This is a genomic window from Alteromonas abrolhosensis (genome assembly GCF_001953635.1).
Taxonomy (GTDB): Bacteria; Pseudomonadota; Gammaproteobacteria; order Enterobacterales; family Alteromonadaceae; genus Alteromonas; species Alteromonas abrolhosensis.
The window spans coordinates 461,372-502,500 of record NZ_MEJH01000002.1; the positions used below are offsets into that span (position 1 = coordinate 461,372).

The 41,129-nt window shown below is 44.3% G+C and carries 40 protein-coding genes and 1 rRNA gene (2 of these 41 running past the window's edge); 18 read left to right on the forward strand and 23 right to left on the reverse strand.

Features of this window, described 5'->3' with window-relative positions; all coding sequences use genetic code 11:
• From BGK61_RS01920 to rpmH, 9 genes are all read right to left on the reverse strand, one after another.
• Nucleotides 1-147, reverse strand: the beginning of a protein-coding gene (locus BGK61_RS01920) for an ATP-binding protein (RefSeq protein WP_014951458.1). Its footprint begins 681 nt before the window's first position; 147 of the gene's 828 nt are visible here — the first part of the coding sequence; the start codon lies at nucleotides 145-147; its stop codon lies off the left edge, out of view.
• A gap of 6 nt (nucleotides 148-153) precedes the next feature.
• Nucleotides 154-822, reverse strand: a complete 669-nt coding sequence (locus BGK61_RS01925; RefSeq protein ID WP_076011393.1) for a DnaT-like ssDNA-binding domain-containing protein — start codon at nucleotides 820-822, stop codon at nucleotides 154-156.
• A 27-nt stretch (nucleotides 823-849) separates the two neighbouring features.
• Complete coding sequence (gene mioC / locus BGK61_RS01930; protein WP_014977843.1) at nucleotides 850-1,287, reverse strand: FMN-binding protein MioC; 438 nt, start codon at nucleotides 1,285-1,287, stop codon at nucleotides 850-852.
• A 97-nt stretch (nucleotides 1,288-1,384) separates the two neighbouring features.
• On the reverse strand, nucleotides 1,385-2,773 hold the full coding sequence (mnmE, locus tag BGK61_RS01935; protein ID WP_076011392.1) for a tRNA uridine-5-carboxymethylaminomethyl(34) synthesis GTPase MnmE: 1,389 nt from the start codon (nucleotides 2,771-2,773) through the stop codon (nucleotides 1,385-1,387).
• Nucleotides 2,774-2,775: 2 nt separating this feature from the next.
• On the reverse strand, nucleotides 2,776-3,258 hold the full coding sequence (locus BGK61_RS01940; protein ID WP_014977844.1) for a YajQ family cyclic di-GMP-binding protein: 483 nt from the start codon (nucleotides 3,256-3,258) through the stop codon (nucleotides 2,776-2,778).
• Between the two features lie 64 nt (nucleotides 3,259-3,322).
• Nucleotides 3,323-4,981, reverse strand: a complete 1,659-nt coding sequence (gene yidC, locus BGK61_RS01945) for a membrane protein insertase YidC (RefSeq protein ID WP_015000153.1) — start codon at nucleotides 4,979-4,981, stop codon at nucleotides 3,323-3,325.
• A gap of 10 nt (nucleotides 4,982-4,991) precedes the next feature.
• Entirely contained in the window at nucleotides 4,992-5,240 is a 249-nt protein-coding gene (gene yidD / locus BGK61_RS01950) for a membrane protein insertion efficiency factor YidD (RefSeq protein ID WP_014951464.1), read from the reverse strand.
• Nucleotides 5,225-5,584 (reverse strand): ribonuclease P protein component, encoded by a 360-nt coding sequence (rnpA, locus tag BGK61_RS01955; protein WP_015000154.1) that lies wholly within the window; start codon nucleotides 5,582-5,584, stop codon nucleotides 5,225-5,227. The genes yidD and rnpA overlap by 16 nt, the downstream gene beginning before the upstream one ends.
• A gap of 16 nt (nucleotides 5,585-5,600) precedes the next feature.
• Nucleotides 5,601-5,735, reverse strand: a complete 135-nt coding sequence (gene rpmH / locus BGK61_RS01960; protein ID WP_014290886.1) for a 50S ribosomal protein L34 — start codon at nucleotides 5,733-5,735, stop codon at nucleotides 5,601-5,603.
• Between the two features lie 625 nt (nucleotides 5,736-6,360).
• On the opposite strand from rpmH, the gene dnaA reads away from it, so the two are divergent.
• From dnaA to gyrB, 4 genes are all read left to right on the forward strand, one after another.
• Entirely contained in the window at nucleotides 6,361-8,019 is a 1,659-nt protein-coding gene (gene dnaA, locus BGK61_RS01965) for a chromosomal replication initiator protein DnaA (protein WP_014996758.1), read from the forward strand.
• 32 nt (nucleotides 8,020-8,051) lie between these two features.
• On the forward strand, nucleotides 8,052-9,152 hold the full coding sequence (gene dnaN, locus BGK61_RS01970) for a DNA polymerase III subunit beta (RefSeq protein ID WP_012516526.1): 1,101 nt from the start codon (nucleotides 8,052-8,054) through the stop codon (nucleotides 9,150-9,152).
• A gap of 125 nt (nucleotides 9,153-9,277) precedes the next feature.
• A complete protein-coding gene (gene recF / locus BGK61_RS01975; RefSeq protein WP_076011391.1) occupies nucleotides 9,278-10,366 on the forward strand; it encodes a DNA replication/repair protein RecF in 1,089 nt (362 codons plus the stop codon).
• An 8-nt stretch (nucleotides 10,367-10,374) separates the two neighbouring features.
• Nucleotides 10,375-12,795 (forward strand): DNA topoisomerase (ATP-hydrolyzing) subunit B, encoded by a 2,421-nt coding sequence (gene gyrB, locus BGK61_RS01980; protein WP_014996760.1) that lies wholly within the window; start codon nucleotides 10,375-10,377, stop codon nucleotides 12,793-12,795.
• A gap of 165 nt (nucleotides 12,796-12,960) precedes the next feature.
• On the opposite strand, the gene BGK61_RS01985 is transcribed toward gyrB, so the two are convergent.
• From BGK61_RS01985 to glyQ, 3 genes are all read right to left on the reverse strand, one after another.
• On the reverse strand, nucleotides 12,961-13,404 hold the full coding sequence (locus BGK61_RS01985; RefSeq protein ID WP_048832179.1) for a hypothetical protein: 444 nt from the start codon (nucleotides 13,402-13,404) through the stop codon (nucleotides 12,961-12,963).
• A gap of 83 nt (nucleotides 13,405-13,487) precedes the next feature.
• Entirely contained in the window at nucleotides 13,488-15,566 is a 2,079-nt protein-coding gene (gene glyS, locus BGK61_RS01990; protein ID WP_076025996.1) for a glycine--tRNA ligase subunit beta, read from the reverse strand.
• 2 nt (nucleotides 15,567-15,568) lie between these two features.
• Nucleotides 15,569-16,474, reverse strand: coding sequence for a glycine--tRNA ligase subunit alpha (glyQ, locus tag BGK61_RS01995; RefSeq protein ID WP_014996763.1), 906 nt, complete (start codon nucleotides 16,472-16,474; stop codon nucleotides 15,569-15,571).
• 146 nt (nucleotides 16,475-16,620) lie between these two features.
• On the opposite strand from glyQ, the gene BGK61_RS02000 reads away from it, so the two are divergent.
• Nucleotides 16,621-17,229 carry a DNA-3-methyladenine glycosylase I gene (locus BGK61_RS02000; protein WP_076012220.1) on the forward strand — a complete coding sequence of 203 codons (609 nt, stop codon included), beginning with the start codon at nucleotides 16,621-16,623 and terminating at the stop codon, nucleotides 17,227-17,229.
• A gap of 114 nt (nucleotides 17,230-17,343) precedes the next feature.
• On the opposite strand, the gene BGK61_RS02005 is transcribed toward BGK61_RS02000, so the two are convergent.
• The 4 genes from BGK61_RS02005 to BGK61_RS02020 all read right to left on the reverse strand — a co-directional run bounded on the left by BGK61_RS02005 (nucleotide 17,344) and on the right by BGK61_RS02020 (nucleotide 20,081).
• Complete coding sequence (locus tag BGK61_RS02005) at nucleotides 17,344-17,805, reverse strand: DUF2489 domain-containing protein (protein ID WP_014996765.1); 462 nt, start codon at nucleotides 17,803-17,805, stop codon at nucleotides 17,344-17,346.
• Nucleotides 17,806-17,823: 18 nt separating this feature from the next.
• Nucleotides 17,824-18,327 (reverse strand): Der GTPase-activating protein YihI, encoded by a 504-nt coding sequence (gene yihI, locus BGK61_RS02010; protein WP_076012221.1) that lies wholly within the window; start codon nucleotides 18,325-18,327, stop codon nucleotides 17,824-17,826.
• Nucleotides 18,328-18,455: 128 nt separating this feature from the next.
• Complete coding sequence (locus BGK61_RS02015) at nucleotides 18,456-19,157, reverse strand: class I SAM-dependent methyltransferase (RefSeq protein ID WP_083648704.1); 702 nt, start codon at nucleotides 19,155-19,157, stop codon at nucleotides 18,456-18,458.
• A 300-nt stretch (nucleotides 19,158-19,457) separates the two neighbouring features.
• The gene (locus BGK61_RS02020; RefSeq protein ID WP_014996768.1) at nucleotides 19,458-20,081 is read right to left on the reverse strand and encodes a c-type cytochrome; all 624 of its coding nucleotides are present in this window, start codon (nucleotides 20,079-20,081) and stop codon (nucleotides 19,458-19,460) included.
• A 174-nt stretch (nucleotides 20,082-20,255) separates the two neighbouring features.
• Between BGK61_RS02020 and yihA the strand changes: the two genes are divergently transcribed.
• The gene (gene yihA, locus BGK61_RS02025; protein ID WP_076012222.1) at nucleotides 20,256-20,891 is read left to right on the forward strand and encodes a ribosome biogenesis GTP-binding protein YihA/YsxC; all 636 of its coding nucleotides are present in this window, start codon (nucleotides 20,256-20,258) and stop codon (nucleotides 20,889-20,891) included.
• A 414-nt stretch (nucleotides 20,892-21,305) separates the two neighbouring features.
• On the opposite strand, the gene polA is transcribed toward yihA, so the two are convergent.
• Nucleotides 21,306-24,095: a DNA polymerase I gene (polA, locus tag BGK61_RS02030; protein ID WP_076012223.1), complete on the reverse strand. Its 2,790-nt coding sequence runs from the start codon at nucleotides 24,093-24,095 to the stop codon at nucleotides 21,306-21,308.
• Nucleotides 24,096-24,516: 421 nt separating this feature from the next.
• Between polA and elbB the strand changes: the two genes are divergently transcribed.
• Both elbB and BGK61_RS02040 read left to right on the forward strand, forming a co-directional pair.
• Nucleotides 24,517-25,170, forward strand: a complete 654-nt coding sequence (gene elbB, locus BGK61_RS02035) for an isoprenoid biosynthesis glyoxalase ElbB (RefSeq protein WP_076012224.1) — start codon at nucleotides 24,517-24,519, stop codon at nucleotides 25,168-25,170.
• Between the two features lie 245 nt (nucleotides 25,171-25,415).
• Nucleotides 25,416-26,867 carry a TrkH family potassium uptake protein gene (locus tag BGK61_RS02040; RefSeq protein WP_076012225.1) on the forward strand — a complete coding sequence of 484 codons (1,452 nt, stop codon included), beginning with the start codon at nucleotides 25,416-25,418 and terminating at the stop codon, nucleotides 26,865-26,867.
• Nucleotides 26,868-26,997: 130 nt separating this feature from the next.
• On the opposite strand, the gene trkA is transcribed toward BGK61_RS02040, so the two are convergent.
• The 4 genes from trkA to def all read right to left on the reverse strand — a co-directional run bounded on the left by trkA (nucleotide 26,998) and on the right by def (nucleotide 31,232).
• The gene (trkA, locus tag BGK61_RS02045; RefSeq protein ID WP_076012226.1) at nucleotides 26,998-28,377 is read right to left on the reverse strand and encodes a Trk system potassium transporter TrkA; all 1,380 of its coding nucleotides are present in this window, start codon (nucleotides 28,375-28,377) and stop codon (nucleotides 26,998-27,000) included.
• A gap of 64 nt (nucleotides 28,378-28,441) precedes the next feature.
• Nucleotides 28,442-29,761, reverse strand: coding sequence for a 16S rRNA (cytosine(967)-C(5))-methyltransferase RsmB (gene rsmB / locus BGK61_RS02050; protein ID WP_076012227.1), 1,320 nt, complete (start codon nucleotides 29,759-29,761; stop codon nucleotides 28,442-28,444).
• A 2-nt stretch (nucleotides 29,762-29,763) separates the two neighbouring features.
• On the reverse strand, nucleotides 29,764-30,714 hold the full coding sequence (gene fmt, locus BGK61_RS02055; protein ID WP_076012228.1) for a methionyl-tRNA formyltransferase: 951 nt from the start codon (nucleotides 30,712-30,714) through the stop codon (nucleotides 29,764-29,766).
• Between the two features lie 8 nt (nucleotides 30,715-30,722).
• A complete protein-coding gene (gene def / locus BGK61_RS02060; RefSeq protein ID WP_014977863.1) occupies nucleotides 30,723-31,232 on the reverse strand; it encodes a peptide deformylase in 510 nt (169 codons plus the stop codon).
• A gap of 216 nt (nucleotides 31,233-31,448) precedes the next feature.
• Between def and BGK61_RS02065 the strand changes: the two genes are divergently transcribed.
• The 7 genes from BGK61_RS02065 to BGK61_RS02095 all read left to right on the forward strand — a co-directional run bounded on the left by BGK61_RS02065 (nucleotide 31,449) and on the right by BGK61_RS02095 (nucleotide 37,272).
• Nucleotides 31,449-32,522, forward strand: a complete 1,074-nt coding sequence (locus BGK61_RS02065) for a LysM peptidoglycan-binding domain-containing protein (protein ID WP_083648705.1) — start codon at nucleotides 31,449-31,451, stop codon at nucleotides 32,520-32,522.
• A 39-nt stretch (nucleotides 32,523-32,561) separates the two neighbouring features.
• Complete coding sequence (gene dprA, locus BGK61_RS02070; RefSeq protein WP_076012230.1) at nucleotides 32,562-33,671, forward strand: DNA-processing protein DprA; 1,110 nt, start codon at nucleotides 32,562-32,564, stop codon at nucleotides 33,669-33,671.
• Nucleotide 33,672: 1 nt separating this feature from the next.
• Nucleotides 33,673-34,149 carry a DUF494 family protein gene (locus BGK61_RS02075; protein WP_014947732.1) on the forward strand — a complete coding sequence of 159 codons (477 nt, stop codon included), beginning with the start codon at nucleotides 33,673-33,675 and terminating at the stop codon, nucleotides 34,147-34,149.
• A gap of 85 nt (nucleotides 34,150-34,234) precedes the next feature.
• Complete coding sequence (locus tag BGK61_RS02080) at nucleotides 34,235-34,777, forward strand: DNA topoisomerase family protein (protein ID WP_014975256.1); 543 nt, start codon at nucleotides 34,235-34,237, stop codon at nucleotides 34,775-34,777.
• A gap of 45 nt (nucleotides 34,778-34,822) precedes the next feature.
• Nucleotides 34,823-35,428: an L-threonylcarbamoyladenylate synthase type 1 TsaC gene (gene tsaC, locus BGK61_RS02085; RefSeq protein ID WP_076012231.1), complete on the forward strand. Its 606-nt coding sequence runs from the start codon at nucleotides 34,823-34,825 to the stop codon at nucleotides 35,426-35,428.
• A complete protein-coding gene (hemF, locus tag BGK61_RS02090; RefSeq protein WP_075177132.1) occupies nucleotides 35,425-36,357 on the forward strand; it encodes an oxygen-dependent coproporphyrinogen oxidase in 933 nt (310 codons plus the stop codon). The genes tsaC and hemF overlap by 4 nt, the downstream gene beginning before the upstream one ends.
• Before the next feature lie 234 nt (nucleotides 36,358-36,591).
• On the forward strand, nucleotides 36,592-37,272 hold the full coding sequence (locus BGK61_RS02095; protein WP_076012232.1) for an OmpW family outer membrane protein: 681 nt from the start codon (nucleotides 36,592-36,594) through the stop codon (nucleotides 37,270-37,272).
• A gap of 124 nt (nucleotides 37,273-37,396) precedes the next feature.
• Here BGK61_RS02095 and BGK61_RS02100 read toward each other — a convergent pair whose 3' ends face one another.
• Nucleotides 37,397-37,828, reverse strand: coding sequence for a group II truncated hemoglobin (locus BGK61_RS02100; protein WP_014947737.1), 432 nt, complete (start codon nucleotides 37,826-37,828; stop codon nucleotides 37,397-37,399).
• On the opposite strand from BGK61_RS02100, the gene aroE reads away from it, so the two are divergent.
• A complete protein-coding gene (gene aroE / locus BGK61_RS02105) occupies nucleotides 37,827-38,666 on the forward strand; it encodes a shikimate dehydrogenase (protein ID WP_076012233.1) in 840 nt (279 codons plus the stop codon). The genes BGK61_RS02100 and aroE overlap by 2 nt on opposite strands.
• Here the strand turns inward: aroE and BGK61_RS02110 are convergent.
• Complete coding sequence (locus tag BGK61_RS02110) at nucleotides 38,663-39,205, reverse strand: gamma carbonic anhydrase family protein (RefSeq protein WP_076012234.1); 543 nt, start codon at nucleotides 39,203-39,205, stop codon at nucleotides 38,663-38,665. The genes aroE and BGK61_RS02110 overlap by 4 nt on opposite strands.
• A 343-nt stretch (nucleotides 39,206-39,548) precedes the next feature.
• On the opposite strand from BGK61_RS02110, the gene BGK61_RS02115 reads away from it, so the two are divergent.
• Nucleotides 39,549-40,460: a UDP-N-acetylglucosamine 2-epimerase gene (locus BGK61_RS02115; protein WP_083648706.1), complete on the forward strand. Its 912-nt coding sequence runs from the start codon at nucleotides 39,549-39,551 to the stop codon at nucleotides 40,458-40,460.
• Between the two features lie 535 nt (nucleotides 40,461-40,995).
• Nucleotides 40,996-41,129 (forward strand): 16S ribosomal RNA (locus BGK61_RS02120); it runs 1,399 nt beyond the window's last position.

Here is a 41,129-nt window from a genome sequence, read left to right on the forward strand (position 1 = left end):
ACGCTGCTGTAGTTGTGATACTTCTTCGTTCGCTTTCGCCTCGTACTGCTTACGCAGCGTTTTATAGTCGATGTATTCACGATTGGGATCGACGTCTTTGTTGAGCGCTCTCGCTAAATTAGCAATTTTGTCGGTTATACGATCCATAACGAATTAACTCTTCTTAGTTGCGGCATACTTTTCCACCAGCTTTCTAGCATTATCATCTGCTTCTATGCCGGCTGCAACTTTCACTTGTTGCGTTCCCACCACTTTTGTTGGGGCGTAGCCTGAAGCGAGACGCTTGCGCTTGATATTGTTGGCAAACTTTTGTGTCCATTGAAATTCGCTAAACACTGAACTTGGTCTTCCCAACCAATAGGCAATGAATTCACCCACCTCGTTGTCATCAAATGTTTTATCGATAATACCAAGTAGCGAGGCCATTTCTTCAAACAACGCTTTATTGGGCGTCCAATTAGCGGTCATGGCGCTATGACGGGCATGTAGTTGGTCGAAGTCCGATTGTGGCTCGCTTAGAAGCGGAAGAAGTAGGGTTTTCCCGTTGATTGTATGCTCAAGATCAAGTTCAAGGGGCAGGGCAACCAAACCCACTTGTTCAAGCTGCTTCACCAAGCTATTGATTTGACGACCGCGTTGGTAAGGCTCGTCTTTGCTGTCGCCGTTTAGCAAATTCAATAATTGCTTATAATCAATAGGTGCTGACGATGTCGTTGCCGAATTTGCACCTGTTCGAAGCCCAAGTAAATACAGTACCCGGCAATCGTTAGAAAGGGGAGATTGCAACGCCGCTAGTTCAGCTTGGGTAAGGTTGCTGTTCATCGCATTGGTTCCACGTAAAAACGCTTGTTAAGCATTGGCCAGCTTTTCGTCAAACCATTCTACGGCGGCATCTTCAGGGATAGGGTGTTCTAGTACATCAATGTATAGCGCGTCGGTAATTAACGTGCCACCTGCATTTTTAATGTGTTTTTCCATTTCTTTTGCGCCGAAACAAAAGGTGTCGTAACTGGTGTCACCTAGCCCAATAACGTAGGCGTTTACTGCGCTTAAATCCGCGCCCTCTAACTGCTTTGCGAACGGCTGGATGTTGTCAGGTAATTCGCCAGCACCGTGTGTTGATGTACACACGATCCATGTTGATTCTGTTTTAATCTCATCTAAATTTGGTTCAGCGTGAATAGTGTGGGTGTGCCCGCTCGCATCAAGTTTTTCCGCAATGGCATCAGCCACATATTCTGCGGCACCTAACATGGTGCCGACGATGATTTCAAAATGCTTGCTCATTACTGGGTCGCTTCTCTATTTACAATTGTCGTCTTAACGTAAGTACGGCTTATCCGTTACGTTATTCACCATCTTACTTATAACTTTATTGGTTGCGCTACTTACCAATACAGAACGATGAAAAAATTTTACCAAGTAGGTCGTCTGACGTGAATTCACCGGTTATCTCACATAGTGCCTGGTGAGCCAAGCGCAATTCTTCAGCAAGCAACTCACCCGCCATAGCGTCATGCAGTTGTTGTTCGCCTGTGCTTACATAACTGTAGGCTTGGTCGAGTGCGTCTATGTGTCGTCTGCGCGCGATAAATTGACCTTCAGTTGTAGTATCGAAGCCCATGGTTTTTGCCAGATGTGCTTTTAGCGTGTCGACGCCGCTACCTTCTTTGGCTGATAGATTAATGACTGAGATTTCACCTTGCTCGGTGGCAACTGTGCTTTGTCCAATATCTAAGGTACTAAGGTCGGCCTTGTTACGAACTACGGTAACGGGGATACCTTGTGGCAATCGGGCCATAAATTCTGGCCATATTTCATAAGGGTCGATCACTGCGGTTGCGGTAGAGTCCACAACAAATAACACATGATCAGCTTCATTAATGGCTTGCCACGCGCGCTCAATACCAATTTGTTCCACTTTATCTGGGCTTTCTCGAAGTCCAGCAGTGTCGATAATGTGCACCGGCATACCATCAATGTGTATATGCTCTTTAAGCACGTCTCGCGTGGTACCAGCGATATCAGTAACAATGGCGCTATCTCGTCCTGCCAGGGCGTTTAATAAGCTCGATTTACCGGCGTTAGGTCTCCCCGCAATCACCACCTGCATACCTTCGCGCAACAAGGTACCTTGTTTAGCCTGTTCGCGTACTTTGGTTAAGCTTTGCATGATTGCGCTTAAGTCACCTGATACTTTCCCATCAGATAAGAAATCAATTTCTTCTTCAGGAAAATCGATGGCCGCTTCTACGTACATACGAAGGTGCACGATTTGGTCAGATAGCGTTTGAATTTGTGTAGAAAACTCACCCTGTAGCGAGCGCAGCGCACTTTTGGCTGCCTGTTTAGAGCTTGCATCAATCAAGTCGGCAATCGCCTCTGCTTGCGCAAGGTCTAACTTATCATTTAAAAAGGCCTGTTCACTGAATTCACCTGGATTGGCAAGCCGGGCATGGCCTGTTGCAAGCACGGCATCAATCAGCATGTCCATGACAACTTGACCGCCGTGGCCCTGCAGTTCAAGTACATCTTCACCGGTAAATGAGTTAGGCCCTTTAAAAAACAGTGCTATGCCCTGGTCTATTACGCTGTTGTTGGCATCAACAAACGGCGTATAGGTCGCAAGACGTGGTGTTAGTGCGCTTGGTACTAACGCCTCTGCGATAGCTTTGGCCTTAGGACCTGAAACACGCACAATACCTACGCCGCCACGACCGGGCGCTGTCGCTTGTGCGGTAATAGTGTCGGTAGAAAGGGTGAGTGATTCCATAATTAGTCGCGGAAGTTCTTAAATTGGAAAGGTTGGCCTAAGTTCGACTCTTTAACCAGCGAAATCACTTGCTGCAAATCATCACGCTTTTTACCTGTTACGCGAAGTTCTTCGCCTTGAATTGCCGTTTGCACTTTGATTTTGGCGTCTTTCACCAGCTTCACAATCTTCTTCGCCATCGGCTGTTCAATACCTTCTTTAAAGGTAATGGTCTGACGGTAAGTTCTACCGTGTGCATCGTAGGGTTTAACATCCATAGATGAGGTGTCTACGTTACGTTTAGACATCGCCGTTCTAAACATGCTTTCCATTTGCTGAAGTTGGAATTCAGCTTCGGCCTTCATGACCACGGTTTTATCTTTGTACTCAAAGCTCGCGTCAATCCCGCGAAAGTCGAAACGCGTTGATAGCTCACGGCTTGCGTTTTCAGTGGCGTTACGTACTTCTTCCATGTTGATTTCAGAAACAATATCAAATGATGGCACAGGTTATTCCTCTTAAGACAAAACAGCCCGCATAGGCGGGCTGTATAATTCATTGATCAGCGTGTTATTTACTGCTGATGCCCCGCTTCTCCATTGAAGCATAAATCATTTTGGCTTGAACCAAGGTAATCACGTTACTGACTAGCCAGTATAGTACCAGACCTGCAGGGAACCACAGGAAGAATACACTCATTGCTACCGGCATCCATTGCATGATTTTCTGCTGCATTGGATCAGTAATGGTGGTTGGCTGAAGTTTTTGCAATAGGTACATACTCGCGCCAGTTAGAATTGGCAGCACAAAGTATGGGTCTTTTGTAGAAAGGTCAGTGATCCAAAGCACAAAGTCTGCATGGCGTAGTTCAACACTTTCCATCAGTACCCAGTAAAGCGCAAGGAAGATAGGCATTTGCAGAAGAAGAGGTAAGCAACCGCCCATTGGGTTTACTTTCTCTTTGCGGTAAAGCTCCATCATAGCTTGAGACATTTTTTGTCTGTCGTCGCCAAAACGGTCTTTTAGCTGCTGCATCTTAGGTGCTAAGTTGCGCATACGTGCCATTGACTCGTATTGCTTCTTAGTTAGCCAGTACATGGCACCTTTTACTACAATAGTGATAAGGATAATTGCCACACCCCAGTTATTAACTAGGCTATGAAGGAATGTAAGAAGGGCGAACAGCGGCTGTGAAATCCAGAAAAGAATACCGTAATCAACGGTTAGGTCTAATCCGCGCGCAATCTTCGCTAGGCTTTCTTGGTCCTTAGGGCCCATATAAAGGGTAGACGCAAGAGTTTTGGTTTCACCAGGCGCTACGCTTTCAGACGGAGACAATACACCAATTACCGCATACTGATTTTTCAGGTTGCGAGAATAAAGCGTGTTCGTTTGCTCTTGTGAAGGCACCCATGCTGACACAAAGTAATGTTCAAGCATGCCAACCCAACCCGCTTTCGTGGTTTCGCGAAGCGCTTCATCTTCAATCTCGTCAAACGAGTACTTCTGGTAGCGGTCATCTTCTGTTGAATATGCAGCACCACGGTACGTTGGCATAAACATGTTGCTGTCGTCTTCAAACTCCATCACTTGTTTAAGCTGTGCATACGGCTGAACCGTTGCTGCACTACCGGTACCATTTTCAACGCTATAGCTTACGTTTACGTCGTACTGGCCTTTAGTAAAAGTGAAGGTTTTGGTAACTGACAAACCTTGGTTGTTTTTCCATGTAAGAGGAATAACAAGGGTGTCGCCAGTCATTTCATAATAGTCACTTTGTGCATTGTACACAGGGCGGCCACTGCTGCTTGCATCAGGCCCTTGAGCACCGATTAGGCCACTTTGCGCTACATAAAGACCGTTGCCAGAGCGGAGTAGGCTGTAAGGAATATCCGAACCTTGCTCTACTGGAAACTTAAGTAAGTCTGCTGATACTACATCACCGCCTAGCAAATCGATGCGTAAATCTAGCGTATCGGTTTTAACTTCTACAATGCGGTTTGAGCTTTGCGCCGCTGCGATAGGCTGTGCAGCCGGAACGCTATCACTACTAGGTACATCTTCGCTGCCATTTTCATTAAATGACGGTACGCCTTGTGATGTCTCTTGCGTTTGTTGTTGCTCAACAGGCACAACTGGCTGTGGCCCATAATCTTTTTGCCATGATTGCCAAAGCAAAAAGCTAACTAGCGCAAGGCCAATTATCAGAAAACTACGTTGCGATTCCATAGAGGTCTCTTTATTTTGAGTGTTTATCTTGTTGTTTTTCCGGCACTGGATCATATCCGCCGGCATGCAAAGGGTGGCATTTTAATATGCGTTTAATAGATAACCAACCGCCTTTTACTAATCCGTGCGTTTTTAATGCATCTATAGCATACCAAGAACAAGAAGGATGGAAACGACATCGTTGCCCTAACATAGGGGAAATGAACCATTGATAAAATTTTATCAAGGCCAAAGGCACTGCAATTAAGAGTTGCCGCAACGCTTGTTTAATTTTTTCCATAGCTTGTCCAATGTAGCGAAAACTTCTTGGTTGCTAAGGTTGTCAGCGCCAGACTTGCCAATAACGATAATATCGACATTGGGTAAGTTGTGCTGTTTATGCCTAAAACTTTCTCTGACTAATCGTTTCAAACGATTTCTATCGTGAGCTTTACGAATACGTTTTTTCGCAAGCGTAATGCCTAAACGAGGAGTTGAAAGTGTATTTTTTCTGGCTAGAACAGTAAAAGAGGGAGATACAGCTGGGGTTGCGTTATCAAACACATAGGTAAAGTGGGTGGGAGTTAACAGACGTAACTCCCTAGAAAAATTATTCTCGCCCACTTTGGCGTCTTTCTAATTAAGCTGAAAGACGTGCGCGGCCTTTTGCACGGCGAGCTGCTAGTACTTTACGACCATTTTTAGTCGCCATACGAGCACGAAAACCGTGAGAACGCTTGCGCTTTAGATTGCTCGGTTGAAATGTTCTTTTCATGACCAAAGTCTCACTTATATTTAGTTAAACATAGGCGTTTTTGGTAACACATTATGCTGTTGCCAGAACAATGTGGTGTTTTCACCAGAAAAGCCCATCGAAAAAGGACGCTGAATTCTAGAGATCTCGGGGCGTGCTGTCAATGCATATTCTCGCTTTTCGGACGAATAAGTGAACAATTTTTGCTTTTCCTAATCGATAGCTTAATCGATAACGCAGTTTCCGTACAAATCGTCTGTGAATAACGCATAAAATCTAGTTAGGTTATCCACAATGGATTGTGAAAAACCTAGGCGGAGTTATAAATTGCAAGATGATCTAACGGTTTTCTAGTACAAATTTAGAATGAATCTTTCTCGTTATAGTTTGTTTTGATCTAAAAGATAAGTTCTTTAAAATCAATTATATAAATGTTTGATCGAAAAGATCGATCCGGATCGCCATTTACATTGTGTTGATAACGTAAGATAATCCACAGCGATTAAAACGATAACTTAATTTCTCGCTGCTACCCAACACTTCCAACGCTATTTTCTTCTAATGGCGCTTTTTAGTGCCTGCTTTTCTATGCTTGGCTTTTCAGGAGTTGGTTTTTCTAGCGAGTTACGGGAGCTACTTACGTACCATGTCCTTGTGGAACCAATGCCTTGAAAGATTGCGTCAAGAATTACCGACGCAGCAATTTAGTATGTGGATACGACCGCTTGTTTGTGAAGAACAAGAAGGTGTGGTAGCGCTCTATGCTCCTAATCGTTTTGTACTTGATTGGGTGAGAGATAAGTACCTAAATAACATTACTGCGCTACTTAAAGAGTTCGCTGGGAATGATGCACCACAATTGCGTTTAGAAGTGATGAATCGTCACAGCGTAAGTCGTAGCCAAACTCCTATGGGTACTAGTGGTTCAGCGGCTGCTTCAAGTGCGCCGAATAATCAATTAAGTAAGCCAATTACGCCTTCAGGCGGTCAAGGGTATCAGGGCTATAATACCGGCAATCAGTCTGCTCAAAGTGGTAGCAACGGTCAGCATCCATCCTCTTATTCACCAATGCCGAATAATGGTATGCCTTCAACGGCCGGTAATACTGGTGGTCAGGGGCAAAACAATCAATTTTCACAATCGTCGTCTTACTCACAGAATACGGATCAAAATGATCGTGCTACGCAACATCCTGATCGCAATGGATATAATGCTTATGCAGATCAAGCGCCAAGGTCTTCCACTCCGCCTAAAGTGATCCCGATCCCTGAAGCGATGAAGCATAAAAGTAATATCAATCCAACTTACCAGTTCGATAACTTCGTTGAAGGTAAATCTAACCAGCTTGCACGTGCGGCTGCGACTCAAGTTGCAAATAACCCAGGCGGTTCTTACAACCCATTATTTATTTATGGCGGAACGGGCTTAGGTAAAACTCACTTATTACATGCTGTGGGTAATGGCATCGTAGCAAATAATGGCGACGCTAAAATTGTATACATGCATTCTGAGCGCTTTGTACAGGATATGGTTAAGGCGCTACAAAATAACGCTATAGAGGACTTTAAGCGCTTCTATCGCAGTGTTGATGCGTTACTTATCGATGATATTCAATTCTTTGCTAATAAAGAGCGGTCACAAGAAGAGTTTTTCCATACGTTCAATGCGCTCCTTGAAGGTAACCAACAAATCATCCTTACTTCTGATAGATATCCTAAAGAGATTGATGGGGTAGAGGACCGATTAAAATCGCGCTTTGGATGGGGTTTAACTATCGCTATCGAGCCGCCTGAACTTGAAACCCGAGTGGCTATTTTGATGCGTAAAGCGGCAGAAAACCGGATTCACTTACCCAATGAAGTAGCGTTCTTTATTGCCAAGCGCTTACGTTCAAACGTACGTGAGCTCGAGGGTGCACTTAACCGTGTTATTGCTAACGCAAACTTTACCGGTCGCCCTATCACTATTGATTTCGTTCGCGAAGCGCTGCGAGATCTTCTTGCGCTTCAAGAAAAATTAGTAACCGTTGATAATATTCAGAAAACCGTCGCAGATTATTATAAGATAAAAGTAGCTGATATTTTGTCTAAACGACGTAGTCGTAGTGTGGCGCGCCCTCGCCAGGTAGCAATGGCGCTGGCCAAAGAACTTACCAACCACAGTTTACCTGAGTTAGGAAACGCATTTGGTGGACGAGACCATACTACCGTTTTACACGCATGTAGAAAAATAGAGCAGCTAAGAGAAGAAAGTCATGATATAAAAGAGGACTATAAGAACCTCATTAGGACTTTATCTTCCTAACACCACGACCTTAGAGGCGAGATAGCACTGCGATGAAATTTACTATAAGCCGCGAACAATTTTTACAACCCCTACAGTTGGTATCTGGTGCTGTAGAGCGTAGACACACATTGCCAATTCTTTCTAATGTTCTCATTAAAGTAAGTGAGGACGCACTTTGGCTTACTGGTACAGATTTAGAGGTAGAACTAATTTCTAGCGTGAAATTAGAAGGTGAATTCACCGAAGGTGAGATTACCGTTCCTGCTAAAAAACTCTTTGATATTATTCGCGGTATTTCTGAAGGAACAGATATTCATTTCTCTTTAGACGGCAGTAAAGCACTTATTCGGGCCGGTCGAGGTCGTTATACCCTTTCTACTTTATCTGCCAACGACTACCCCAATCTAGAAGACTGGGAAGGCGAAGTTGAATTTGAACTATCGTGCAGTGATCTAAAGCGTCTTATCGATGCAACGAGCTTCTCAATGGCTCAACAAGACGTACGTTATTACTTAAATGGTATGTCCCTTGAAACGGAAGAGAATATCATTCGTACCGTTGCAACAGACGGCCACCGCCTAGCACTTTGTCGCTTAAACTACGAAACAGCATTACCGTCTCGACAGGTAATTATTCCCCGCAAAGGTGTTTTAGAAATTTCTCGTCTTATTAGCGAAGACGACAAGTCTCTCAAGGTGCAAATTGGTGCTAACCACCTTCGTATATTTTCAAATGATTTTATTTTCACCTCGAAGCTAGTTGATGGTAGGTTTCCTGATTATCGCCGTGTGTTACCTCAAAATGGTGACAAGGAAATAATTGCGAGTAAGGCTGTACTCAAAGAAGCATTTTCACGTGCGGCCATTCTATCTAACGAAAAGTTTAGAGGCGTACGATTAAACCTGTCTTCCGGCGAGCTTAAAATAACGGCTAACAACCCAGAGCAAGAAGAAGCAGAAGAAATCGTTGATGTTCAATATCAAGGTGACGATTTAGAAATAGGCTTTAACGTTGCCTATCTGATTGACGTATTAAATGCGTTAGGGTCTGACGGTGTTAAAGTGAGCCTGTCAGATTCAAACGCAAGTGCGCTTATCGAAGATGATGCCGATGACGCCGCGTTATACGTTATTATGCCGATGCGACTGTAGTCACTACTACATTAAGTGTTTGCAGCGTTTCGCATAATTCACGTTATTTTGTTATTTAAATTATCAATTCAAGAAGCGATGAGTACTGATACTCCTCGCTTCTTTTCTTTCATCAGTGTGACCTCATGAAACTGGACCGCGTCCAGATTACACAGTTTCGTAATCTTACTTCCGTATCACTCTCTCCTTCACCAGCTTTAACCATCATTAAAGGGGTAAATGGGAGTGGGAAATCCTCGTTAATCGAAGCACTTTACTACCTTGGTTTTGGGCGTTCTTTTAGAACAAATAAACACAGCTCGGTTATTCAAAATGAGAAAGACAGCTTCAGTGTTTTTGCGTCATGCAAAACTGAAGAAGGGGATAAATTAAAGCTAGGCTTTCAACGAAGTCGAAACGAGACATTCACCTGTAGTATTAACGGTGAGCATTCAAATAAGTTATCAGATTTAGTCAGCCTGGTACCGCTTCAACTTTTTACTCCGCAGAGTACTGACCTTATTATTGGTTCGCCATCCGAGCGCCGCCGGTTTTGTGATTGGGGATTGTTTCACGTGGAACATCAGTTTCAATCGCTTGCAAATCAGTACGGTAAATTCCTAAAGCATAGAAATGCGTTGCTGAAACAGCAGGCAAATTTAAGCGCACCACAAAATCAATATTGGGAGTCTCAGTTCTCAGAACTAGGTGAGTCTTTATCGGCTACGCGTCAGGGATATGTGGATACCCTGACGCCTATTTTTAAGCGGTACTCGCAAGAATTTCTTCCGAACTTCGATGTGGAATTGAGTTACTATAAAGGGTGGGAAAAAGATGTCGGTTTATCAGAAAGCCTAGTTAAAAAACGTGAGTATGATGGTAAAATAGGGCACACCTCTTCTGGGCCCCATAAAGCCGATTTAAGGCTTAAAGTGAATGGTGTTAATGCTCAGGAGCTTTTATCGAGAGGGCAGCTTAGAATGGCTGTGGCAGCGCTTCAAATGTCACAGACTAAGCTATTTAACACGGCAACGCAGCGTAAAAGTATCTTTTTACTTGATGACGTTGGTGCCGAACTAGATGCCGATAAAAGAGAACAATTTATTGATGGGTTGCTCAAAATGGATACGCAGGTTTTCGTTACTGCAATAGAATCCACGCAACTCGCTTTTATACAAAAATACAACGAAAAGAAAATGTTTCACGTGGAACATGGAAGCGTGAAAGAGGAGTAAAAGCTAGTATGTCAGCAGAGAACAACTACGACTCGTCCAGTATTAAAGTACTTAAAGGATTAGATGCCGTAAGAAAGCGTCCTGGTATGTATATCGGTGATACTGATGATGGTACCGGATTACACCATATGGTTTTCGAGGTGGTCGATAACTCTATCGATGAAGCACTTGCTGGACATTGTTCTGAGATTACTGTGCTCATTCACAGCGATGGCTCAGTATCTGTGTCTGACGATGGGCGTGGTATACCAACTGAATTGCACCCAGAAGAGGGTGTATCTGCAGCTGAAGTTATCATGACAGTTCTTCACGCCGGCGGTAAGTTTGACGATAACTCATATAAAGTATCGGGCGGTCTGCACGGTGTAGGTGTATCAGTAGTAAACGCACTTTCAAGCCGACTTAAGCTTCGTATACGTCGCGGTGGTAAAGCGCACGAACAAGAATATCATCATGGTGTTCCACAAGCGCCACTAGCGGTAACAGGCGATACAGACAAAACGGGAACTATGATTCGTTTCTGGCCAAGTTCAGACACATTCACAGATACGCTTTACCACTATGATATCCTTGCTAAACGTCTTCGTGAACTATCATTTTTGAACTCTGGTGTGTCGATTCGCTTGAAAGACGAACGCGATGGAAAAGAAGACCACTTCATGTACGAAGGTGGTATTAAAGCGTTCGTTGAGTACCTAAATGAAAAGAAAACACCTGTTCACCAGAAAGTGTTTCATTTCTGCAGTGAACAAGAAGACGGTATTGCAGTAGAAGTTGCGATGCAATGGAACGATAGCTTCCAAGAGAACGTGTTCTGTTTCACCAACAACATTCCTCAGCGCGATGGTGGTACTCACTTGGCGGGCTTCCGTGGAGCGTTGACACGTACATTGAATAACTACATGGAAAAGGAAGGCCTGAACAAAAAGGCTAAAACGAATGCCAGTGGTGACGACGCGCGTGAAGGTCTAACCGCGGTTATTTCCGTTAAAGTACCAGATCCAAAATTCAGCTCACAGACTAAAGATAAGCTTGTATCTTCTGAAGTTCGTCCAGCTGTTGAATCGGCAATGAATGAAAAGCTAGCAGAGTTCTTATTAGAAAACCCTGCAGAAAGTAAAATCATTGCGGGTAAGATTATTGATGCTGCTCGTGCTCGTGAAGCTGCACGAAAGGCCCGTGAAATGACACGCCGTAAAGGTGCGCTCGACTTGGCTGGTCTGCCGGGTAAGCTAGCTGACTGTCAGGAAAAAGATCCTGCACTTAGTGAACTGTACATAGTGGAGGGTGACTCTGCGGGCGGTTCAGCTAAGCAGGGTCGTAACCGTAAGAACCAAGCTATTCTGCCGCTTAAAGGTAAAATTCTAAACGTTGAGAAAGCGCGTTTCGATAAGATGCTTTCTTCGCAAGAAGTTGCGACACTTATCACGGCACTAGGTTGTGGTATTGGTCGTGACGAGTATGACCCTGAAAAACTACGCTATCACAGCATCATCATCATGACCGATGCTGACGTAGATGGTTCTCACATTCGTACGCTTCTACTAACATTTTTCTATCGTCAAATGCCTGAAATCATTGAGCGTGGATATGTATATATTGCACAGCCTCCGCTTTACAAAGTGAAGAAGGGTAAACAAGAGCAGTATCTTAAAGATGACGATGCGTTAACTAACTACCTAACATCAATCGCAATTGACGGTGCGTCCTTGCACACCAGCGATGAAGACCCAGGTATTAGTGGTGTAGGCCTTGAAAACCTTGTTAAGCAGTACCAATCGGTAGAGAAGATGATTGCACGTATGAAACGTCTTATGCCTGCATCTATCCTTTACAGAATGCTTTACACGCCTACGCTAAACCTTGAAGACCTTAAAGATGAATCTGCACTAGAGCATGTGGCGAAACACTTCGTAGAGCAGCTTACAGAGCGCGAAAACGACGGAGCTACATACCGTTATGAAATTCGCACTGATGCTGAACTTAGCGAGTACTACATCACAATCATTATGCGTATGCACGGTATCGATTACGAGTACATTATCGATCACGAGTTCATCGAGTCGTCTGAATACCAGCGTCTTAAAGAGCTTAACCTTGCCATTAACGACATGATGGGCAAAGACGCTTACATTCAGCGTGGCGAGCGTAGACAGCAAGTTGAGTCTTTCAAAGAAGCACTAGAGTGGCTAATGAACGAAGCGAAACGTGGCCAATACATTCAGCGCTATAAAGGGCTAGGTGAGATGAACCCAGAGCAATTATGGGAAACTACCATGGACCCAGAAAGCCGCCGTATGCTTCAAGTTACCATTGAAGATGCTATTGGCTGTGATCAGCTGTTCACCACACTGATGGGTGATCAAGTTGAGCCTCGTCGAGAGTTTATCGAAGCTAATGCACTTAAAGTGGAAAACTTAGACGTGTAGCGTTTTTAGCTATTTGAAAAAAGCGACCAATGGGTCGCTTTTTTTTTGCTAACGCTAAGGCGAATTTTTCGTATAGACAGGGAGGGTATTACTGAGAATAAACGTGGTTGAAGAGTTTATTAAACGATAAAAGCTAAGTGATGCCGTAAAGATACGGCATCAGATTTAAACTTTTGAAACAACTAGGGCGACTTCCCCCGCACTTGCTGATGTTGCTGTAAAGCGATAGGTGCCTGTTGAGGAGGGGGTGAATTGCAAGTTCTCTGATCCCTGCTCACAGACTAAATAAACAGTTGAGCCTAACATTACAGGCTGACCCTTATATTTACCGCCACAGCTCTGTGAGGGCGTCCATTTTGCGTCAGATAACCTAAAGTCATAGGGTTGTCCGTCGGCAATGAGTTCAACATCAACTGTCCAGCCTGAATTTGAACGTTTGAACTTGTAACTAGGGTCAGCTTCCCACCAGTTAAATACGCCTCTAAGGAACATGTTTTCGAATTGAATGCGAGGCACGTCCGGTGCTATTTCTGGAATTTTAAAGCTTCCACTGCTAGAGCATGCTGAAAGTGCCATGCATATAGAAGCAATAGTTAAAAACTTTTTCACAGCGTCTCCATTTATAAAAAAGCCCAACATTGAGGCTGGGCTTTTTGTTTTTGCGGCCTAAAACCGCATTAACTTTAACTAGCCTACGACTTCGCGAGAATTGAAATATCCGCGGTAGTAAGGAAAAGTTGCCTTAAAAGCGACAGCAAAGCAAGTCGGTTATTCTTAACCGCTTCGTCATCAGCCATAACCATTACGTTATCGAAGAAGTTATCGATTACATTACGTAAGGTTGCAAGCGCGGTTAAAATGCGTGTGTAGTCTTGTGAAGGTAGTGCGATATCCACTTCCTTTTGCGCGACCTTTAGTTCAGCATACAGCGCCTTTTCAGCATCTTCAGCTAATAGTGACTCATTAATATTAACGGTGTCTGTCACTTCTACGTTTTGCTTAGCAAGGATGTTCGCTACACGCTTGTTAGCGGCAGCCAACGCCTCGGCTTCTTCCAGTGCTCTAAACTTATCTACCGCATGAACACGGGCTAAGTAGTCAGCTGGTTTAGTAGGGCGACGAGCAGCAACGGCCTGAATAACATCAATGGCGATAGCTTGATCTTGTAAAAGCGCAGTAAATCGACCTAATACAAAATCAACCACCTGAGATTGGGTTTCAGCATTCGTTAACTTATCGCCATATACATTGATAGCTTTGCTCACTAACGTTTCAAGATCTAGTGGCAGTGACAGCTCAGTAACTATACGTAAAACGCCTATAGCTGCACGACGAAGTGCAAACGGGTCTTTATCACCCTTAGGTAACTGGCCAATACCAAAAATACCCACTAGGGTATCTAGTTTGTCAGCAAGCGCGACCGATGCGCTAACGCCTGAACTAGGAAGTGCGTCACCAGCAAAACGCGGCATATACTGTTCATAAAGCGCTTCAGCAACAGGCGCATCTTCACCGTCGTTTAGTGCATAGTATTTACCCATAACACCTTGAACGTCTGGGAACTCCATAACCATGTTCGACATTAAATCGGTTTTAGCTAGAAGACCTGCTCGTGCAGCTTGTGATTCATTCGCATCTATTTGCGAAGCGATAAACGCCGATAGGGCAGATATACGCTCAGACTTTTCTTTTAGCGTACCAAGCTGTTTTTGAAACAACACGGTTTCTAAGCTTTCAAGGCGGCTTTCTAATGTTGTCTTTTTATCGCTGTTAAAGAAAAACTCGGCGTCTGCCAGACGAGGGCGGATAACCTTTTCGTTACCAGAAATTACTTGAGACGCATCGCGACTTTCGATGTTCGTTACGAACAAGAAAGTGTTTGAAAGAGCACCGTTGCTATCTAGTAGTGGCACATATTTCTGGTCGTCTTTCATGGTATAAATAAGGGCTTCTTTCGGTACCGCTAAGAAAGCCTTATCAAAACCAGCTTGAAGCACAACAGGCCACTCTACAAGTGACGCAATCTCTTCAAGTAAGTCTTCATTATAGTCTGGCTTAAGCGACAAGCTTTGCGCTGCGTCTTCAAGCTGCTGACGCACTTTATCTTTACGTGCTTCGAAATCTGCCAGCACATATTGTTGCTCTAGGGCAGAGGCGTAATTATCAGCATGGTCAAGTTCAAAACGACCTTCACCGTGAAAACGGTGACCTTGAATAACACGGCCACTGGTTAAGCCCAATACTGAAACGTTAACCACTTCGCTACCGTAAAGTACGCATAGGGTATGAACAGGGCGTATAAACTGAGTATTGTAATTACCCCAACGCATTGGCTTTGGAATAGGTAATTTACTTACTGCTTGGTTAATCAGCCCTTCTAATAGCTCTGCAACAGACTGACCAGGCACGTGGGCGTTGTGAAGTAACCATTCACCTTTGTCTGTTACAAGGCGCTCTGCGTCAGCAACGTCAATGCCGTTACCGCGAGCCCAACCTTGCGCTGCTTTGGTAGGGTTACCGTCGGCGTCAAATGCAGCGGATACTGCTGGGCCGCGCTTCTCTACCACTTTGTCAGCCTGGCCTTCAGCTAGGCCTGAAACATAAACGGCTAGACGACGAGGGGCTGCAAACCAGCTAACTGAGTCAAAGCTTAAGTCAGCTTGCGTTAGCGCTGCTTCAAACTGTGTGGCGAAGGCTTCACCCAAAGACTTAAGCGCTTTTGGTGGTAACTCTTCAGTACCTAATTCAACTAGACAATTTTCTGTACGCACGCTTATGCCTCCTTGTTACATAGCGGGAAGCCTAGTGCTTCACGTGCTTGGTAATAGCTCTCTGCACATGCTTTGGCAAGCGTTCGAACGCGAAGAATATAGCGCTGGCGTTCTGTCACTGAAATCGCGTGACGTGCATCAAGTAAGTTAAAAGCGTGAGACGCCTTCATCACCTGCTCGTAGGCAGGAAGTGGAAGGTTGTTTTCGATAAGCTTTTGGCTTTCTGCTTCACATTCGTCAAAGGTTCTAAACAAGGCTTCAACGTTGGCGTGTTCGAAGTTATACGTCGACTGTTCCACTTCGTTTTGATGGAACACATCGCCATAGGTGACCTTACCCATAGGGCCGTCCGTCCAAACCAAATCGTAGATACTATCTACACCTTGAACGTACATGGCTAGTCGCTCTAAGCCGTAGGTAATTTCGCCGGTAACAGGCTTACACTCTAGACCGCCTACCTGCTGGAAGTACGTAAACTGTGTTACTTCCATACCGTTTAGCCACACTTCCCAACCTAGACCCCACGCTCCAAGCGTTGGTGATTCCCAGTTGTCTTCTACGAAGCGAATGTCGTGAACTAGCGGATCGAAACCTAACTCTTTCAAAGAGCCCAAATACAACTCCTGAATATTATCAGGTGAAGGCTTAAGCATTACTTGGAACTGATAGTAATGTTGTAAGCGGTTTGGGTTCTCACCGTAACGACCATCAGTTGGTCTACGGCACGGTTGAACATAGGCGCTACTCATTGGCTCTGGACCTAAAGAACGTAGGAACGTCATAGGGTGAAAAGTACCTGCACCCACTTCCATATCCAGAGGCTGAATAATAACGCAGCCCTGACGCGCCCAATAATCTTGAAGCGCAAGGATCAACCCTTGAAAGGTCTTAATATCGTATTTCTGCATACATCCGCTGCTTATTAGTTATCTGACTTAAAATAAAGGTGGGATAGTATACAATTTGTGAGGCATAGTATGTAGGTGTAAAGGGTGAAAAAACGTCACGAATAAAGCCAATATGCCACTTCACAACAAGGATTTAATCTTAAGCCATGCCCAATCAAACAAAAATAGAGAAAAATGCGCCTTTACATAGATGTGGTTGGGTGAGCAGCGACCCTATTTATTTAGCGTATCATGATAACGAATGGGGTGTACCCGAGTTAGATAGTCGCGCGCTATTTGCGAAATTATGCTTAGATGGACAACAAGCCGGTTTATCTTGGCTGACGATTTTAAAAAAACAGCAGAATTTTGAACAAGCATTCTACCAGTTCGACCCTGAAAAAATTGCGACGATGGGTCCCGCGGATGTCGACAGGCTGATGCAGAACAGCGGCATAATCAGAAACAAACTCAAAATAGAGTCGGTTATCAAAAATGCCAAGGGCTTTTTATCTATCGAAGCGTCGCAGCCATTCAGTGAGTTCATTTGGCAATTTACAGATGGACGTACGGTTATTAATGCGTGGGATGACTTCAGGCAAGCACCCACATCAACCGATGCCTCAAAAGCGATGTCAAAAGCCTTAAAAAAGCGCGGATTTAATTTTGTTGGTGAAACGATTTGTTATGCTTTTATGCAAGCGGTGGGAATGGTTAACGATCACGAAGTAGGGTGTCATTGTTACCAGCGTACCTGTGAACTCGCTATAAAATGACCATAAAGAACTAGCTTTAACCCCTCAAAAAAATGGCCGATTACACATTGTAATCGGCCATTTTTTTATTTTGATAGCACTATTTTATGCTTTCCTAAATCCCATGCTCACCAATTATTTAGTGGCTAAGAGGGTTTCGCAATATATTTTCAGCGGCGGCAACTCATCCAAGACCTTAGACTCGTATTCGGATTCAATTTGCTCGCGAGCTATGTCTTGCTTTCTTCGCTCACTCTTTGGTAGCTGTTGCCTTGCTTCTAAAATAGCGAAACCACTTACCTCGGTAAAAAGCGCATGAACGTGGGGGTACTGTGCTTTAAAATCAGGAGGCGTGTTCAGCGGAAGCGCATTCAACAAGTTGACGATGCGAATAACACCTTCTGACAAATCACACTGCTGCTGCTCCATAGCTTTTGCTATCACTATAATACTGTCGGTAATAGTCGCAATGCGTGATTGCCTCGCTGCTTCTTGTCGTTCCTTTTGCTGCTTTAACATAAACAGCAGTTTGCCTGCGTAAAAACCAAGACCAACAATGATGAGTAGCGCTATGCCTGAAAGTACTGCCCAAAGCATGACTCTTTCCCGTTTTTATTAATGCTTAAAGTCGTCGATATTGATAGCGTCTAAATCATTAAACGGATCCATATCGTCGTCTTCATCATCTTCTTCTACTATTCCCAGCAGGTCACAAAGAATGCGATGTCGAGCCATCTTTTCATCTACATAAGCTTGTTGCTCACGGGTAAGCGGCTTGTCATCGTCAAGCTTATCGAGCAAATCAGATAAGCGTTGGTCTGCCTCGAGTGCAGCTAATTCTTGCGCTGGTGTCGCGTACTTCTTCTTTTGAGCTGGTGTAGGCGTGACCGCTTTCACAAGCTGAATAGGCTTTTTACTGCCGTGGCGCGGATCTTTATTTTCAGCACTCTTTTTGCTCGTCACTTTTTTCTGTTCAACATTGTGGCGACTACCGGCGGGCTTACCTTTATGCTTTTTAGGGCGAGGTGAGTCTGATTTACGGTTTTCGCTAGGTTTAAAGTCAGGATCTTTACGAACGCCGATTAGGCCGACTTTACGTGATTTCTTTGAACGTGCCATAATTTCCAAATAAACAAAGAGAGTGAAAAAACAACGCTATTATAGCGCGAATTAGCGTGTACGTATTGATCTTTGGGTGTGCTGTGTAAAATCAATACGGCACACTTAAAGTATCACGCAAATTTACTTCAGCGCTTTCTCATCAAAACAACGTCATTAGCGGGGAAAGTGACATCATAGCCGTCCCTTTGTGCTAGAAAATGAAAGGTTGCTTCGCTGAAAAAACTCACGTGGGTGATATCATTTTTGTAGTGCCAATTAACAAACCTGGCCTTATCGAGTACGCGCTTTGTCATGATGGCTAGCACACCACCAGAAGCCACGAGTTTATTGAATAATGCCCACTCGACGTGAGGGGAGTGAAAATGTTCAATAGCCTCAGTACACGTCACAATGTCGTAGCTTTGCACTAGCACCTGTAAATCATTTGCATAGAAGGGGTCGTAGGTTTTCATCTTGACTCCTTCTTCTTCCAGCATACTGGCTAAAACTGGCGCGGGACCACAACCAAAATCCAATCCTACAAGCTCACCGTCTTTTGCACTTTCTATAAAAGGTGTAAGTGGTGTTAAAACCTTTCTTAAAAACTTTCGATAACCTTCGTCTTCGAAACTATTTTCATGAAGATCATATTCCTGCTTTTCTATTTGTTTTGAAGGCAGAAATTCAGGAGATACGTACACAAGTTCACACTGACTACACTGCAGGTAGTCGCGTCTATTATCAGTGTGGTAGTGAGATGACGTGTTAGCGCTTTTGCATAAAGGACAGTACATAGGAAAGTAAACAATAATAAGGGGCTTAAAAAAGAAAAAGGTGATGGTTTGCACCATCACCTTACATTGTATGAGTGTCAGATGACACCTCTCCCGTTATACACCTCTATGTGTATTTTGCTTCCCTAGCTTTGCTCCCCTTATTTTTATTGTTAGCAGAGCTGTATTGTTGTTTTTGGCCCTCGTGGCTCTTTATCCCGTCTTCCATGCTGCATTTTTATTATTATTCTTGTTATTTAGCTTGTAGCTTTTCAAAGGCACCTACAAACTACGCCGTTAGATTACACGAATAATTTCAAAATACAACTTTTTCGGTAACAAATTTTTAACAACAATGTGCAAAAACGGTAATGTTTAGTGTAAGCCCGCGATATAGTTAGATAAAATCTCAATATCTTCGTCAGTTAATTTCATCGCAATATCACGCATCATGCCATTCATGTCATTGTGACGCTGGCCTGAACGGAATGCTTTCAATTGAGCTGCAGTGTAAGTTGCATGTTGACCACTGATGTCAGGGAAACCTGCTAAGCCCATGCCGTTACCTTTAGGACCGTGACATGCGATACATGCAGTTACGCCACGAGACTCGTCGCCACCTTGGTAAAGTGCACGCCCAGCTTCAACATACTGCTCAGGTGTTTCGCCTGCTTTTGGCTCTTGGCTTGAGAAATAAGCCGCTAAGTCTTTCATGTCTTGCTCTGAAAGTGGGGCAGCCATGCCGTTCATCACAGCATTGTTACGACCTTCCTCGCCACCTGTTTGAGAGGCAAGTTTAAATTCGGTTAATTGCTTAACAATGTACTTCTCATGCTGGCCAGCAAGTTTTGGGTTCATGTCAATCATGCTGTTGCCATCAGGGCCATGACAGGCTGCACATACTGCAGATTTCGCTTTACCTGCCTCGGCGTCGCCTTCTGCCATAGCAGTTGCGCTTAAACCTAAAGACATACATACCAACAAACACAGTTTTTTCATAATAAATCTCTTAAATGGATCCAACGGCTCGCGTGATATACGTGATATCATGCGTATTTTACACATTTAACGCGTCAGAAAAACCTATTCCATGATAAAACTATGGTTTTTAGTTGGTTTATTCATTAAAAAACTGTAAACCGAAGGTTGTGACGCATGTGGAGGTAAGTCTAGATGTCGTATTACACCAAAGCAAAATTCTTTACGAGTGCACCAGACATTCGTCATTTAAAAAATGATACCGGAATTGAAGTTGCCTTTGCTGGTCGCTCAAATGCAGGTAAATCGAGTGCACTTAACACGTTAACTCGCCAGAAAAACTTGGCTAGAACAAGTAAAACGCCGGGGCGCACCCAGTTGATCAACGTCTTTGAATTAGAAGAAGACTTACGTTTGGTTGATTTGCCAGGATACGGCTTCGCAAAAGTGCCGGTAGCCATGAAAAAGAAGTGGCAGGCGTCACTCGGTGAATATCTTCAAAAGCGCAAGTCCCTTAAAGGATTAGTCGTTTTAATGGATATTCGTCATCCATTTAAAGATTTAGACCAAGATCTTATTCATTGGGCTGTAGCGTCAAATATTCCTGTACTTGCATTACTTACTAAGGCCGACAAATTGAAAAGCGGTAAGCGCAAAGCACAATTGCTGATGGCGCGTGAAGCTGCTATGGCCTTTATGGGCGATGTAACGGTACAAACCTTTTCGTCACTAAATAAGCATGGTTTGCCTGAGTTAGAGCGTATCTTGGATACGTGGTTCGGCTTAGGTAAACAGGATGAAGCTGAAGAACCAGATAGCGAAGCTCAATAATCTAAATAGTGAGTCTCACTTACACTGACTTGGTGTACTTGATAAGACGATGTGGGGTGCTAGAAAAAAGAACGCCCCGCATAGTGCGAGGCGTAAACTGAGAGAAAACACATAAAAACCGAAGATATAGAGTAGCTATAAATAAAGAAGTTCAGAAAAATTTAGCGGAAAGCCGTTTTTTATTTTTAACTATTTGATATTTATAGATTAATTATTTTATACGGGCATAAAAAAACCCCGACAAAACTGTCGGGGTCAAAGCAAAGGTTTGAAAACAGCTTTCTCACCTCTGTACCCTACATGCGTAATATTACAACAAAGCACAGAAAAGGCAAGGGTGTTATGTAATTAAATTACCAAATTTAACGAAGATAACACGCCATTTCATGTAAAAACTGTAATCTAATTACCAAACTAGTGCGCTTCATCCCAGTTATCGCCCACACCAGCCTCGACGACTAACGGAACGTTAAGGGTGGCTGCGCTTTCCATAAGAGCAGTAATAGTAGAGACATAGGTTTCAACCTTGTCTTCTTTTATCTCAAAAACCAATTCATCGTGTACTTGCATCATCATGGTCACGTCATCAGATGCATTTTTCCTGATCCAGTCATCAACTTTGATCATTGCCATCTTAATGATGTCTGCAGCCGTGCCTTGCATAGGCGCATTAATCGCCGCGCGTTCTGCACCTTTTCGACGTGCTCCATTACTAGCTTTAATGTCTGGCAAATAAAGTCTGCGCCCGAATACAGTCTCTACATACCCTTTGTCCTTGGCGCTCTCACGTGTAGAGTCCATATATTCAAGCACGCCAGGGTAGCGTTCAAAGTAAAGATCCATGTACTTTTGTGCTTCGTTGCGCGGAATATTAAGTTGCTTTGACAATCCAAATGCACTCATACCGTAGATAAGACCAAAGTTAATCGCTTTTGCACTGCGACGCTGTTCAGTGGTTACTTCATCTAATGGAACACCAAATACTTCAGAGGCTGTAGCTTTATGAATATCTTTGCCATGTGCAAAGGCGTCTAATAGACCCTTATCACCCGAAAGGTGAGCCATTATTCGCAATTCAATTTGCGAGTAGTCGGCAGCAACGAATTTATTCCCTTCTCTTGGTATAAATGCCTGACGCACACGACGTCCTTCTTCGTTTCGAATAGGGATGTTCTGTAAATTAGGATCCGTTGAAGATAGGCGTCCAGTTGCTGTTACCGCTTGGTGATAGGACGTGTGTACCCGGCCCGTGCGATGATTGATCATCTTAGGAAGTTTATCCGTGTAGGTATTCTTAAGCTTGGTTAAGCCTCGGTATTCCATGATCTTCTTCGGTAACGGATACTCAAGCGCAAGTTCTTGCAGTACGTCCTCAGAAGTAGATGGCGCACCTTTAGGCGTCTTCTTTATGATTGGCAGCGACATCTTTTCAAACAAAATTTGCTGAAGTTGCTTGGTTGAGCCAAGGTTAAAGGGTTCGCCGGCTTCTTCGTGAACTTCTTTCTCAAGTTCCGCAATACGCGTAGCAAGGTCCTGACTTTGTTGACGTAGCTTTTGACTGTCAATCAACACCCCCTCTTGCTCCATACGGGAAAGAACACAAGCAAGGGGTACTTCAACATCTATCAGCAAGTTTTTAAGCTCAGGGATATCTTTTAACTTAGTCCAAATTGCATTGTGTAAGCGTAGCGTGATATCAGCATCTTCCGCAGCGTACGGACCAGCTTCTTCAAGACTAATTTGATTAAACGTAAGCTGTTTAGCGCCTTTGCCTGCTATCTCTTCAAAGTGAATCGTCTTATGACCTAAATAGGCTAGGGCAAGTGAGTCCATATCGTGGCGCTGTGCAGTACTGTTTAGCACATAGCTTTCAAGCATGGTGTCAAAGCCAATACCGTTTAAGGTGATATCGTAGTTAGCTAGTACATTCTTGTCGTACTTAATATGCTGGCCTACTTTGATCACTTTGTCTGATTCCAAAATAGGTTTTAACGCGTCTAATACAAACTCTCGCGATAGCTGGGCGGGGGCATCTGGGTAATCGTGAGCAACAGGCACGTAAGCGGCTTCACCTTCTTCTATACAAAATGAAACGCCAACTAATTCTGCATCCATGTAATTAAGGCTAGTAGTCTCGGTATCAAATGCGAATAACTCTGCGTTTACTAGCTTCTCGACCCAAGCGTTAAATCGTTCCTCGTCAAGTACGGTTTCGTATTTCGATTTATCAATATCTACGGATGAACCTGATGAGCTATCTTGCTCGCTATCATCAGCGTCTTCGCTTGCGGCGACGGCAGTTGTTGTATCACCGCCAGCTAAAAGGGCACTTACTTCTGCGTGCCAACGTTTAAACTCGAACTCGGCAAACAGATCTCGCAGCTGCTCATTGTCGGCCTGACATGGCATTAATTCTTCAACATCATAGTCCAGATCGAGATCTATACTGATGGTAGCAAGTGTATGAGAAAGACGAGCTTGCTCTTCATACTCTTGCATTTTAGCTGCCATCGATTTACTGCCCCTAAACGACAACTCAGCAATTTTATCTAGATTTTTATAAATGTCGTCAATGCCGCCAATACCATTTAACAAGGCTTGGGCACTCTTATCACCCACACCTGGCACGCCCGGGATGTTGTCTACTTTATCGCCCTTAAGCGCAAGAAAATCGATCACAAGCTCTGGTGGAATACCAAACTTAGTATTTACACCCTCAACGTCCATCAATTGATTCGTCATGGTGTTGATCAAGGTGACATGTTCATTTACCAGCTGCGCCATGTCCTTATCGCCGGTGCTGATAAGGGTATCAATACCTTTCTCTGTGGCGTGCTTGGCCAACGTACCAATTACGTCATCCGCCTCTACTCCTGGCTCAACAATAACGGGTAAACCCATCGCTTTGATGATGGCATGTAAAGGTTCGATCTGGCTTCTTAGCTCATCTGGCATTGGCGGACGGTTCGCTTTGTACTCTTTATAGATGTCGTCGCGAAAGGTCTTGCCCTTGGCATCAAAAATCACCGCCATGTGCGTAGGGTTGTATTGCTTAATCAAGCTTTTAAGCATGTTTACAACACCATAGATAGCACCGGTGTCTTGGCCTTTTGAATTGGTCAGCGGCGGCAACCCGTGAAAGGCACGAAAAAGATACGACGATCCATCGACAAGAATAAATGGAGGCTTTTTAGAATCAGGCATAGATGGCGATTTTCCAATATACAATATGAGCGCAAGGATGCCACAGGCTAGGGCAGATCGCCATATCATGAAGGAACATTAAGGTCGATAGTAGATCGCACTTCGCCTGTGGATAACTTTGTGATCTAAAAATTTGGACGCAGTGATCTGGGCGATCTTTGTCAAGTTAAAGATCACCTTTCAAATCAAGAAAAATAAGGGAATGAGACTAAGGTGTGAAAACAGCATACCTGCTACTTACCATTCCATTTTATGTGGATAACTTGGTGTACGTTTATTTTTGGTTTAACCAAGTCGGTCAAGTAATGTAGCATAACCATTAACATTGTATACACGTATTATTAAGAACTTTTTTTGTACAGTTGTGTGTTTAATAGCCAAATTTTGAATAAGTAGATGGCATACCGTCTAGGAGGACAATATGAAACAAGTAGCCGTTATTTTAAGTGGTAGTGGTGTGTTCGACGGGGCAGAGTTACACGAAGCAGTATTAACGCTTTTAGCTATTGAGCAAGAAGGGGCGTCCTATCAATGTTTTGCTCCAGATGTAAACCAGCTGCATGTGGTGAATCACTTAACGGGTGAAGTGTCAGAAGGCGAAACCCGTAACGTGTTAGTAGAGTCGGCCCGCATAGCGCGCGGTGACATAAAGCCGGTGACCGAGTGCGATGTTGATACCTTCGAGACCCTTATTTTGCCCGGTGGTTTTGGCGCTGCAAAGAACCTGTGCACGTTTGCTGTAGAAGGAGAAAATTGCTCATTCAATGAAGATGTTCTTGCTGTTTGCAAGGCTTTTGCACAAGCTAAAAAGCCGGCTGCGTATGCGTGTATCGCGCCTGCACTAGCAGCAAAGGTATATGGCAATAAAACTAAACTGACCATTGGTAATGACGAAGCGACTGCTAGCGGCTTAAATGCCTTAGGAGCAACTCACGTTAATTGCGCTGTAGACGAGGTGGTAGTTGATAATGATGCTAAGTTGGTTACTACTCCTGCGTACATGCTGGCGCAAAATATCAGTGAGGCTAACGCGAGTATCACTAAAATGGTCAAGACTGTGCTCGCCATGAAGTAATTACGCCAACATAACTAGGCGTTGTCGATTTGTTCCGTATAGCAAACATTACTGCGCCCTAATGTCTAATTAGACGTAACATTGTGGGGAGACAAAGGTTTCCCCTTGTTCATTATAGTCCTATAATCAAAACCCTATACGTAATGTAGAGCGTTTTAATTTTTGAATTTAATTCAAAAAAAGCACATTTTAACTAGGGCTTATCTGTCCTTATGCGCACTATAAAAATAAAGGCATAAAAAACAATGCACTACCGTGCCATCATACGAATACTTGGGTTATTAATCGCGCTTTTTAGCGTCACAATGATCCCGCCAGCTATCGTGTCGTTGATTTATCAAGATGGCAGCGGCCTACCTTTTACCCTTGCCTTTATATTATGCGTTATTGGCGGTATGGCGCTGTGGTATCCCAATCGTCAGCAGAAAAATGACTTAAGAGCACGAGAAGGCTTTCTGATTGTTGCGCTGTTTTGGTCGGTGCTGGCAAGCGTGGGGGCAATCCCGCTTATCTTGCTAGAGCAACCGAGCATGACGGTGACCGACGCTTTTTTTGAGTCATTTTCTGGTTTGACTACAACGGGGGCCACGGTTATTGAGGGAATAGACTTTCTTCCTCATTCTGTGCAGTTTTACCGTCAGCAGCTTCAGTGGTTAGGTGGTATGGGTATCATCGTACTTGCCGTTGCCATACTGCCTATTCTTGGCGTTGGAGGCATGCAGCTGTATCGAGCAGAGACACCAGGCCCCGTCAAAGATAACAAGATGACGCCGCGTATTGCCGATACGGCAAAGCATTTGTGGTACATCTACCTGTCGATAACGATTGCATGTGCCGGCGCGTACTGGCTTGCAGGAATGAGTGTTTTTGACGCTATTTGCCACTCTTTTTCTACCGTAGCTATTGGTGGCTTTTCAAATCACGACGCAAGCTTAGGCTACTTTAATAGCCCCATGGTCAACGTGGTATGTACTGTTTTCCTGCTCATTGCTGCATTGAACTTCTCATTACACTATGCGGCGGTGAGCTCTCGTTCGGTCAAAGGCTATTTTAAAGACCCAGAGTTCAAGGCCTTCTTTATTATTCAAGCGTCACTAATTGGAATTTGCTTCTTAGTGCTGACCCTTTCAGGTTATTACAGCTCCGCAGAGCAGGCCTTAGATCAAGCTATGATTCAAGCTGTATCAATCAGCACGACTGCCGGTTTTGCTACTACAGACTTTTCGGTCTGGCCTACATTTCTGCCCATTATGCTTATCTTCTCAAGCTTTATTGGTGGGTGTGCAAGTTCTACAGGTGGCGGCTTAAAAGTGGTACGGGTGTGCTTGCTGTTCTTACAAGGTAAGCGAGAAGTTGATAGGCTTATTCATCCTAAGGCGGTATACAGCGTAAAGTTTGGCGACCGCGCCATGCCTGATAGAGTCGTAGAGGCTGTATGGGGGTTCTTTTCGGCCTATGCAGTAGTCTTCGTGATCATTATGATAGGGCTTATTGCTACAGGGCTAGATAACCTTAGTGCCTTTACCGCTACTGCAGCTATGCTGAATAATTTGGGCCCAGGCTTGGGAAGCGTAGCGGCTAACTATGCTGATGTTACAGATGCAGGTAAGTGGATACTGGTGATAGCCATGGTGTTTGGTCGACTAGAAGTCTTCTCTTTACTGGTGTTATTTTCTCCCACATTCTGGCGAAGCTAATTTAAGTAGGAACCCATTTGCTAAGCCAACAGGTTTGAATTGCGAATACAAAAAAACAAAGGGCGAAGATAATCGCCCTTTACCTTTCATAACTGCATTGTTTATCAATGTTTGCGCTAAACCGTAAAAGCTAGCCGAAGAAAAACGCGCTAGGCTGAAACAGCTTTTCAACGTCGTTAATATACTTTTTATCAACCAAGAACAAAATAACGTGATCGTCAGCTTCAATCTTGGTATCGCTGTGGGCAATAATCACCTGATCGTCGCGAACAATAGCACCAATTGTGGTGCCTGGAGGAAGTTTAATATCACCTATCTGTTTGCCAACTACTTTTGATGTAGTTTCATCGCCATGAGCAATCGCTTCGATAGCTTCTGCAGCACCTCGGCGTAAGGAATACACGTTTACAATGTCACCGCGACGTACGTGAGTCAGTAGCGCCGAGATAGTGGCTTGTTGAGGTGAAAACGCGATGTCTATCTCACCGCCTTGCACCAAGTCCACATAAGCACTGCGCTGGATAAGCACCATGGCTTTTTGTGCACCCATACGCTTGGCCAGCATGGCTGACATGATATTCGCTTCATCGTCGTTGGTAACAGCAATAAAGGCGTCGACTTGCTCGATATTTTCTTCGCTAAGTAACTCAGGATCAGATGCGTCACCGCTGAAAACAATGGTTTTATCTAAGTTGGCAGAAAGATACTTTGCTCGTTCTGGGCTGTATTCAATAAGCTTAACATTGTGATTGTGCTCCAGCTGTTTAGCTAAACCTGCGCCAATCAAACCACCACCGGCTATCATTATTCGCTTGTAACTGGATTCGAGCTTTTGAAGCTCACTCATTACTGCACGGATGTGCTTAGTAGCGGCAATAAAGAACACTTCATCATCGGCCTCAATAACCGTTGTACCTAACGGTCGAATAGGGCGGCCGCGTCGGTAAATGGCAGCAACCCGGGTTTCAACGTTAGGCATGTGGTCTTTAAGTGCAGACAACGCGTGTCCTACCAATAAACCGCCGTAATAAGCTTTAACTGCCACAAGACTGGCTTTACCTTCGGCAAACTCTACAACTTGCAGTGCGCCCGGGTAATCGATAAGGCGTTTAATGGCCTTAGTTACCAACTGCTCAGGAGCGATAATGTGGTCAACGGGAATGTCCTGCTGCTTATATAGCTGCTCTTGATAAATAATATATTGTTCAGAGCGCACGCGGGCAATTTTAGTGGGAGTTTTAAATAAGCTGTAGGCCACCTGACAGGCCAGCATATTGCTTTCATCACTGTTGGTTACGGCTATCAGCATGTCGGCATCTTCCGCACCGGCCTTACGCAACACGTCAGGGTGTGAACCCACGCCGGTTACTACTTGTAAATCAAGGCGGTCTTGAAGTGCGCGCAATATAGTGGGGTCAGAGTCAATAACCGTTATTTCGTTATTTTCACCTACTAGGTTTTCAGCAAGTGTTCCGCCTACTTGGCCGGCCCCTAAAATGATGATCTTCATCGTTATTATTTTGCCTTCATATTCGTGCAGGTCTTAACCGTGTGACGTTGCACAACTATTGAACTCAGTCTGATGACTTTACCAGCCTCGCATAGTAGAAACCATCCATTTGTTGCTCACCAGGCGTTATCTGACGTCCGGGTTTGTCGACAGTCTCCGTTTTTACTAAGGGCGATAAGGTAGCGTCAGGTGTGTCGGCTAAAAACTGCTTTATTTGCGCCATGTTCTCTTTCGGCAAAATAGAACATGTTGCATATAGTAGTGTGCCACCCGGTTTTAATAGACCCCACAATGTATCTAATATGCGCCGTTGTAGCTGCGCTAAATTGTCTATGTCATTGGCTTTTCGAAGCCATCGAATATCTGGGTGACGTCGAATAACACCAGTTGCAGAGCAGGGGGCATCCAGCAATATTCTGTCGAAGGGCTTTCCGTCCCACCAGGTCTCAGGATTAGCTGCATCACCCTGCTTAATATCGACCGTATGCTTAAGGCGAGTCATGTTTTCTTCTACGCGTTTTAGGCGTGTAGCGTCGGCATCAAGCGCTAACACGTACTCTGTATCAGGTGCACACTCAACAATGTGCCCTGTTTTTCCGCCTGGTGCGGCGCAACAGTCTAGAATGCGTTCTTTTGCTTGAGGCTTTAAGTAATGTGCAGCTAATTGCGCTGCCCCATCTTGTACCGCAAAATGACCCTTTTCAAAACCAGGCAGGGCAGTAATATCTTCTCGCTTAGTCAGAATTACCGCCTCAGCGTGGTTTTCACTAAGGGTATATTCAACCCCTGCTTTATCTAGCGCCTGAGTAAATGCCGCCAACGATGTTTGCAATTTATTCACGCGAAGCCAGATGGGGGCCATGGCATTCGTTTCACTACGTACCTGCTCGGCGTCGTCACCGTAGGCGTTCTCAATTGCCTTAAATAACCACTTTGGTAAGCCGCTGTTTATGATGGCGTCGTCTACCGGTTTGTCAGCAAGGTTCTCACGCTGAAAATTACGCAGTACTGCATTAACTAACCCTTTTAGCCCTGCAGCATTTAAATAAGAGGCGGCGGCGACGGTTTCACCTACGGCGGCGTGATTGCTAACGCGGGAAAAACTGAGCTGGTACAAACCAAGAAGAATAAGATGTTCTATGACCTTCTTATTGCCTTTTAGAGGTCTATCCAACAAAGAGCGTAGCCAGTGTTGTAAAAGGGGCAGGCGACGCATCACGCCTAACGACATCTCTTGAAGCCATGCGTTATCTCTAGCGTTGTGTCTGCGCTGAACGCGCTCTAAGCACTCACGAGATGACTTGCCTTGTTCTAAAATTTGATAGATGACCCACGCGCAATCTGCGCGCAGGTTCTTTTGTTTTGGAAGGGGTAATGGTTTCACGTTTAGTCCGCTTGTGTCAGACAACGACCCACTTCAAACCACGTTTGGCGAGCATTGATAACGTCTGACGCTGGAAGCGCCTTTTTACCTGGAATTTGAAGTGATGTAATGCAAAGCGCATCGCGCCCTGTAGCGATAGTAATGCCTTTTTTATTGGCACCGATTACCGTACCTGGCGTTACATCTTTATTTAACGGAACAACGTTAGCAGACCATACCTTTATATTCTGATCTTCGACCTGCATCCACGCTACAGGCCAAGGATTGAAGGCGCGGATATTACGCTCTATTTGTTCTGCATCGTCTGCCCAATTAATAAGGGCTTCTTCTTTAGATAGCTTTTTCGCATAGGTGGCTTGAGAATCATCTTGTTTGGTGGGTGTGTAATGATCAAATTCATTAACGACCTCGACCAACGCTTGTGGTCCCAGCTCTGCAAGCTTTTCATATAAGGTGGCGCTGGTGTCTTCAGGTGTAATAGGTAATGTTGCAATATGCAGCATATCACCCGTATCTAAGCCTTCGTCCATTTGCATTATGGTTACGCCAGTTTCAGCGTCACCAGCCCAGATTGAACGCTGGATTGGAGCGGCGCCTCGCCACTTGGGCAAAATAGAGCCGTGCACGTTAATGCAACCTAGCTTAGGTGCGTTTAACACTGCTGTAGGCAGTATCAGTCCATAAGCAACAACTACCATTAAATCGGCATTGAGCGAGGCTAATTCTTCCTGAGCGTCTTGAGCTTTAAGCGATTGAGGCTGGTATACAGGAATGGCGTTTTCTTCTGCTAATACTTTAACCGGGCTAGCCGTAAGTTTCTTACCTCGCCCTGCAGGTCTATCAGGCTGGGTGTAAACAGCAATGACTTCGTGCTCGCTCTCGAGTAACGCTGATAGATGTTTAGCTGCAAAATCCGGAGTACCGGCAAAAATCACTTTCAATGGAGTTGTCACGTTATTCCTTAGGCTTTTGCCGCAAGACGCGCTTCTTTCTCAAGCTTTTTACGAATACGTTGGCGCTTAAGCGGTGAAAGGTAATCAATAAACAGTTTACCTTTTAAATGGTCGAGCTCGTGCTGAATACAGATCGCTAACAAACCTTCTGCATCCAACTCAAAGCTTTCGCCGTTTTGATCTAGCGCTTTTACTGTAATTGCTTCGGCGCGCTCAACTTTCGCGTAATTACCCGGTACTGATAAACAGCCTTCTTCGCTAATTGTGGAGCCATCTTTACGAATGATTTCAGGGTTAATAAATACGCGTGGCTCGTTTTGATCTTCCGATACGTCCATTACAACAACTTGAACGTGGCGGTTAACTTGCGTTGCGGCAAGGCCAATACCGTTCTCGTCTTTCATGGTTTCGAACATGTCCGATACCAATTGTTTAATTTCGTCGTTAACCTCTTCAACCGGCTTAGCTACCGTGCGAAGACGTTCATCAGGAAAACTTAATACGTCTAAAATTGCCATTTCTCGCTTACTTCACCTTTTCGCTGTATAAATTCATATACGATCTAATTGCCAGCACACTTTACAGTGCTTATTAAGTTACTATTCTAACGTATATCGGGCTGTTTCGTGCAGTTTTTTACCGAAACCCTATTAGAATAACTAGTTATGCCGATATAGTGCTATTGTCTGAAAAATCAACAATAAGCGACAATGAATAATTTGCAGGTGGTTAATTTGAAAAAGCGATTAATTTATGGGCGTCGTGTAGCAATACTTCTCTTAGGCGCACTGCTTTCGTTGCCTACCTTCGCGCTGCAACTTAAAGAAAGCGCGCCAGAAACCTACACGGTTAAGCGTGGTGATACGCTCTGGGCAATTGCCAATATCTTTCTTAACGAGCCTTGGCTTTGGCCTGAATTGTGGCGAACTAACACCCAAATTGACAACCCACACCTTATTTACCCGGGCGACGTAATCATAGTAGGGTACGTCGACGGACAGCCAGTTTTAAGCGTAAAACGCGATAAGCCTTCCTATAAGCTGTCTCCGTCTACCGATAAACGAGTAAAACCAAAGCCTGTCGATGTATTGTCGTGGACATCTATCTCGCCCTTCATAAAACAGCATATGTTGATGAATGAGGAAAGTTACGAGTCTCTGCCTAAATTGTTAGGGAATCAAGACGGAAATGTGAGGTTTGCGTCTGATGATTTTGTGTTAAGCCAGCAACAATTCAGTTCTGACGATCAGTATAGAGTGATAAGAAAGCACGCTACCATTAAAAACCTCGACGGGGAGACCCTTGGCATTCAGGTTACCCATGTTTCAACAGCTTCGGTAGTGGAAAAAGACCAAGCTGGCGACACTATGTTGCTTTTCATTGATGATGCGAACCAAGAGGCAAAGCGTGGCGATAAATTGATGGCGGGTGGGTTTGAGCACCCTGAAGACTTCGAACTTGTTCCCGCCACTTCGCAACGAGGCGCAGTTGTTGGAGACCTGCACGATCATGATTTACTTGGCAAGTACGACATTGTTATCCTTGATCTAGGTAACATGGACGTGGCGCCAGGCACGGTCTTAGGTCTTTATTCACAAGGCCCTGCCATTATTGATGAAGATAACCCCCGTTACGTTGATGAGCCCGGCGCTAATAATAGTGGTGAGTGGTTTATCGATACGGTATCGCAACCCGCACTTAAAGTGGGTGAAGTTGTTGTGTTCAAAACATTTGATGCGGCAAGTTACGGATTAATAACGCGAGCGAACAAAGGGATAAAGCGCGGCTTTATTGTCGCAAAGCCCTAAGCGATGCATGGTTCATTGTCGCTCGTATCAGGAGCGACAATGGCCCAACAATCATCTCAGTTAGACAGCGAAGCATTAGCATGGATTGCGTTGGCTTCCGCTCAGCGTGTGTCACCTAAACTTTGGCTAGAGGCTCTTGAAAAGTATCAACTTTCTTCTGTAGATCTAGCCAGCAATACATCAACACTCCCTGACAATGTTAAACAGCTCACTAGCCAAATATCACCGTCTCTTGTAGATGCTGCCCAGAATTGGCTGCGCGGGAGTGGTAATAGACACATTATTCCACTGACATCGTCTTCCTACCCTGAATCACTTAAGCAATTAGACAGTCCACCCCTTGTGCTATTTGCTACAGGAAATAAAGCACATTTGCAAAAACCACAGATTGCCATAGTGGGAAGCAGAAGGGCCAGCCTTCAAGGAAAGCGAATCGCCAACGACATTGCTTTTGGGTTATCCAATAACGGTGTAGTGGTCACTAGCGGGCTTGCTATGGGTATTGATAGTGCCGCGCACCAAGGCGCACTTTCTGGTAGTACCGGAACCATTGCGGTAATGGGCACGGGGCCTGAAAAAGTATACCCCGCGAAAAACAGTAAGCTCTATGAAGCTATTAATAATGACGGCGGCGTTAGCGTAACGGAATTTTTTCCAGGGCAGGGGCCCAAACCCTGGCACTTTCCTAGAAGAAACCGAATTATCGCAGCGTTATCCCTTGGGACCCTTGTGGTAGAAGCAAAAATTAAAAGTGGCACCTTGATAACTGCGAATTTGGCCGCAGATATGGGGCGGGAAGTATTCGCTGTGCCGGGTAATATCTTTCACGAGTACTCTGAAGGTTGCCACTGGTTAATCCAACAGGGCGCAAAATTAGTAACTAATATAAACGATATTCTTGATGAAGTTGGGGTTCAGCCTGAACAATTGGGCTTGAATGTTGACGAGCAAAACGAAAAAAGTACAGCGAATAGCTTGGCAACCGATAAATTATTAGCTAGTGTGGATTATGACATCACCGCTATTGATGTCATAGCCCAGCGCAATGCCTTATCTGTATCGCAAGCAATGGCATCATTATTAGAATATGAGTTGCGTGGTTTAGTGGCCGCTGTCCCTGGTGGTTACGTTAAATTGAGGGGAAAATAATATGTTCGATATCCTCATGTATCTGTTTGAAAACTTCATTCACAGTGAAACGGAAATTCGTGTTGACCAAGACGAGTTAACGGAAGAGCTTGTGCGCGCAGGATTTCATCACGATGAGATTTATAAAGCCCTCGCATGGTTAGAAAAGTTAGCGGCACTGCAAGAGACGGATATCAAACCGTATTTTTGTAAAGGCATTAGCACTAGCTTAAGTCGTATTTACACGCACGAAGAACAAATGCGTTTAGATGTGGAATGTCGCGGTTTTCTTATGTTCTTAGAACAGGTTAATGTGTTGGATGCCTCCACACGCGAAATGGTTATAGATCGCGTTATGGAAATTGATTCCAATGAATTTTGCTTGGAAGACCTGAAGTGGGTGGTGCTAATGGTACTATTCAACGTACCTGGCAAAGAGAAAGCCTACGCACAAATGGAAGATCTTTTGTTCGAAGAGCCAGATGGTGTTCTGCATTAATGCAGTTGTAGTCACTGGTATTTGAATCTTTACTTAAAAATGCGCTGTGAAATTACAGCGCGTTTAAGGCCTTAACGTCCAATACATGTCTAAAATAGACCATTCACTCTTTTCAGCGCACGAGCATGCTCTCGATGATAATTTCGGAGATTGCCCCGAGTGCGGTAAACCTCTTCATATAAAGAACAGTAAATCTGGCCCTTTTATCGGGTGTACGGGCTATCCGGAATGTAGCTTTAGTAAGCCACTTCACGATAAACAAACCACCATACTGAAAACCTTAGACGGTGTAGCCTGCCCTGAATGCGCATCCGACTTAGCCATAAAGAAAGGGCGGTTTGGCATGTTTATCGGCTGTACCAATTTTCCTTCATGCCATCACATAGAGCCCATTAAAGAAAAAGAAGATACTTTGGTGGATTGTCCAAAGTGTAAGAAAGGGCATCTAATCTCGCGTACTAACAAATACGGCAAACAGTTTTTTGCGTGCAACCATTATCCACAATGTCGATATGTGCTAAATTTCACGCCGGTCAATGAAAGCTGCCCAGACTGCGGTTGGGGAGTATTGATAGATAAAAAGGGGCAGTTACAGTGTCCTCAGCCTAGTTGTGGCTTTAAAAAGTAATTATACGAACAACTAAACGAAGAACTATACGTAGAGATTAAAACCATGTCTGATATCCAAAATGGGCACGTAAACACGTTTACCCCCGTTGAGGCTAACTCACCTGAAGTAGACCCTGTTGTTGCCGCATTCCAAGCTGGCAGTTTAATCGTTTATCCAACCGAAGCGGTAATGGGCATCGGATGTGACCCCGACAATGAAGCCGCTGTAAATGCGCTGTTAGAGATAAAACAGCGACCGGTAGAAAAGGGCGTGATTTTAATTGCAGCAAACTATAGCCAGCTACTGCCTTATGTTAATGACAATGCCATTCGCCTTGACAGACGTACTGAGATTTTTTCAAGTTGGCCCGGCCCTAACACTTGGTTATTACCTAAGTCTGCGTCGGCTCCTGCATGGTTAACGGGCAAGCACAGTAAAATAGCGGTGCGCGTAACTAATCACCCTGTAGTAGTGGAATTGTGCAACAAGTTAGGTAAACCGTTAGTTTCTACAAGCGCTAACCTGACCGGCCAACCGCCAGCCATCACCACTGAAGAAGCAAAAGCCGTATTCGCTGATTCCGTTTTCTATGTCGAAGGGGAAGTAGGCGGTGCAACTAAACCCAGTACCATTCGCGATGGTGACACAGCAGAGGTAATAAGAGCATGACATCAGCAGAATTACTGGACGGTAAAAATGCCGCTGAAGTAATAGAACAAGTAAAAAGCTATTTACTAGGGCTGCAAGACACCATTTGCCAAACCCTTGAACTTGCCGATGGTAAGGGCCAGTTTGTTGAAGACAGCTGGCAGCGAGAAGAAGGTGGCGGTGGCCGTTCTCGAGTACTAAAAAATGGTGCGGTGATTGAACAGGGCGGCGTTAACTTTTCCCATGTGTTTGGCAGTCAAATGCCGGCATCAGCAACGGCTAATCGGCCTGAATTAGCAGGAAGAAACTTTCAGGCTATGGGTGTATCACTCGTTATTCATCCACATAACCCGTATATCCCAACGTCACACGCTAATGTTCGCTTTTTTATTGCAGAAAAAGAGGGCGAAGCACCTATCTGGTGGTTTGGCGGTGGCTTCGACTTAACGCCATTTTATCCGTTTAAAGATGACGTTGTACACTGGCATGATACTGCTAAAAAATTATGTAAGCCGTTTGGCGATGATGTCTACCCTAAGTACAAAAAGTGGTGCGACGACTACTTTTACTTAAAGCATCGCAATGAAACCCGCGGAGTGGGCGGTTTATTCTTTGATGATCTTAATGAATGGGGCTTTGAACAATCATTTGCATTTATGCAGGCTGTTGGTAATGGCTTCATCGATGCTTACGTTCCTATTGTTGAGCGCCGTAAGCAAACCGATTTCGGCGAAAGAGAGCGTGATTTCCAACTTTATCGCCGGGGCCGCTACGTTGAGTTTAACCTTGTATTCGACCGAGGCACTTTATTTGGACTGCAAACCGGCGGGCGCACCGAATCTATCTTAATGTCGATGCCGCCGCTAGCGCGCTGGGAGTATTGTTATACACCTGCACCGGGTAGCGCCGAAGCCAAGCTGACAGACTGGTTAAAACCTACTGATTGGTGATTAATTATTAAATAAGGCTGCGCTTAAATCCTTAAGCGGACCGCCGATAGCAGCTTTCATCTTTAATGACTAAAAAACGCCGTATTGACGTTAATGCGGCGTTTTTTTTGATCTATATCAAGGTCGAATATCTTCAGTGTTTCAGTGAGTTATCAAGCTTGCGCTGGATCAATGTTTCTCATAACTACAGGCGTAAAGTAGCCCTATCTTAGTTAACCACAAATGAGACATATTATGCGCAAACACTTTTTATCTGCATCTGCACTTTGCCTTACACTTGCTGCACTCTCACCTTTAGCTAGCGCTCACCAGCAGGGCGACTGGATTGTTCGTGGCGGTCTTACTACCGTTGCTCCTGACGAATCTACTTCTAACATCGTCGCGGGTGGAACTGATCTTGGCGTTGGCCTTAATATCGATAACGATACTCAGCTAGGTTTAAATGTAGCGTACTTTATTACTGACAACATTAATATTGAGCTGCTTGCCGCAACGCCCTTTAAGCACGACGTTAATTTTTCTGTTGCTGATCCGTTAGGGACGGGTAATCAGCTTGGTGAAGTCACGCATCTTCCTCCTACGCTTACCGCAAACTACTATTTTAATGATGCCAGCTCTGCGTTTCAGCCGTACATTGGTGCAGGTATCAACTATACCTTTATATTTGATGAAGAGTTTACAGGTGCGAATGAAACAGCTGGCTTAAGCGACCTTTCGCTTGATAATTCATTTGGCTTGTCAGCACAGGTGGGAATGGATTACCAAATTGATACCAAATGGCATGTCAATGCATCGGTTCGATTCATTGATATAGATACCGAAGCAACCTTCAAAGTGGGTGATGCTGCTGGAAAGGTAAGTGATATTGAAATAGATCCTTGGGTGTATACCTTATCGGTGGGTTACACATTCTAATTATTAGTCTCACGCCTTATTAACTATTAGGCTTTCACAATTGCACTACTTTATGCGCCATAAAGAGCGTAGACAGTAACAGGGGAGTTGCGCGTTAAAAGGTTAACCCTTTCAACGCGCTTTTTTATTTCGTATTCACCATGTGATTGGCGAGCTGATCAAGTGCGTCTATTAACTGTTGAGCTAAGGCGATATCTTCAACCGTTTTAAACATGGCTTTTCGCATGCAATACATCCACTGAGCTTTTAACTCTGGTGTTACGGTATAAGGTAGGTGGCGTGCACGCAGACGCGGGTGGCCATACTGCTGCTGATAATCATCAGGACCACCAAGCCATAAACTTAAATAGAGAAAGAACACGTGGCGAATTCTGTCTAATGGCTGGGGGTGAATAGCTAGCAGTTCATTGGCTAGGGGATCGGTTTCCATTATGTCGTAAAACGTATTTGCTAATTCCCGTACTTTCTCCTCTCCACCTATACGTTCATATGGTGTACTCTGCGAAGCACGATTATCGCTTTTCTTCTTTATATTAAATAAGTCTCGTATTCCCATGAAAAAATTCGCTGTATTCGGAAATCCTATTGCACAGAGTTTATCACCAACTATCCATCAAATGTTTGCTGAACAAGTGGGAGAAAAGATTTCTTATGAAAAGATACTTGCGCCAGTAGACGGTTTTGTAGATGCCGCCAACGCGTTTTTAGCTCAGGAAGGCGCTGTAGGTTGTAACGTCACCATGCCTTTTAAGCTTGATGCATTCAACATGGCAAAGGTAGATGACCAAGCAGCCAAAGATGCACAAGCTGTTAATACGCTAATGAATGGTGACAGCGGTGAAATATGGGGATTCAACACTGATGGTGTAGGGCTGGTAAACGACTTGCTTAACAGCGGTGTGGAAATTAAGGGTAAGCGAGTGTTGCTTATTGGTGCCGGCGGCGCAGCCCGTGGCGTAATCTCCCCGTTAATAAAAGCAGGGGCCGCTTCTTTAACCATTGCAAATAGAACCAAAGCAAAAGCTGAGGAAGTAGTAAATGCTGCCTCTAACGCTAAAGTGCAGGTGGTCGCTCTTGAAGATATCGCAGATGTTGCGCCTCATATTATTATTAATTCAACAGCCGCCAGTTTAAGCAATGAATTGCCGTGCCGTTTAAATGATGGTGTTTTACAAAATTGTGAAGTGGTGTACGACATGGTTTATAAAAACTCACCCACGCGCTTTATGAGAGATGCGGCCGAACTTGGTGTTAAGACACAAATCGATGGGTTAGGGATGCTGGTTGAGCAAGCGGCTGAAGCATTCTACATATGGACACAAAAGCGCCCTGATACTTCAGATATTGTAAAACGTGTCAGGGCTATCGTTGAGCAAGGTGAGAAGCGAAACTAGTTCGCTTCTTCAAGGTACTCATCTTTCAATACAACATAGTTAACGGCAGACTGTTTCAGGAATGCCATTTCAGCGTCGTTGAGCGGTCTTTTCTTTTGCATGGGGTTTCCAACGTAAAGAAATCCGCTTTCTAACCTTTTGTTCGGCGGCACTAATGTACCTGCACCAATAAACACATCGTCTTCAACAACAACTCCATCCATTACAATAGCGCCCATGCCAACGAGAATTCGATTACCCAACTGGCAGCCGTGCAGCATACACTTATGCCCAACAGTAACGTCCTCACCAATAATAAGTGGGAAGCCGTCGGGGTTTTTCTCAGATTTACGGGTAACGTGTAAAACACTGCCATCTTGAATATTAGAACGGGCGCCAATACGAATTTTGTTCACGTCGCCACGGGCTGCAACCATCGGCCAAATACTCGCATCATCTTCTAAAACTACATCACCGACGATTCTTGCCGAGCCATCAACATAGACATTCTTTCCTAATGTAGGAGAAACACCTTTAAAACTATCAATCGATTTATGCATTACACACTCATATAAATTGCGCAGAAAGTGAATTACGCAAACTCTAACAGCAATGCCGATGAGTTGGTACTAGTAGGGTAATTACAGAGCATACCTGTAATGCTTTAAGCATCAGATATCTATCCTCCGTTGCAACACGCGAAGAGGAGGGTAGTAAATCACAAGGAGAAAAATGATAATGTAGTTTGCTAATAGAATTTATCGAGACGTTGTAATGCCCAAGCGCTATGTATTTTTCACTGCCCTTTCCTATGCGTATCCTATTTATAGACCACTACAAGAGGCCATTAGGGCTAGAGGTGACGAAGTAGCGTGGTTTTTGGAAGGAGAATGTCCCGATCTTTTGAAGCCTGATGAAATTCGCCTTCATACTATTAATGATGTTATTGAATACAATCCCTTAGCCATATTTGCGTGTGGAAATATCATCTATCACTTTTTGCCAGGTATAAAGGTATCAGTATTCCACGGTTACCCGATTGGTAAGCGAGGGGAGAAGACTAGCGCTACAGATGATCACTTCTCTATTCGCGGGTGGTTTGATATGTACTGTACTCAGGGGCCAAGTAGCACAGAGTATTTTAAGCAGCTTGAAGCAAAGCATCAGTTTTTTAAAGTGTATCAAACAGGTTGGGCTAAAGTGGATGACTACTTTTCTTCATATAAGAAGGAAAACGATGTTCCCACTATTCTCTACGCCACCACTTTTTCCAAAGGCATTACCTCTGCTCCTGTACTTGTCGACACAATAAGTAGGTTAGTTAAAGAAAAGAAATGGAATTGGCGTTTAACATTTCATCCTAAACTCAACGATCAAGCACTATTAGATAGATATCGTGCGCTGGCAGATGAATATAGTAACGTTACGTTTGTCGATAATGTTCGTCTTGAAGACTTTCAGCAATCAGATGTCATGTTGTGTGACAGCAGCTCTATAATTTTAGAGTTTATGATGATGAACAAACCTGTTGTCACTTATCGCAATACAAACCCTGGACAACATTTACTTAATGTCACAGAAGTAAGCGAAGTAGAAAACGCCATTGAAACTGCATTAACGCGACCAGCATCATTAATGAAAGAGGTTAATGACTTTGCCCATTATCATGAAGCCTATAGAGATGGACGTAATTGCGAACGTATTTTAGATGCAGTCGATGACTTTAATAGTAACTATAAAGGTAAGATAAAAGCTAAGCCGCTTAACCTGTGGCGCAAGTTCAGGTTAAGGAATAAGCTGAAATACTGGAAATAGTTGGTATTTTGAGCGTTCAAAACGAATATGACACTTTTTTTAAAATAAGTGTTGACGTGAGCGCTCATTTCCCTAAAATGCGCATCCGCTTCGGGGGAAAAGCAAAACAGCAAGCCTCCTGAAGTAAGTCTCTACTACCTTTATAGGCCAGTAAAGACGGGAGTTTAGAAGAAGCGCTTCAGAAAATAAATTTTCAAAAAGTGTTGACAACGAAAACTTCCAGCGTATAATGCGCACCTCACTCGAACAGGGTGAGTCACTAAGAAGCAACGGCTTTTRGTGAATGTTCTTTAAAAATTTAGACAAGACAATCTGTGTGGGCACTCGTTAAGAGTGTCACAACGACGATTCATATTTCGATATATTTAATTGAAGAGTTTGATCATGGCTCAGATTGAACGCTGGCGGCAGGCCTAACACATGCAAGTCGAACGGTAACATTTCTAGCTTGCTAGAAGATGACGAGTGGCGGACGGGTGAGTAATGCTTGGGAACTTGCCTTTGCGAGCAACGACGATTCATATTTCGATATATTTAATTGAAGAGTTTGATCATGGCTCAGATTGAACGCTGGCGGCAGGCCTAACACATGCAAGTCGAACGGTAACATTTCTAGCTTGCTAGAAGATGACGAGTGGCGGACGGGTGAGTAATGCTTGGGAACTTGCC

Bases quoted from the DNA above. Each gene is read 5' to 3' on its own strand.
- BGK61_RS01925 (WP_076011393.1), bottom strand. From the start codon at position 822: ATGAACAGCAACCTTACCCAAGCTGAACTAGCGGCGTTGCAATCTCCC.
- mioC (WP_014977843.1), bottom strand. From the start codon at position 1,287: ATGAGCAAGCATTTTGAAATCATCGTCGGCACCATGTTAGGTGCCGCA.
- mnmE (WP_076011392.1), bottom strand. From the start codon at position 2,773: ATGGAATCACTCACCCTTTCTACCGACACTATTACCGCACAAGCGACA.
- yidC (WP_015000153.1), bottom strand. From the start codon at position 4,981: ATGGAATCGCAACGTAGTTTTCTGATAATTGGCCTTGCGCTAGTTAGC.
- rpmH (WP_014290886.1), bottom strand. From the start codon at position 5,735: ATGAAAAGAACATTTCAACCGAGCAATCTAAAGCGCAAGCGTTCTCAC.
- dnaA (WP_014996758.1), top strand. From the start codon at position 6,361: ATGTCCTTGTGGAACCAATGCCTTGAAAGATTGCGTCAAGAATTACCG.
- dnaN (WP_012516526.1), top strand. From the start codon at position 8,052: ATGAAATTTACTATAAGCCGCGAACAATTTTTACAACCCCTACAGTTG.
- recF (WP_076011391.1), top strand. From the start codon at position 9,278: ATGAAACTGGACCGCGTCCAGATTACACAGTTTCGTAATCTTACTTCC.
- gyrB (WP_014996760.1), top strand. From the start codon at position 10,375: ATGTCAGCAGAGAACAACTACGACTCGTCCAGTATTAAAGTACTTAAA.
- glyQ (WP_014996763.1), bottom strand. From the start codon at position 16,474: ATGCAGAAATACGATATTAAGACCTTTCAAGGGTTGATCCTTGCGCTT.
- BGK61_RS02000 (WP_076012220.1), top strand. From the start codon at position 16,621: ATGCCCAATCAAACAAAAATAGAGAAAAATGCGCCTTTACATAGATGT.
- BGK61_RS02005 (WP_014996765.1), bottom strand. From the start codon at position 17,805: ATGCTTTGGGCAGTACTTTCAGGCATAGCGCTACTCATCATTGTTGGT.
- yihI (WP_076012221.1), bottom strand. From the start codon at position 18,327: ATGGCACGTTCAAAGAAATCACGTAAAGTCGGCCTAATCGGCGTTCGT.
- BGK61_RS02020 (WP_014996768.1), bottom strand. From the start codon at position 20,081: ATGAAAAAACTGTGTTTGTTGGTATGTATGTCTTTAGGTTTAAGCGCA.
- yihA (WP_076012222.1), top strand. From the start codon at position 20,256: ATGTCGTATTACACCAAAGCAAAATTCTTTACGAGTGCACCAGACATT.
- polA (WP_076012223.1), bottom strand. From the start codon at position 24,095: ATGCCTGATTCTAAAAAGCCTCCATTTATTCTTGTCGATGGATCGTCG.
- elbB (WP_076012224.1), top strand. From the start codon at position 24,517: ATGAAACAAGTAGCCGTTATTTTAAGTGGTAGTGGTGTGTTCGACGGG.
- BGK61_RS02040 (WP_076012225.1), top strand. From the start codon at position 25,416: ATGCACTACCGTGCCATCATACGAATACTTGGGTTATTAATCGCGCTT.
- trkA (WP_076012226.1), bottom strand. From the start codon at position 28,377: ATGAAGATCATCATTTTAGGGGCCGGCCAAGTAGGCGGAACACTTGCT.
- def (WP_014977863.1), bottom strand. From the start codon at position 31,232: ATGGCAATTTTAGACGTATTAAGTTTTCCTGATGAACGTCTTCGCACG.
- dprA (WP_076012230.1), top strand. From the start codon at position 32,562: ATGGCCCAACAATCATCTCAGTTAGACAGCGAAGCATTAGCATGGATT.
- BGK61_RS02075 (WP_014947732.1), top strand. From the start codon at position 33,673: ATGTTCGATATCCTCATGTATCTGTTTGAAAACTTCATTCACAGTGAA.
- BGK61_RS02080 (WP_014975256.1), top strand. From the start codon at position 34,235: ATGTCTAAAATAGACCATTCACTCTTTTCAGCGCACGAGCATGCTCTC.
- tsaC (WP_076012231.1), top strand. From the start codon at position 34,823: ATGTCTGATATCCAAAATGGGCACGTAAACACGTTTACCCCCGTTGAG.
- hemF (WP_075177132.1), top strand. From the start codon at position 35,425: ATGACATCAGCAGAATTACTGGACGGTAAAAATGCCGCTGAAGTAATA.
- BGK61_RS02095 (WP_076012232.1), top strand. From the start codon at position 36,592: ATGCGCAAACACTTTTTATCTGCATCTGCACTTTGCCTTACACTTGCT.
- aroE (WP_076012233.1), top strand. From the start codon at position 37,827: ATGAAAAAATTCGCTGTATTCGGAAATCCTATTGCACAGAGTTTATCA.
- BGK61_RS02100 (WP_014947737.1), bottom strand. From the start codon at position 37,828: ATGGGAATACGAGACTTATTTAATATAAAGAAGAAAAGCGATAATCGT.
- BGK61_RS02110 (WP_076012234.1), bottom strand. From the start codon at position 39,205: ATGCATAAATCGATTGATAGTTTTAAAGGTGTTTCTCCTACATTAGGA.